The sequence below is a fragment of the Saccharopolyspora rhizosphaerae genome (genome assembly GCF_003931915.1).
Taxonomy (GTDB): domain Bacteria; phylum Actinomycetota; class Actinomycetes; order Mycobacteriales; family Pseudonocardiaceae; genus Saccharopolyspora; species Saccharopolyspora rhizosphaerae.
This window is the reverse complement of record NZ_RSAA01000015.1, coordinates 57344-112740: the sequence shown is the minus strand read 5'-3', so window position 1 is coordinate 112740 and position 55397 is coordinate 57344. Positions and strand designations below refer to the sequence as shown.

General features: G+C 69.1%; 59 protein-coding genes and 1 tRNA gene (2 of these 60 running past the window's edge). 26 read left to right on the top strand and 34 right to left on the bottom strand.

All coding sequences use genetic code 11. The features are described 5' to 3' along the window. The 5 genes from EIL87_RS15425 to mrf all read right to left on the bottom strand — a co-directional run. Positions 1 to 1240, bottom strand: the 5' portion of a protein-coding gene (locus EIL87_RS15425) for a sensor histidine kinase (RefSeq protein ID WP_125091247.1). 188 nt of this gene lie to the left of the window's left edge; the window shows 1240 of its 1428 coding nt (coding positions 1-1240); it begins with the start codon at positions 1238 to 1240; its stop codon lies beyond the left edge, outside the window. Positions 1241 to 1251: 11 nt separating this feature from the next. Further along, a complete protein-coding gene (locus EIL87_RS15420) occupies positions 1252 to 1947 on the bottom strand; it encodes a response regulator transcription factor (protein WP_125091246.1) in 696 nt (231 codons plus the stop codon). 124 nt (positions 1948 to 2071) lie between these two features. Continuing rightward, complete coding sequence (gene rpmF, locus EIL87_RS15415) at positions 2072 to 2224, bottom strand: 50S ribosomal protein L32 (RefSeq protein ID WP_125091245.1); 153 nt, start codon at positions 2222 to 2224, stop codon at positions 2072 to 2074. A gap of 47 nt (positions 2225 to 2271) precedes the next feature. Further along, a complete protein-coding gene (locus tag EIL87_RS15410; RefSeq protein WP_125091244.1) occupies positions 2272 to 2523 on the bottom strand; it encodes a type B 50S ribosomal protein L31 in 252 nt (83 codons plus the stop codon). After that, the gene (gene mrf / locus EIL87_RS15405) at positions 2520 to 3737 is read right to left on the bottom strand and encodes a ribosome hibernation factor-recruiting GTPase MRF (protein WP_125091569.1); all 1218 of its coding nucleotides are present in this window, start codon (positions 3735 to 3737) and stop codon (positions 2520 to 2522) included. The genes EIL87_RS15410 and mrf overlap by 4 nt, the downstream gene beginning before the upstream one ends. A gap of 97 nt (positions 3738 to 3834) precedes the next feature. On the opposite strand from mrf, the gene rpmB reads away from it, so the two are divergent. The 7 genes from rpmB (at position 3835) to EIL87_RS15370 (ending at position 7296) form a co-directional block, all read left to right on the top strand. Further along, a complete protein-coding gene (rpmB, locus tag EIL87_RS15400) occupies positions 3835 to 4071 on the top strand; it encodes a 50S ribosomal protein L28 (RefSeq protein ID WP_125091243.1) in 237 nt (78 codons plus the stop codon). Further along, complete coding sequence (gene rpmG, locus EIL87_RS15395; protein WP_125091242.1) at positions 4071 to 4238, top strand: 50S ribosomal protein L33; 168 nt, start codon at positions 4071 to 4073, stop codon at positions 4236 to 4238. The genes rpmB and rpmG overlap by 1 nt, the downstream gene beginning before the upstream one ends. Positions 4239 to 4335: 97 nt before the next feature. Continuing rightward, complete coding sequence (gene rpsN / locus EIL87_RS15390) at positions 4336 to 4641, top strand: 30S ribosomal protein S14 (protein ID WP_125091241.1); 306 nt, start codon at positions 4336 to 4338, stop codon at positions 4639 to 4641. A gap of 4 nt (positions 4642 to 4645) precedes the next feature. Continuing rightward, positions 4646 to 4870, top strand: coding sequence for a 30S ribosomal protein S18 (rpsR, locus tag EIL87_RS15385; protein ID WP_125091240.1), 225 nt, complete (start codon positions 4646 to 4648; stop codon positions 4868 to 4870). A 79-nt stretch (positions 4871 to 4949) separates the two neighbouring features. Further along, complete coding sequence (gene bluB, locus EIL87_RS15380) at positions 4950 to 5630, top strand: 5,6-dimethylbenzimidazole synthase (RefSeq protein WP_125091239.1); 681 nt, start codon at positions 4950 to 4952, stop codon at positions 5628 to 5630. A 57-nt stretch (positions 5631 to 5687) separates the two neighbouring features. Continuing rightward, positions 5688 to 7175, top strand: a complete 1488-nt coding sequence (locus tag EIL87_RS15375) for a GGDEF domain-containing protein (protein ID WP_233576273.1) — start codon at positions 5688 to 5690, stop codon at positions 7173 to 7175. Between the two features lie 48 nt (positions 7176 to 7223). Continuing rightward, positions 7224 to 7296: transfer RNA gene (locus EIL87_RS15370), tRNA-Arg, on the top strand. 151 nt (positions 7297 to 7447) lie between these two features. Here EIL87_RS15370 and EIL87_RS15360 read toward each other — a convergent pair. The 7 genes from EIL87_RS15360 to EIL87_RS27945 all read right to left on the bottom strand — a co-directional run bounded on the left by EIL87_RS15360 (position 7448) and on the right by EIL87_RS27945 (position 12082). Beyond that, the gene (locus EIL87_RS15360; RefSeq protein ID WP_233576272.1) at positions 7448 to 7837 is read right to left on the bottom strand and encodes a hypothetical protein; all 390 of its coding nucleotides are present in this window, start codon (positions 7835 to 7837) and stop codon (positions 7448 to 7450) included. Between the two features lie 121 nt (positions 7838 to 7958). Beyond that, a complete protein-coding gene (locus tag EIL87_RS15355; protein WP_125091238.1) occupies positions 7959 to 8345 on the bottom strand; it encodes a hypothetical protein in 387 nt (128 codons plus the stop codon). A gap of 253 nt (positions 8346 to 8598) precedes the next feature. Further along, the gene (locus EIL87_RS15350) at positions 8599 to 9021 is read right to left on the bottom strand and encodes an SAV_915 family protein (protein ID WP_325049476.1); all 423 of its coding nucleotides are present in this window, start codon (positions 9019 to 9021) and stop codon (positions 8599 to 8601) included. Positions 9022 to 9207: 186 nt separating this feature from the next. Beyond that, positions 9208 to 9339, bottom strand: a complete 132-nt coding sequence (locus tag EIL87_RS27725) for a hypothetical protein (protein ID WP_267898854.1) — start codon at positions 9337 to 9339, stop codon at positions 9208 to 9210. 160 nt (positions 9340 to 9499) lie between these two features. Continuing rightward, positions 9500 to 10768: a WXG100 family type VII secretion target gene (locus tag EIL87_RS15345; protein WP_125091236.1), complete on the bottom strand. Its 1269-nt coding sequence runs from the start codon at positions 10766 to 10768 to the stop codon at positions 9500 to 9502. Between the two features lie 15 nt (positions 10769 to 10783). Next, a complete protein-coding gene (locus EIL87_RS15340) occupies positions 10784 to 11077 on the bottom strand; it encodes a hypothetical protein (RefSeq protein WP_125091235.1) in 294 nt (97 codons plus the stop codon). 531 nt (positions 11078 to 11608) lie between these two features. Next, on the bottom strand, positions 11609 to 12082 hold the full coding sequence (locus EIL87_RS27945) for an RloB family protein (RefSeq protein WP_125091234.1): 474 nt from the start codon (positions 12080 to 12082) through the stop codon (positions 11609 to 11611). 607 nt (positions 12083 to 12689) lie between these two features. Between EIL87_RS27945 and EIL87_RS15330 the strand changes: the two genes are divergently transcribed. After that, positions 12690 to 13706, top strand: coding sequence for an AI-2E family transporter (locus EIL87_RS15330; protein WP_125091233.1), 1017 nt, complete (start codon positions 12690 to 12692; stop codon positions 13704 to 13706). Between the two features lie 92 nt (positions 13707 to 13798). After that, positions 13799 to 14407 (top strand): HdeD family acid-resistance protein, encoded by a 609-nt coding sequence (locus EIL87_RS15325; protein ID WP_233576271.1) that lies wholly within the window; start codon positions 13799 to 13801, stop codon positions 14405 to 14407. 110 nt (positions 14408 to 14517) lie between these two features. On the opposite strand, the gene EIL87_RS15320 is transcribed toward EIL87_RS15325, so the two are convergent. The 3 genes from EIL87_RS15320 to EIL87_RS15310 form a co-directional block, all read right to left on the bottom strand. Next, positions 14518 to 14763, bottom strand: coding sequence for a hypothetical protein (locus EIL87_RS15320; protein WP_125091232.1), 246 nt, complete (start codon positions 14761 to 14763; stop codon positions 14518 to 14520). Between the two features lie 599 nt (positions 14764 to 15362). After that, positions 15363 to 15908: a hypothetical protein gene (locus tag EIL87_RS15315; protein WP_125091231.1), complete on the bottom strand. Its 546-nt coding sequence runs from the start codon at positions 15906 to 15908 to the stop codon at positions 15363 to 15365. Between the two features lie 134 nt (positions 15909 to 16042). Further along, positions 16043 to 16678, bottom strand: a complete 636-nt coding sequence (locus EIL87_RS15310; RefSeq protein WP_233576270.1) for a TetR/AcrR family transcriptional regulator — start codon at positions 16676 to 16678, stop codon at positions 16043 to 16045. A gap of 98 nt (positions 16679 to 16776) precedes the next feature. Between EIL87_RS15310 and EIL87_RS15305 the strand changes: the two genes are divergently transcribed. Then, complete coding sequence (locus EIL87_RS15305) at positions 16777 to 17982, top strand: cytochrome P450 (RefSeq protein ID WP_125091229.1); 1206 nt, start codon at positions 16777 to 16779, stop codon at positions 17980 to 17982. A gap of 187 nt (positions 17983 to 18169) precedes the next feature. After that, complete coding sequence (locus EIL87_RS15300; protein ID WP_199740429.1) at positions 18170 to 18583, top strand: hypothetical protein; 414 nt, start codon at positions 18170 to 18172, stop codon at positions 18581 to 18583. 167 nt (positions 18584 to 18750) lie between these two features. Here the strand turns inward: EIL87_RS15300 and EIL87_RS15295 are convergent, their stop codons facing one another. The 4 genes from EIL87_RS15295 to EIL87_RS15280 all read right to left on the bottom strand — a co-directional run bounded on the left by EIL87_RS15295 (position 18751) and on the right by EIL87_RS15280 (position 23546). Then, complete coding sequence (locus EIL87_RS15295) at positions 18751 to 19488, bottom strand: lysophospholipid acyltransferase family protein (RefSeq protein ID WP_125091228.1); 738 nt, start codon at positions 19486 to 19488, stop codon at positions 18751 to 18753. 82 nt (positions 19489 to 19570) lie between these two features. Next, positions 19571 to 20065 carry a hypothetical protein gene (locus EIL87_RS15290; RefSeq protein WP_125091227.1) on the bottom strand — a complete coding sequence of 165 codons (495 nt, stop codon included), beginning with the start codon at positions 20063 to 20065 and terminating at the stop codon, positions 19571 to 19573. A 779-nt stretch (positions 20066 to 20844) separates the two neighbouring features. Beyond that, entirely contained in the window at positions 20845 to 22878 is a 2034-nt protein-coding gene (locus tag EIL87_RS15285) for a putative bifunctional diguanylate cyclase/phosphodiesterase (protein WP_125091226.1), read from the bottom strand. Positions 22879 to 22937: 59 nt separating this feature from the next. After that, the gene (locus EIL87_RS15280; RefSeq protein ID WP_125091225.1) at positions 22938 to 23546 is read right to left on the bottom strand and encodes a TetR/AcrR family transcriptional regulator; all 609 of its coding nucleotides are present in this window, start codon (positions 23544 to 23546) and stop codon (positions 22938 to 22940) included. A gap of 131 nt (positions 23547 to 23677) precedes the next feature. On the opposite strand from EIL87_RS15280, the gene EIL87_RS15275 reads away from it, so the two are divergent. The 4 genes from EIL87_RS15275 (at position 23678) to EIL87_RS15260 (ending at position 27498) form a co-directional block, all read left to right on the top strand. After that, on the top strand, positions 23678 to 24904 hold the full coding sequence (locus tag EIL87_RS15275; protein ID WP_125091224.1) for a cytochrome P450: 1227 nt from the start codon (positions 23678 to 23680) through the stop codon (positions 24902 to 24904). A gap of 10 nt (positions 24905 to 24914) precedes the next feature. Then, the gene (locus EIL87_RS15270) at positions 24915 to 26450 is read left to right on the top strand and encodes an aldehyde dehydrogenase family protein (protein WP_125091223.1); all 1536 of its coding nucleotides are present in this window, start codon (positions 24915 to 24917) and stop codon (positions 26448 to 26450) included. Between the two features lie 474 nt (positions 26451 to 26924). Further along, positions 26925 to 27143 (top strand): maleylpyruvate isomerase N-terminal domain-containing protein, encoded by a 219-nt coding sequence (locus tag EIL87_RS15265; protein WP_125091222.1) that lies wholly within the window; start codon positions 26925 to 26927, stop codon positions 27141 to 27143. Beyond that, positions 27124 to 27498: a DinB family protein gene (locus tag EIL87_RS15260; RefSeq protein WP_125091221.1), complete on the top strand. Its 375-nt coding sequence runs from the start codon at positions 27124 to 27126 to the stop codon at positions 27496 to 27498. Before EIL87_RS15265 ends, EIL87_RS15260 begins: the two co-directional genes overlap by 20 nt. A 52-nt stretch (positions 27499 to 27550) precedes the next feature. Here the strand turns inward: EIL87_RS15260 and EIL87_RS15255 are convergent, their stop codons facing one another. Both EIL87_RS15255 and EIL87_RS15250 read right to left on the bottom strand, forming a co-directional pair. Continuing rightward, positions 27551 to 29602 (bottom strand): YhgE/Pip domain-containing protein, encoded by a 2052-nt coding sequence (locus EIL87_RS15255; protein WP_125091220.1) that lies wholly within the window; start codon positions 29600 to 29602, stop codon positions 27551 to 27553. A gap of 5 nt (positions 29603 to 29607) precedes the next feature. After that, positions 29608 to 32334 carry an MMPL family transporter gene (locus tag EIL87_RS15250; RefSeq protein ID WP_125091219.1) on the bottom strand — a complete coding sequence of 909 codons (2727 nt, stop codon included), beginning with the start codon at positions 32332 to 32334 and terminating at the stop codon, positions 29608 to 29610. Positions 32335 to 32514: 180 nt separating this feature from the next. Between EIL87_RS15250 and EIL87_RS15245 the strand changes: the two genes are divergently transcribed. From EIL87_RS15245 to EIL87_RS15235, 3 genes are all read left to right on the top strand, one after another. Next, positions 32515 to 33117 carry a TetR/AcrR family transcriptional regulator gene (locus EIL87_RS15245; protein WP_158628648.1) on the top strand — a complete coding sequence of 201 codons (603 nt, stop codon included), beginning with the start codon at positions 32515 to 32517 and terminating at the stop codon, positions 33115 to 33117. Positions 33118 to 33191: 74 nt separating this feature from the next. Continuing rightward, positions 33192 to 33626, top strand: coding sequence for a helix-turn-helix domain-containing protein (locus EIL87_RS15240; RefSeq protein WP_233576269.1), 435 nt, complete (start codon positions 33192 to 33194; stop codon positions 33624 to 33626). Further along, a complete protein-coding gene (locus EIL87_RS15235; RefSeq protein ID WP_125091217.1) occupies positions 33623 to 34123 on the top strand; it encodes a putative immunity protein in 501 nt (166 codons plus the stop codon). Before EIL87_RS15240 ends, EIL87_RS15235 begins: the two co-directional genes overlap by 4 nt. Before the next feature lie 5 nt (positions 34124 to 34128). On the opposite strand, the gene EIL87_RS15230 is transcribed toward EIL87_RS15235, so the two are convergent. Next, positions 34129 to 34563 (bottom strand): VOC family protein, encoded by a 435-nt coding sequence (locus EIL87_RS15230; protein WP_125091216.1) that lies wholly within the window; start codon positions 34561 to 34563, stop codon positions 34129 to 34131. 415 nt (positions 34564 to 34978) lie between these two features. Further along, entirely contained in the window at positions 34979 to 35944 is a 966-nt protein-coding gene (locus EIL87_RS15225) for a nucleoside hydrolase (RefSeq protein ID WP_125091215.1), read from the bottom strand. A gap of 78 nt (positions 35945 to 36022) precedes the next feature. Between EIL87_RS15225 and EIL87_RS15220 the strand changes: the two genes are divergently transcribed. From EIL87_RS15220 to EIL87_RS15210, 3 genes are all read left to right on the top strand, one after another. Beyond that, the gene (locus EIL87_RS15220) at positions 36023 to 36427 is read left to right on the top strand and encodes a VOC family protein (protein WP_125091214.1); all 405 of its coding nucleotides are present in this window, start codon (positions 36023 to 36025) and stop codon (positions 36425 to 36427) included. Between the two features lie 27 nt (positions 36428 to 36454). Further along, positions 36455 to 37465, top strand: coding sequence for a peroxidase-related enzyme (locus EIL87_RS15215; RefSeq protein ID WP_125091213.1), 1011 nt, complete (start codon positions 36455 to 36457; stop codon positions 37463 to 37465). Positions 37466 to 37574: 109 nt separating this feature from the next. Continuing rightward, complete coding sequence (locus EIL87_RS15210; RefSeq protein WP_125091212.1) at positions 37575 to 38318, top strand: dienelactone hydrolase family protein; 744 nt, start codon at positions 37575 to 37577, stop codon at positions 38316 to 38318. Here EIL87_RS15210 and EIL87_RS15205 read toward each other — a convergent pair. Beyond that, the gene (locus EIL87_RS15205) at positions 38273 to 39058 is read right to left on the bottom strand and encodes an isocitrate lyase/PEP mutase family protein (RefSeq protein ID WP_125091211.1); all 786 of its coding nucleotides are present in this window, start codon (positions 39056 to 39058) and stop codon (positions 38273 to 38275) included. The genes EIL87_RS15210 and EIL87_RS15205 overlap by 46 nt on opposite strands. A gap of 38 nt (positions 39059 to 39096) precedes the next feature. Continuing rightward, entirely contained in the window at positions 39097 to 39840 is a 744-nt protein-coding gene (locus tag EIL87_RS15200; protein WP_125091210.1) for an SDR family NAD(P)-dependent oxidoreductase, read from the bottom strand. Between the two features lie 221 nt (positions 39841 to 40061). Between EIL87_RS15200 and EIL87_RS15195 the strand changes: the two genes are divergently transcribed. Continuing rightward, positions 40062 to 40871: an SAM-dependent methyltransferase gene (locus tag EIL87_RS15195; RefSeq protein WP_125091209.1), complete on the top strand. Its 810-nt coding sequence runs from the start codon at positions 40062 to 40064 to the stop codon at positions 40869 to 40871. Positions 40872 to 40937: 66 nt separating this feature from the next. Here the strand turns inward: EIL87_RS15195 and EIL87_RS15190 are convergent, their stop codons facing one another. The 4 genes from EIL87_RS15190 to EIL87_RS15175 are packed head-to-tail and all read right to left on the bottom strand — an operon-like array spanning position 40938 to position 45645. After that, on the bottom strand, positions 40938 to 41564 hold the full coding sequence (locus tag EIL87_RS15190) for a GTP-binding protein (RefSeq protein ID WP_125091208.1): 627 nt from the start codon (positions 41562 to 41564) through the stop codon (positions 40938 to 40940). Then, a complete protein-coding gene (locus tag EIL87_RS15185; protein ID WP_125091207.1) occupies positions 41545 to 42102 on the bottom strand; it encodes a DUF742 domain-containing protein in 558 nt (185 codons plus the stop codon). The genes EIL87_RS15190 and EIL87_RS15185 overlap by 20 nt, the downstream gene beginning before the upstream one ends. A 7-nt stretch (positions 42103 to 42109) precedes the next feature. Continuing rightward, positions 42110 to 42547, bottom strand: a complete 438-nt coding sequence (locus EIL87_RS15180) for a roadblock/LC7 domain-containing protein (RefSeq protein ID WP_125091206.1) — start codon at positions 42545 to 42547, stop codon at positions 42110 to 42112. Positions 42548 to 42603: 56 nt separating this feature from the next. After that, the gene (locus EIL87_RS15175) at positions 42604 to 45645 is read right to left on the bottom strand and encodes a sensor histidine kinase (RefSeq protein ID WP_125091205.1); all 3042 of its coding nucleotides are present in this window, start codon (positions 45643 to 45645) and stop codon (positions 42604 to 42606) included. Between the two features lie 692 nt (positions 45646 to 46337). Between EIL87_RS15175 and EIL87_RS15170 the strand changes: the two genes are divergently transcribed. The 3 genes from EIL87_RS15170 to EIL87_RS15160 all read left to right on the top strand — a co-directional run bounded on the left by EIL87_RS15170 (position 46338) and on the right by EIL87_RS15160 (position 49001). Beyond that, positions 46338 to 46751, top strand: a complete 414-nt coding sequence (locus EIL87_RS15170; RefSeq protein ID WP_125091204.1) for a DUF485 domain-containing protein — start codon at positions 46338 to 46340, stop codon at positions 46749 to 46751. After that, positions 46751 to 48343: a solute symporter family protein gene (locus EIL87_RS15165; protein WP_125091203.1), complete on the top strand. Its 1593-nt coding sequence runs from the start codon at positions 46751 to 46753 to the stop codon at positions 48341 to 48343. The genes EIL87_RS15170 and EIL87_RS15165 overlap by 1 nt, the downstream gene beginning before the upstream one ends. A 295-nt stretch (positions 48344 to 48638) precedes the next feature. Further along, positions 48639 to 49001, top strand: a complete 363-nt coding sequence (locus tag EIL87_RS15160; protein WP_125091202.1) for a hypothetical protein — start codon at positions 48639 to 48641, stop codon at positions 48999 to 49001. A gap of 13 nt (positions 49002 to 49014) precedes the next feature. On the opposite strand, the gene EIL87_RS15155 is transcribed toward EIL87_RS15160, so the two are convergent. Continuing rightward, positions 49015 to 50667, bottom strand: a complete 1653-nt coding sequence (locus EIL87_RS15155; protein WP_125091201.1) for an FAD-binding dehydrogenase — start codon at positions 50665 to 50667, stop codon at positions 49015 to 49017. Positions 50668 to 50864: 197 nt separating this feature from the next. Here EIL87_RS15155 and EIL87_RS15150 point away from each other — a divergent pair, with 197 nt between their 5' ends. Further along, the gene (locus EIL87_RS15150) at positions 50865 to 51329 is read left to right on the top strand and encodes a peptidase inhibitor family I36 protein (protein ID WP_125091200.1); all 465 of its coding nucleotides are present in this window, start codon (positions 50865 to 50867) and stop codon (positions 51327 to 51329) included. Here EIL87_RS15150 and EIL87_RS15145 read toward each other — a convergent pair. The 4 genes in view from EIL87_RS15145 to EIL87_RS15130 are tightly spaced (at most 1 nt apart) and all read right to left on the bottom strand, a layout consistent with a single transcriptional unit that may run on beyond the window. After that, positions 51323 to 52396 carry a glycosyltransferase family 4 protein gene (locus tag EIL87_RS15145; protein WP_125091199.1) on the bottom strand — a complete coding sequence of 358 codons (1074 nt, stop codon included), beginning with the start codon at positions 52394 to 52396 and terminating at the stop codon, positions 51323 to 51325. The two genes, EIL87_RS15150 and EIL87_RS15145, sit on opposite strands and share 7 nt — an antisense overlap. Further along, entirely contained in the window at positions 52393 to 53289 is an 897-nt protein-coding gene (locus tag EIL87_RS15140; RefSeq protein ID WP_125091198.1) for an alpha/beta fold hydrolase, read from the bottom strand. Before EIL87_RS15140 ends, EIL87_RS15145 begins: the two co-directional genes overlap by 4 nt. A gap of 1 nt (position 53290) precedes the next feature. Next, on the bottom strand, positions 53291 to 54523 hold the full coding sequence (locus EIL87_RS15135; RefSeq protein WP_125091197.1) for a glycosyltransferase: 1233 nt from the start codon (positions 54521 to 54523) through the stop codon (positions 53291 to 53293). Further along, a protein-coding gene (locus tag EIL87_RS15130; RefSeq protein ID WP_125091196.1) for a hypothetical protein crosses the window boundary here: on the bottom strand, positions 54520 to 55397 show its 3' portion. The gene runs 100 nt beyond the window's last position; the window shows 878 of its 978 coding nt (coding positions 101-978); its start codon lies beyond the right edge, outside the window — the gene reads right to left on this strand; its stop codon occupies positions 54520 to 54522. Before EIL87_RS15130 ends, EIL87_RS15135 begins: the two co-directional genes overlap by 4 nt.

Sequence of the window (55397 nt, the reverse complement as noted above, 5' to 3'; positions counted from 1 at the left end):
AGGGCCGGTCCGCCTCGGCGATGCCCGGGCCGCTGTCGGCGACCTCCAGCACGGCCATCCCGGTGCCTTCCTCCGGCCGCAGCTCGACCCGCACGTGGCCGCCGTCCGGGCTCCACTTGGCGGCGTTGTCCAGCAGGTTCAGCACCGCCCGCTCCAGCGCGGTCGCATCGCCCATCATCACCCACGGCTCCAGCCGCACGTCGAACTCGGTGCGCGGGGCGCGGCGACGGGCCCTGTTGAGCGCGCGCTCGACGACCTCGACGAGGTCGACCGGCTCGTGCACCGCCTGCGGGGTGTCCTCCCTGGCGAGCTCGACCAGGTCGCCCACCAGCGCCGACAACTCCTCCACCTGGGCCTGCACGTCGGAGAACATCTCCTGGCGGTCCTGCTCGGACAGCTTCGGCGCGTCCGGCCGGGCGGCCGCGAGCAGCAGCTCCAAGTTGGTGCGCAACGAGGTCAGGGGCGTGCGCAACTCGTGGCCGGCGTCGGCAACCAGCCGCCGCTGGCGCTCCTGCGACTCGGCCAGCGCGCTGAGCATGCCGTTGAAGCTCGCGGTCAGCCGCGCGAGCTCGTCGTCACCGCTGACCGGGATCGGCCGCAGATCTCCGGTCAGCGCGACCCGCTCGGTGGCGGCGGTCAGCCGCTGCACCGGCCGCAGACCGGCTCGCGCGACCGCCGTCCCGGCAGCCGCGGCGAGCAGGATGCCCGCGCCGCCCATCACCACGAGGACCACGCTGAGCTGCGCCAACGTGCGCTGGGTCGGTTGCAGCGAGGTCGACATGACCAGGGCCGCGTTGTGCCCGGTGGGCACGGCGACGACGCGGCTGTTGCTCGGCTTGTCGGTGCGCAGCGAGCGTTGCGCCTGCCCCTTGGCCACCGACAGCTCCAGCACGCTCATCGGCGGGCGCTGCTCCGGCCCGAACACGGTGCCGTCCGCGGACAGCACGTTGAGCTTGTAGTTGGTGGCGATGAAGAACGCCACCGGCACCTGCTGCAGGTCGGAGGTGCGCACCAGCGGACCTTCGGCGGCCTCCACGGCGCGCTCGGTGAGGTTCTCGTCGAGCTGCTGGTAGAGGCTGTCCCGCACGGTCACGAAGGCACCGACCGACACCAGCGCCACCGCACCGGCCACGCACATCGCCGCCAACCAGGTCACCCGGTTGCGCAGCGAGACGCGCTGCAGTCTGCTCGGGGGTGGCGGGTCGTCCAGGTCAGGCGGTGGCGGCGCGGGAACCGTCATCGGGTGGCCCATCATGGCGGCGTCTCGCGGAGGACGTAGCCGACACCGCGCACCGTGTGGATCAGGCGCGGTTCACCCTCTGCCTCGGTCTTGCGGCGCAGGTATCCGATGTAGACCTCGAGGGCGTTGCCCGAGGTCGGGAAGTCGTAACCCCACACGTCCTCGAGCAGCCTGCTGCGGGTCAACACCTGCTTGGGGTGCGCCATGAGCAGTTCGAGCAGGGCGAACTCGGTGCGGGTGAGGCTGATCGAGCGCTCTCCCCGGCGGACCTCGCGGGTCCCGGGGTCCAGTTCCAGGTCGGCGAAGCGCAGCGCGGCGGGTTGCGCGTCGGGACCGCCCTCGGGCGGGGTGGCGCGGCGCAGCAGGGCGCGCAGCCGGGCCAGCAGCTCTTCCAGCGCGAAGGGCTTGGGCAGGTAGTCGTCGGCTCCGGCGTCGAGCCCGGCGACCCGGTCGGACACGGCGTCGCGCGCGGTGAGCACCAGGATCGGCAGGTCGTCGCCGGTGCTGCGGAGCCGGCGCGCCACCTCCAGGCCGTCGAGTCGGGGCATCATCACGTCGAGGACCATGGCGTCCGGCCGGTTGTCGGCCAGGTGGTCCAGTGCCTGTTGACCGTCCGCCGCGAGCTCGACCTGGTAGCCGTTGAACTGCAGGGACCTCCGCAGCGACTCCCGCACGGCACGGTCGTCGTCGACGACGAGGATGCGCATGCGGACAGTGTTACCGGTTGCCCTGAGAACGACCTGAGAACCCCCGCCGCCTCGCGCGTCGCGGTGACCGCCGTCTCGACCGCGGCGCGCGCCGGCCACGGGTCAGCGCGCGCCGCGGTCCTCGTCAGCTCTGCTGGAAGTGCCGGACCAGCGCTCGCGGCACCAGCTTCCGCTCGCCGTCCACCACGATCGGCACCAGGTCCGGGGCCTGCGCCTTCCACTGCGAGCGGCGGTGCCGGGTGCGGGAGCGGGACGTCTTGCGCTTGGGGACTGCCATGTCGAGGTCCTCCGTTCGTCGTCAGGGTGCAGGTGCGGGCGTGCCGGTCATCCGCGGCGGTCGCCGTAGCGGCGGCGGAACTTCTCGACCCGCCCCTGGGTGTCCACGACCCGCTGGTCGCCGGTCCAGAAGGGGTGCGAGTACGCGGTCACGTCGATGGTGATCAGCGGGTAGGTGTTGCCGTCCTCCCACTCGATGCGCGCCTCGGAGGTCGCGGTCGAGCGGGTCAGGAAGGTCCTGCCGGTCGCGCGGTCCTGGACGACCACCGGCTCGTAGCGCGGGTGGATGTCGGGTTTCACCGGTTCTCCCTCAGCTCGGATTCGGCGCAGCGCTCGTCGCGCCAGTCGGCGAACGGGTCCGGGTACTGCGCCCACGCGTGCTCACCCGCGGCGAGCTCGTCGTCGGTGAGCACGGCCTCGCGCAGGACGTGGACGATCAGGTGCGGGTCGGCGTCGCAGGAGAGGACGACGAGCTCGTTCATCCGGTCGCCGTAGTAGTCGTCCCAGATCAGCTCGGCCCGCAGCCGCCGGTCGTCGGGGAGGCCCTGCCAGTCGTCGACGGTGGCCAGCCACGGTCCGGCGTGGGCGATGCCCAGTCCACCGCCCGCTGACTCCAGGTACAGGGCGTCGTCGGGCTGGCTGGCCACCCAGAACCTCCCACGGGTGCGCACGACGCCCTCCAGCAGCAGGTCGATCGCCTCGTGCAGCCGCTTCGGGTGGAAGGGGCGGCGCTCCTCGAACAGCACCGCGGACACCCCGGCGTCGGTGTCCAGCGACGGCTGACCACGCAGCAGTCGGCCGTGCGGTCCGTCGACCTCGCCCCTCCGGGAGCCGTCGGGCACCCGCTCCAGCAGGTCGGAGACGTCCAGGTCGTCGAGGCGGGCCAGCGGCGCCGACGGGGTGAGCCGGGCGAGCACGGCTTCGGTGCGGACCTGCTGCCAGCGGTCCTCGGCGGTTCCGGCGAGCACGATCGCGTCGGCGAACTCCGCCTGCCCGACGGCCACCTGCGCGACGGTCCGCTCGTCGTCGGCGCTCCCGCCGAGACCGCGCTCGGCGAGCTCCTCATCCCCCGTGCTGTCGGGCAGCCATGTGCCGAGGTCGACCGTGGTCAGCACGGCTTCGACCTCGACGTCGGAGAGCAGCGCACGGCCGTCGACCTGGACGTGGCGCAGTGCCCAGGAGATCGCCTCGGGCTCCAGCGACGGGTCGAGCTGGACGACGATGCGGTGGACGTCGGGCGCTGCGGCGAGCCGGCGCAGCAGGGGCAGGAGGTCTTCGCGCACGGTGCACGACACGCAGCCGTGCGCGAGTTCGAGGACCTGGTTGTCGTGGTGGTCGCCGTGCCTGACCTGGCGACGCACCACTCCTTCCGCCACCGAGCGCAGGTCGGCGTGCACCAGCGCGGTGCCTGCCGGATCGCGCCGGCGCGCCGCCTCGGCCGCCTCGGCGACCTGGGGTTCGCGGAGGCCGGCCACCAGCAGCAGCGGCGTCCGCGCGGACGGGTCGGTGAACATCCCCACCTCAATCGACAATGGTTTTCGTTTTCACTGCCGCCACGCTACCCTGGCGACGGCTCAGATGAAAATGGATGTCGTTATCGAGAGGTAGGTCATGTCCGTCCGCTGCCAGGTGACCGGCACTAAGCCCAGCTACGGCAACCAGGTCTCGCACTCCCACCGCAAGACGCGCCGCCGCTGGCTGCCCAACGTGCAGCACAAGCGCTACTGGCTGCCCTCCGAGAACCGGTGGATCCGGCTTCGGCTGTCGGCCAAGGGGATGAAGACGATCGAGAAGCGCGGCATCGACGCCGTCGTCGCCGAGATGCGCGCTCGAGGGGAACGAGTCTGATGGCGAAGAACACCGACGTCCGACCGGTGATCAAGCTCCGCTCCACCGCCGGCACCGGGTTCACCTACGTCACGACCAAGAACCGCCGCACCACGCCGGACCGGCTGCGGCTGCGCAAGTACGACCCGGTCGCCCGCCGGCACGTCGAGTTCCGAGAGGAACGCTGACACCCACCCACACCCGCGAACCCCCGGTTCGCGCCACCACCCGACCGCCTCCGGTCCCGAGGGGGCGTTGGCGGGAGGGACAGATCGAGAGGACAACGTGGCCAAGAAGTCGAAGATCGCTCGGAACGAGCAGCGCAAGGAGGTCGTCGCCCGGTACGCCGCGCGGCGCTCCGAGCTCAAGCGGATCATCGCCTCGCCGAAGACCGAGCCCGAAGCCCGCGTCGAAGCCCAGCGGGAACTGCAGCGCCAACCGCGCGACGCCAGCCGGGTGCGGCTGCGCAACCGGGACGTCGTCGACGGACGTCCACGCGGCTACTCCCGCACGTTCGGCCTCTCCCGGATCCGGCTGCGCGAGATGGCGCACCAGGGCCAGCTGCCGGGCGTCACGAAGTCGAGCTGGTGATCGCGTGCGCCGACCTGTCGAACACCGCACGAGACCGAACCTCCTGCAGCGCGAAGGCGTCGTCCACGTTGACTGGAAAGATGTGGCGCTGCTGCGCAAGTTCCTCTCCGACCGCGGCAAGATCCGCTCCCGCCGCGTCACCGGGCTGACCGCCCAGCAGCAGCGCGAGGTCGCCAAGGCGATCAAGAACGCCCGGGAGATGGCGCTGCTGCCGTACCACCACAAATAGGGCGATCCGCTCGAACACCGTGCGATACCGGTCACCCTGGAGCCAGATGACCGGTGTCGCCGGTGCAGCATTGATCGCGATGAAGACCCCTGGACACAACCCCAAGCTGACCGACACCGCACCCGCCGCCGAGCTCTACGACGTGATCAACCGCCGCCGGGACGTCCGCCGGGAGTTCTCCGGCGCCGAGGTCCCCGAGCCGGTGCTGCGCCGCGTGCTCACCGCCGCGCACTCCGCGCCCAGCGTCGGGCTCTCCCAGCCGTGGGACTTCATCCTGGTTCGCGACGCCGGCACCCGCCGCGCGTTCCGCGAGCACGTGCTCGCCGAGCGCAGCGTGTTCGCCAGCCAGCTCGACGGCGAGCGCGCCGAGACCTTCAAGAAGATCAAGGTCGAGGGCATCGTGGAGTCGTCGCTGGGCATCGCCGTCACCTACGACCCGCGCCGCGGTGCCCCGCAAGTGCTGGGCCGGCACGCCATCGCCGACGCCGGGCTGTACTCGGTGTGCCTGGCGATCCAGAACCTGTGGCTGGCCGCGACGGCCGAGGGCCTCGGGGTCGGCTGGGTGAGCTTCTACCGCGAGGAGTTCCTGCGCAGGCTGCTCGGAGTTCCCAGCGAGGTGAGGCCGGTGGCATGGTTGTGCGTGGGGCCGGTTCGCGAGCTGGCTGACACGCCTGACCTCGAACGGCACGGCTGGCGCCAGCGGATGCCGCTGGAGGACGTCGTGCACTACGAAACGTACGGGCGCGGGCGCAACCGGTAGCCTCGGGAAGGCCGCTCGGCCGAGCGGCCACGATGACGTGCTCACGACGGGGTCGCGGTGCAGCAGGAGGACCAACCGCTGGCCGGCCACATCCCGGCCCAGGACCGACAGGTGAGGCAACTGCTCAACGCAGGCGGCTTCACCAAGGCCGATGCTGCCTTCGACGAGCTGATCGCCGGTGGCGCCAACTTCGTCGACGAGCGCTGGGTGCGCTCCACCGTGCTGGTGCACCGGGCGCTGCTGGCCTGGCGGCTCGGCCGCATCCCCCTCGCACTCGAGTTGATCACCGAGGGCTGGACGGAGCTCGACACCCGGCCGCCGTCCGGTGGTTCCTCCGCGCACACCGTCAGCATGCTCGGCTACATCCTGGAGAGCATCGGGCGGCGCGGGCCGGCGATGGACCTGATGTCGCTGGCGGTGCAGATCGCCCGCGACGCCGGTGACCAGCCGGCGCTCGCGCACTGCGCGCTGCGCGAAGGCGTCTCCCGGGTGTTCCAGGCGGCCGGTGACCAGGACCAGGCCAACCACCAGTTCGCCGCGGCCCGCGATCTCTGCGAGGAGGCCCAGTCGCTGGCCAAGCCGGGTGGGATCAAGAGCTGTGCGCTGGCCTGCCTGGCCCGTTCGCTGTCCGGCCTGGGCGACGTGGAGACCGCCGAGCGCATCGCGCAGGAGGCGCTCACCCTCGGCCGGGACGCCGCCAACCTCTACGCGGTGGGCATGGCGAACTGGGTGCTCGCCCACGTCCGGCGCTCACAAGGCGTCCTGACCGAGGCTCGCACGTTCGCCAGCCGAGCCCTGGAGAACGCGGAGAACATCAGGGAGTCCGCCCTGATGATGCACTTCTCCCGCGAACTCGCCGAGATCTGCCGGGAGCTCGGTGACCCGGTCGGTGAAGCGGCGGCCCTGCGCCGCGCGGTGTCGGCAGCGGTTTCCGCCGTGGACATCCTCAAGGAAGGTCTCGGCCAAGCCCTGGAACAGCGACGGGTGGCCACCCAAGCCCAGCGGATGGCCATGGCCGCCCGCGAGGCGGCGCTGCGCGACCCGCTGACCGGCCTGGCCAACCGGCTCGGCCTGGAGCGCCTGGCCCCCGTCCTGCTGGAGCGCACCGCAGCAGCGGGCCGCATCCCGTGGCTGGTGCTGCTCGACGTCGACTGGTTCAAGGAGGTCAACGACTTCGCCGGGCACACCGCGGGCGACGTCGTCCTGCAGGAGGTCGCCAACCTCCTGCGCCGCGAGTGCCGCGCCGGCGACCTGCTGTGCCGCTGGGCAGGTGACGAGTTCGTCGTCCTCCTGGTCGACGCCGCCGAAGACTCCCGCGAAGCAGGCCCGGTCGTCGCCGAGCGCATCCGCTCAGCGGTCAACTCGCACGACTGGCGCCTCGTGCTGGGCCGCCTCGAGAAGAAACCCACGGTCAGCATCGGCGTCGCCGCAGGCCCCAACGACCTGGAACAACTCTTCGCCTCAGCCGACATCGCCCTCTACAAGGCAAAACGCGCAGGCCGCAACCGGGTGGAGACCGACGGCGAGGAGATCGACCCGAGCTAGCCCACCACGTGCCAACCCACAACGCCGCCCCAGGTACCCTCCGATCAGGCCCTCGTAGCTCAGGGGATAGAGCACGGCTCTCCTAAAGCCGGTGTCGCAGGTTCGAATCCTGCCGGGGGCGCCTGACCAGGGGAAACAAAGCGGGGGCCGATCTCATCCAAGATCAACCCCCACTTTTCCCTCACAATTGCTTCAGCCGCTGAGCTGCATGTTTGCCAGCGCTGCCGCAGCCGAGCTACCCCGCGACTTGCGCGTCATGTACACGTCCTGGGTCATGCTGACCCGCTCGTGACCGAGGTAGTCCGCGGGATGATCGCGTGCACGACCGCCGAACCCGCGTTGAACTCCGCCCACCGGCCCCGCAGCAGCGGGAGGACTTGCGGGATGACGTTCATCAGCAGCGTCGAGGTCAACAAGACGCGTTTGAGCCGCGACCACTGGTGATCAGGCGAAACCCCGTGAGCGAGGATCACCGCCTCGAAGTTCAGCACGATCAACAAACCCGCGAACATAGGCTCCACCGTCCACGCGGCCCACCACAACGGGTCAGCCGTCGTGGAGCGCCCGGCGAGGAACTGCTGAACACCAGTGGTGGTGAACACCAGGCCCAGCGCCAGGAAGAACCACAACCCGGCGAGGGTCCGTCGTCCGTTGCGCTCCATCTCCACGGCCTGCAGATCAGGGTGTCACACCTCGGTGGGCGCAGGATCTCGGAAAGACCTGCGCCACCCCGCACACTTCTCGACTCAGCTCGACGCGGTCTCCAGCCACGCCAACCCGATCTCATAGGTTGAGCATGCTCCGAGCGGAAGGCGACTTCGCGGCCGTGTCGTCAATGACCTTCGCCCCGTTGGCCACCGAGTGGCGGATCCCGTTGTAGACCAGGTCCCAGAGCGCGGGGTTCTCCTGCAGGTTGTCGACGCGGATGAGGACTTCCCTCCCGTCTTGACCCAACGCCAGGTCATTCGCGGTCAAACCGCTGGCGACCCGCACGCTTTCCAGCTCGTAGGTCCTGATCCAGCGGCGCTTGTGGTAGAGCCAGTGCGCGCCAGCCGCGATAAGCCGGTCGTTGTTCATGAAGGCTGTGAGGACGGTCGGGATCAAGATGAGCGCCAGCCACATGGTCCAGTCTGCTGCCCAGTCAAAACCCCAGCGTTTGAAGGTGAGCACGACGACACCGAATACGAAGTACCAAACCGCCGTGTTCAGCAATCTCAACGGCGACGCTCGCCACCACGCCAGAGGAGGCCCCCAAGCATCGGGAAGCTCAGGGATGGCGCGTCACCCCCAACTCGAGTTGATCAGCTTTGGTAAAGGTTCGACCTTGCCCCAGACATGCAGTTCGGGGGCGGGTGGCGGCCGTGGTTCACCGGAGAGGTCCGGTTTCGGCGGAAGCACGGTGTCCACTCGCTCTACCTCGATGTCACTGGCTCGGCGGCGATGCCATCTTGGCGTTACAAGCGTGCCTCGTCACCGGAATTGCACATCTCCCGTTACGGATCCTGAGGTAGTACGGGGTCGAGTTCGATGAACGCAGCCTCACACCGCTGGCGAACAAGTTCGATCTGCGCCTTCGGCACGGCCAGAAGGGTTGCTCGTCCCCCAGACACACGGCGAGTCGCTCTGGCGAGGAGAACGCCAGCAAGACCAGCTCGTTGTCCTCCGTGCGGTTCAACTGGATCGTGACTTCATCCTGAGGTGCATCAACGCGTTCCGACGGGACATATAGCGCTTCCGGAGGCGGGACGTCCTCTTGCTCGGCCTCGTCGTCGACTGCCACTTCGTGCTCCGCACCGAACACAGCGGGAGCCACGTCATCCACCGAGAACAGATCGTCACGACCCATCGTGCTCACGCTCCTGGACCTCACGCCGGACGAACCACCAGCCAACCATCGCTGCGCCGACAAACAGCAGCGAGGACATCACCGCCACGGCCAGAGCGCTACCTTCACGCCCTCCGGCGATCCAGACCGGAACCAACGGTGCCGCCATAAGACCAAGGCACACAAGGAAAATCCGAAGGTGAGGGGTCACGGCTTCCCCTTGTCCTCCTCGTCGCGGTACGGGTACAGAAGCCGATTCACTTCCTGCCCGACCTCACGACGCGACTGTTGACGGATGATCTTCAGGCTGACCGCACCAACGACTACGAAGTAGGCCACTGTGATCAACGCTCCAATGTTCGAACCCGTAGCTCGGTCCAACCCATGTGTCTCAGCCATTCCTGGTGCGATGAAGAGTGGAAGCAAACCTACGACGATCGCGACTGCGGCCGTCAAGTACCGCAACCACTTCGGCCAGATGTGCTTTGGCATTTTGCTGTCACCACTTCGTCAGCGGCGTGGAGCCGGGATGCTTGCGTTCGACCTCATGAAGTTGTTCCTGGGACTTGGAATGCCGATCCAGCACGTCCTTCGTCACTTCCTTCGAGTCGTGCTGGAAATCCTGCCAAGTATTTTCTTGAGAGTAGCTGTAGAGCCACGCGGCACCTGCGCCAACGCCCACCCCAATAACTGTGACGGGTGCTGCCGCCACCCCAGCTGCGCCCGCAGCAAGGGCAGCAGCGCCACCCACGCCTGCCCCCACGCCGTAGCTCGCGAAGTTGGATGAGAGCGTCTTCCCGACGGGCTTGCCCTCGACGATGATCTGGCGACCCGACTCGACTCCGGTCAGGAGGAAACCGGCGATTCCGCCCATGCGGCCAACGGTTCGCACAACACCGGGCTTGGTTCCGCCGAAGGTCTTTGCGAGCGGGTTGAACAGAATGTTGCCTACCTTGGTTTCCCCGAGGTTGCCGAGCGCCCGTGCGTTGCTGGCGGCCTGCGCCTCAGTGAGACCGATCGAGGTCATGAGCTTGGTCATGTGCGCCTGCCGAGTCGCGGCGGGCATCGCGGAATCAGCGGACAACCGGGAGAAGTTCTCCACGAACGCCAGGCGTTCTGCTGCCATGCCTTGCAGCTTCTTCGCCGCACCGTGCAATGCACCAACCACGGCGACTGTGTTTCCCAGCCACGTTGACCCTTTCGTCAGCGAGGCGACGAGCGCGTTGGCATCCTCGAGCGCGGCGTTCAGCTCCTCGTGTGCGGTGTTCTCCAAGCGCCGCGCCCACTGCACCAGGTCCTCGGCCTCCCGCCATGCATCCAGCCGGCGCTCGCGGTCCTTTCGGGCTTGGTCTGTCGGGTCGAGTCCCGGCATCGACGGGCTGCCGGCTCCCTCTGAGGCGGTCTGTGTCGGATCTCCGTTCGGCTTCTCAATCCACGTACCGCGCACGATGAGCCCGCCCTCACGTGCAGCATCCAGGGCGCGCTCCATCCGGGACTTGCAGGTAGCGATGTTGTCCGCGAAGGACGTCAGCTCACGTGAGACCTTGTGCGCGATCCGAGCCACCTCGTCAGTGTCGCTCGCGGCTCTGGTGGCCTGCTCCCGAAACGCCTCCGCCGCCGCACCTTCCCAAGCTGACTCCGACTCGGAGCGCGTTTTATTGAGCGCAGTACCAGCCTCATGGTTGGCGTTGGCCAGCTTCGTGAGATAAGCGGCACCCTCCCGGCAGGAGTTCGGTTCCGCCAGAACCTCTGTGTTGATCGCTGTCACGTGTACCGACCCCGGTTACTGTCCGCCACGACGGAACAGATCCGCCGCCGCATCATCGTTGTTCAAGTAGGCATCGCGTGTGGTCTGTACGTCCGCAGCCATCGCTTGTGTTCCGGCAAGCACCCCGGCGCTCGCCTCCAGGAGTTTGCCTAGCGTCTCCACAAGCGGCGGCGTCGACTCACCAGCGTTCGCCCCGGGTGGTGCTGCCTGAGCAAGACCGTTAAGCCCCTGCGTTCCGCCGTCGAGCGTGCCCCGCAGCCGGTCGAACAGCTCCGGCGGGGCTGTGATGCCGTCCCCGGGATGTGTCACGGCTAACTCCCCCTAGCGCTCCCAGTGTGATTCCGCGACACCGTATCGAACCACGTAGTACGAGATCAGAGGGTTAATACCCATCACTCGGAAAGAGCAGGGGACTCTCCAGGGTTTGCCTCCGTGCCAGCAACCTGCACAAAGCGCGTCCAGAGCGCCGCCTACGACAGACAAGGCGCCCAGTGCGAATCTCGCGGCGCCCTGACCCGCGTGTTTAGACTTTCTCTACTTCGGCCCCTACGGGGCCGCCTGCCGCTGTATGCGAGCCAGGGTGGAGCTGCCGGCCTTCCTGTATGCGAGCCCGGTCAAGCGGTCGTTGGCCGGCCGGGCATGCGGCTCGCTGCGCTCACCGGTCCCGGCAGGCCAACGCCGCGACCGGGCGCAAAGGGAAAGGTCAGCAGCTTCACCCTGGCGCGTGCGGAAGGCAGCCGGCCCCGCAGGGCCGCTTGGGGAGCGCGACAGTAACCGCGAGCCCCTGCACGATAGGCGGCTCCGCCACCTTGGCAAATTCACAGAACAGTGCTGGTCAAGTTAACAGCGTGATCGGCTTACTATGCCCGCGCAAATGGCAGCCTTCCAGTTTACAGTGGGTCGCCTGGCTGTGGTCCTTCTGCATAACAGCAACACACCGACCCTTAGAATTATTCGGACGGACCAGCTCTCGTCAGCTTCCCTTTCCGAATGCAAGTAATCACTTAGTAAGTAGACACCAGATCCGGGGTTTTCAGGACAATCCCCTTTAAAACGCGGGGCTCTACTTGACGCCAGCGGAGCATCCTTGAACGGGAAACTGCGCGGGATGCTTTTTCCATCAAATCCATGCTTTCGAAGCTTTTCCCGGAGCTGACCTCGGGTCATGTATCGCGAACACGCCTCAAAATGGAATAGAAGCCACATTTCAAAACATGGGTTGCTAATTGCAATATTAAACTTCATCCGCTGCGCCAGCTCAATAGCGTTCGGGAGCGTCTCATAGGAAGAATATCGAAAATGGACAGGAAGCACCGCCTCCTCGAGACGGAGTCACCGATTCGAGGCCTGCCGGGGCGCTTCCGATTAGGTCGCGGGTTCGGGGTTTGGTATCCAACGCGAACACCTCGCCTCATGCACCATCTTTCACCGCAGTCATCCAGCTGCAGACCTGTGTCTGCGGCACGCAGTGCTGAGGTGGTTTGGACGAGTCAAGCATCGCATGAGCGTTGCTCTACTCCTCTTCGTCCTCCCGGTACGGTGCGAGCGTTCGATCGAGATCGTCCGCGATCACGTGCCGGTCTTTGCGATGGGTGATCTTCCGGAGGACTAGGTGCCCGCCACCGAACAAGAGCATGGTCGTGACGCAGGCGAGTGATCGTGCGTTCTCACGCTCCCAGCCGTGCGACTCAACCGCCAGATCGTCGGGCGGGACTCCTGGCCCTGCCTGGGTGGGCGGGGTGCGCCTGTACTGGGGCCAGCACCGGCGCCTGCCGGCCTGGTCGCGGGAGGGTGGGATGCCGCGGAGCAGGAAGCGTCCCGGGGTCGCCGGGTCGGAGGACACGCGGGTTTCAGCGCGGCGGGCGGTTGCTGCTGCGCCGCCGGGGAGAGCCGGCTTCACCGGTGGGGTGTGAACTGCTGGATGTTCACCGGTGTTGCAGTGGCGGTCGGGGTGGTCGTGTTCGTGGTGCTGGTGGCGCGGCCGCTCCTCATCCCCTTGGTCGTGATGATCGGTGCCGCGACGATCGCGGAGCCGCTGGTCGCTCGTCTTGCGCGGATGCGCGTTCCCCGGGCTTTAGGGGCCGCTGCCGTCTGCTTGTTGGTGCTGGCCGCCCTGGGGATCGTGGTCCTGGTGTTCACGGCTGGGATCGTGTCGCAGTGGGACGCGATCGTGCGGGTTGCGACCAGCGCGGTGTCCCGAGCTCGCGATCTGCTGGCGGGGGTCTCGTTCGGCCCGGAGCTCGTGGACCAGGTCAGCGCGGCGGCTGCGGGGTCGGGTGATTCGCTCGCGCTCGGTGTGGTCTCGCAGCTGAGCTCCGGTCTGACAGCCCTCGCAGTCGGCGTCCTCGGGGTGTTGGTGGGTGTCTACGTCCTGGTGCTGGTGTTGGCCGACGCACCTCGGATCCACGCGCTGATCTCGGGTGGGGTCCCCGGACCACGCGGCTACGGGGTCGTGGTGACCGAACGGGCGGCCACCATCGCTCGGCAGTACTTCAAGAGCCTGACGGCGATGGCGGTGATGAACTCGGCCGTGCTCGTGCTCGGAGCCGCGGTGATGCGCGTGCCGTTCGTCCTGGCGATCGGTCTGCTGAGCTTCGTGACCGCCTACATCCCGTACGTCGGGGCGTTCTTGTCCGGTGCTTTCGCCGTGCTCATGGCCCTCGGTTCAGGTGGTCTCGAGACGGGGCTCGCGATGCTGGGCGTGGTCGTCCTCGCCAACGCCGTGCTGGAGAACTTCGTCCGCCCGTTCACTTTCGGCGCGGTCCTGGACCTGCACCCGCTGATCATCCTGCTCGTCACGCTGGTCGGCGGGGCACTCGGCGGAGCCGTGGGCATGGTGGTCGCTCCCCCGCTGACGGCGATCGTGGCGGAGTCGGTGCGCCTGCTCCACGCGGCACGACCGGCAGCACGGGCGCCTGCTCCTCGCGAAGGCGGATGAGCGTCCAACCCTGAGGTCTTTCGACCCTGGGAGGGCAGGTGCGCTGCTCGCAACCTGAGGCTGTCCGTCCGAACTTCTCCTGCGAGGTGCGCATGTCGAACGCACGAGCAGCGGGCACGTCCGCCGGTGAACCGTTGGGCCGGGTGGGGCGCTCTTGGGGCTGGTTGCTCGCCTTCGGTGTCCTGACGCTGCTGGCCGGGATCGCAGCGCTGGTGGCTCCGGGACCGACCATCGAGATCATCTCGATCGTCTTCGGGGTGCAGCTGCTCATCGGCGGTGTCTTCTGGTTCGTCCGCGCGCTGAGCACGCGCGACGGAGCCGTCGTGCACCTGCTCCTCGCCGTCCTCGCCGTCCTCGCCGGTGTCGCGGTGCTCCGGAACCCCGCGGAAGCGGCGCTGGTGTTCCCGCTGGTGCTGGGGATGTTCTGGATCGTCGGCGGACTCATCGAGACGTTCCACTCGATCGCAGGGCACGACGTGCCCGGTCGTGGCTGGGCGATCGCGTCCGGCGCGCTGAGCGTGCTCGCGGGCATCGCGCTGCTCATCTACCCGGGCCTCGGTCTGGTGACCATGACCTACCTGCTCGGGTTCTGGCTGATCGTCTACGGCGCGATCGCGGCCACCCGCGCGCTCCAAGCCCGGCCGCACGGTGCCGCAGCGTCCGCTCCCCCGCCACCGCACGCGGGGCCGGCGCCCGCCTGAGCGACCTCGCTCTCCGCTGTTCGCGGATCGGGTAGGAGGCCAGTTCCACACGCTGGTCTCCTCCCGCGTGTCCTGCGGGCTCCACGTCCGTCTGACCGCCGCTCCTTCGGTCAGTAGTAGGCGAACTCCCTGGGCGGGAGGATCTCCATCGCCGTGACGTCGTCGCTCTCGTAGCGGCTGCCCACTTCCTCGGCACGCCACTGCTCCAGGTTCCGGAGGCATTGGCGCAGCTCTTCGGCGCGCATCGCCCAGTCCCGGCGGCTCTCACGGCTGCAGTCCGGGTCGGTCATCATCTGCCGGGCGAAGGAAAAGCGTCCGTAGAGGTAGGACAAGGCCGTGTCATCGTGGCTGGCCACCAGCACTCCTTACTCCGAACACAACGTCACCCGTGTGGCCGCACAGGGAACCCACGTTGCTACATATCGTGATTTCACGCATGCGATTCATCTTCACTATCGTCCTCACGGGCGAAGCGTTACGGTGGGCTGTGCAGCCCAACAATGCATTGCGTGTTCAAGTGAGCACGCGAACACGAGCGCGTGCTCGAGGACGCTGCGACAAGGCGAACTCGACAACTCCGCGCTACCGGTGAGAACCGGTGGCAAACCTCTGAACATCCTTCCATAGGGCCCTCGTCACCTGCGGAAACGGTGTCAATCACCGATTTTCCCCTCATGTCGGTGATCGGCACGCGGAAGTGTTCCTCAACCACCGGAGTGGGGCGAATTTTCACCCTTCCGAACACGCCCCACTACGCGTTGAGCGACCACTGCCCCCGGGGGGAGAAATGGTTGAAATTCGGGTAAGAATCGAAAACACCGCTGGTCACGTGTGTTTCGTTGTTCGGATACGCCTCCGGCACCTGGTTCAACGAACAGAACCGGAGGAGTTGTCGCTCACGTGGTGATGCGAATCGTGACACCACCGGGTCGCAGCGCAGCGGTGGCGGCGCAGGTCAGCGGCGGCCTTGCACCGACGGCGATCGGGTGCGCGCTGCCCAGCGGGTGCGCCCACCGGGCTTGTAGATCGACAGCCAAGTGGCGGCGCCGACCGTGAGGAGGTGGAACGCGGCCATGCCCACGAGGTTGACCTGCGCGCTGTCGACGGAGCCGCTGGAGAGGCGTGCCGCAGTCGCGATCCAGCCCGGCGCGAGGCTGGCGGTGATCGCGATCGTGGCGACGGTCAGCACCAGCTTGACCAACGGCCAGTAGTGCTGAGCGATCCCCCACTTCGTGCCGGTGCTGAGGACGAGCCCGGTGCCCAAGGTGATCAGCGACGCCGGGCGGGCGAGGGACGCGATGAGCAGTTCGTGGAACTCGTAACCCGCGCGGACGACGGCGGAGTCGGAGCGGGTCAGCATCGCGAGCGTGAGCACGAACGTCACCGCTGCGATCCCGAACCAGCCCACACCGGCGACGACGTGCAGCAGGAGCACCGCGCGGCGGGCACGTGCCGGTAGCCGGAAGGTCCGCGTCTGCTGGGTCTGCTGGGTGGCGGTCATGGGAGCTCCCCGAGAAGTCGCCTGTCGCACCTGGTGCTGGAGATGCTCCGGTGCGCGACCGCCGAAGTCGTCCGCAGCGGCGCGGCACCTGCGCTACGCAGATGTGCGTAGGCCGCCAAGCCCTCGACGCTCGGTCAGATCGACGGGGCCGGTGGGTGGGTGAGGCGGCGGAGGGCGTCCGCGACGTGCTCCCGGTGCTCCTGGAGGACGGCGGGCGGGATGCCGTCGGCGGTGGTCGAGGTGACGAGGTCGTCGGTGGCCTCGCGGAGGGCCGCGCTGGTCGCGGCCGCTTGCATCCGGACCTCGAGGCTGTCGGCCGGCAGCCCCATGCGCGCAGCGAGCACTTCGGCGAAGGCCGGTTCGGCGCGTTCGCGGAGGACCAGGTAGGTGGCGCGCAGCGCCGGTTCGTCGTGGGTCATGCGGATGACCGCGAGCACCGCCTCGATGTCCTCGGCTCCGTCGAGGACGGGCGTGTAGGCAGCGCGGAGGTGCTCGGCGAGCTCGACTTCGGGCGGCCAGGTGCGCAGCACGGCCCGGAACGCGTCGATCGACTTCGACAGCAGCGGTTCGACGCAGGCCTCCTTGCTGCGGAAGCAACGCCACAGCGTCCGCTCGGAGATGCCCGCGGCGCGGGCGATCTGCTCGCCCGACGTCCCCGACACCCCGTGCTGGCGGAACAACGCCACCGCGTGGCGGGAGATGTCCAGCCGCTGCTGCTGTCTTTGCTGCTCGCTGGCCGGTGGGCGGCCGCGGCGAGGGCGCTCTGCCACGGGGACCTCCCTCTTGGCTCGCCGATCTGTGTTGACACACCCTAGACGCCGCAACATTATTGGCAGTGCCTGCCAATTAAATCGCACCGAGGAGTGCCATGAGTACTGTCGCCGAGCGCCCGCAGCTGCCCTTCGAAAGGCCGAACGTGCTCGATCTCGCTCCGCTGTACGAGGTGCTGCGGCGGGAGGCTCCGGTCGCACCGGTCACCACCCCGGCCGGCGACCCCGCCTGGCTCGTCACACGTTACGACGAGGTCCGGCAGCTGTTGGGCGACAAGCGGTTCGGTCGCTCGCATCCCGAACCGGAGCGTGCGTCGCGGGTGTCGACCGCCGCGGTGCAAGACGGCCCGACGGGCAACTTCGAGACCGAAGAAGCCGACCACACCCGCATGCGCCGCCTGCTGACCCCCGCGTTCTCCGCGAAGCGGATGCGGATGCTCACTGATCACGTGCAGCAGCTGGTCGACGGCTACATCGACCAGCTCATCGCCGAGCACCAGGCTGGCGGGGTCGTCGACCTGCACGCCGGGCTGGCCTTCCCGCTGCCGGTCGCGGTCATCTGCCAACTGCTCGGTGTGCCGGAGAGCGACCGCGAGCTCTTCCACTCGCTGTCGAGCCGGATGGCGACCCTCGCCGCCGACGACGATCCGCACCGAGCGCGGGCAGAGTTCAACGCCTACATGACGGGCTTGGCCGAGTCGAAGCGCGATGACCTGGGCGAAGACGTGATCTCCGACCTCGTGCGCGCGCAGGACGAGGACGAGGATTACGACTACGACGAGATGATCCGGCTGTGCGTCGGACTGCTCTTCGCCGGTCACGAGACCACGGTCAACCGGATCGGCCTCGGGACCCTGTTCCTGCTCACGCGGCCCGAGCACTGGAGGTCGCTGACCGCCGACCCGGGTGGTCGGGTCAACCGGACGGTCGAGGAGATCATGCGACTGGGCGCGCCGGGAGACCTCGGCCTGCTGCGCTACGCGCACACCGACGTCGAGATCGCCGACGTGACGATCCGGCGCGGCGAGGCCGTGGTCCTGTCGATCAACTCGGCGAACCGCGACGACTCCGCCTACGCCGACGCGGAGACGTTCAACCCGGACCGCGAGGAGCGCACCCACCTGGGTTTCGGCCACGGGGCGCACTTCTGCATCGGCGCCAGCCTCGCGCGCACCGAGCTGCGGATCGTCTTCGAGACGCTCGCCCGTCGCCTCCCCGGTCTGCGGCTGGCGAAGGACGTGGACGAGCTGGAGGTCCGCCCGACCATCACCGGAGGGGTCACGTCGCTCCCGGTGACCTGGTGACCGACCTCGGTGGCGACACCGCGCACGGCACACGAGTGCACCACCGCTGAGATGCTCCGACGGTCACCGGAATTGGCCGTGGACACAGCGCGGTGGCGGCGGACATCGACTTCCGGTTGCTGGTCATCTGCGGTCTGCACAGTCTCGGTTCCGCCGGCGGTCTCAGCCCACCGGCGGATCCCGACCGTTGACCGAGAGCGAGTGCGCTCATGAGGACGACCTCGACCGCGCTGGTGATGGCCGCGCTGATGTCGCTGCTCTCGGCAGCCTTCTTCGCGACCCCGGGTCCGCAGCGATCTGCAGGAGCCGGACGAACGGGTTCCCGGGCAAGTGGGGACCGATCTCGAAGGAGTGCTCCTGCACCAGTCCGGCCAGCGGCTGGGACGGCACGCTGCGGATCACCTGGAACGTGCAGGTCGACACCAACCAGTGCGCGTGCGTGGTGGCGCGGATGGGCAAGGCGTCCAACCCGGACGAGTGGCAGTCGCTGGGCTGCGGGACGCGCGGGGTGGGCGAGGTCAAGTGGCCCAAGAACACCGCGTCCATGGTCGAGGTCCGCGTCCGCAGCGGCAACGCGGCCAACGTCGACTGCTCGTCCTGAGCCGCGACGGCCGGTCACCGCACACCCGGTGACCGGCCTCAACTCCCGTGGCTGCACGTCCAGGTGGTGCGCGGAGCCGCTGCTTCAGGCGGTGGGACTCACCCGGCACCGCCGCCGAGGTGCTCGAGGAGCGGCACACCCGCACCTGCACCGCACGCCACCAGTGATCACTCCTTGGAGCGGCTGTCGAGGACCGCGGCTTCCTCCGGTGTCGGGGCGGTGCCGCCGAGGTGGGCGGGCAGCCACCAGCGCTCGTCCTCGCTCGCCGGTTCCTCGGGGTAGTCGGCCTGGAGCCCGTCGAGGATTGTCGACATCCGGGAGCGGAGGTCCTCGGTGAGCACGTCCGCGTCGTCCTGCGGAGTCGGCCAGAACGGCTCGCCCGCGTGGATGTGGATGGGCAGGTGGCGCTTGGTGAGCGTGCGCGGCCTGCCCTTCGTCCACAACCGGTGCGTGCCCCACAGGGCCATGGGCACGACGGGCACCCCGGCCTCGGCGGCCATCCGGACCGCGCCGGACTTGATGGGCTTGACGCCGAACGACCGGCTGATGGTCGCCTCGGGGAACACACCCACGACCTCGCCCGCGCGCAGCCGGCGCACCGCTTCGTCGTAGGACTCGCGGCCCGCGGTCCGGTCCACCGGGATGTGGTGCATGCCGCGCATCAGCGGCCCGGCGATCTTGTTGTCGAAGACTTCCTTCTTGGCCATGAAGCGCACCAGCCGCTCAGCCGGCTGGGCGCCCAGACCGCAGAAGATGAAATCGAGGTAGCTGACGTGGTTGCAGGCGATCACCGCGCCTCCGGTGCGCGGGATGTGCTCGGTGCCCGTCACACGCAGCCGGTTGTCCAGCACGCGGAACATGGCCTTCGCCGCCAGGATGACGGGCGGATAGACGATTTCAGCCATTCGTGAAGGTTACGCACCCGTAGGTTCGCGTGGTGCCCCCTGCGTCCACGGTCACATCGCCCGAGCGCGCAGCGCTTCTCGCCTAGCGATCGCCGTAGATGGTTTCGCACGGGATGCCGTCGGAGTCGTCGTCCATGTCCGACGGTGACCCGAGTCCGTACCAGTAGTCGGTGACCTCGGCGAAGGACATGCCCTGGGCCTGCAAGGTCGCGCAGTCGTGGGTCGGCGTCCGCGGTGTGGTGGAGGGGCCGTTCTTCTCGCCGTAGATCGTCTCGCACGGGATCCCGTCGCGGTCGTCGTCCATGTCCACGGGACTGCCCAAGCCGTACCAGTACTGGACGACGTCGGTGAAGCTCATGCCCGACCGCCGCAGTTCCCGGCAGTCGTCCGTGGTCCGCACGGTCTCCTGCTGCTCGACCGCGGTCGGCGGCGCCACCGTCGGCGCCTGCGGCGGCGCGGTGGCAGGGGCGGGAGCCGGCGGCGGCGTGGCTCCCGGCGGCACGATGTTGATCGTGCACGCGCTCGCTGCGACGAGCAGCGCTGCGCACCCGCCGAGCGGGACCAGCCGCGTCTTCACGCTGCTCAGCATGAGCAGGGGGTTCCCCACCCGCAACGGGAACCGGAGTACTCGGAAGTCCGGATGTTCTACGGCAATTATCTTGCACGACAGAAGAGAACTTGTTAGCTTCTGCGCGACGAGGTTCTGATCTTGGACTCCGGGAGGTGTCGATCGGTCCGGCTCGCGCTCCGCGCTGGCAGCCGAGGACCGAGCCGTGCGGATTGGACGCGCCCGGCGACGGCGCTGAAAGCCCCGACCCCAGGGCACCCGGGCGAGCAGTTGTCCCCCTCTTCGCCGAGCGAAGAGCTCGCCCGAGACCTGGCCGGACGCCAGCTCCCCCCTCCTGGCACCGGAGTCGGCACGTTTTACCAGCGCCTCCGCCCCCGCCGACGCCTCCAATCCGCACGGTTGCCCTTCTCCCAGGCCAGGAACCACGGTCGACCCGTGCAGAGCCTCCGCTGGTGGTTCGTCCCACAGATCACGATCAAGCCTTGCGGGCGCTGCAGCGCCTATATACCTTCCGTACAAGAAGAATCCTCGGAAGAAGACTGTCTGGAAGAGAAGAGCGCGCCTTCCGGATGTCCGCCGCGCCGAGGGTCCATGGTGAGGGGGGAGGACGCGCGTCGGTGCCGGTCTCGTCGGGGATGTCCGGCGCCGACGCCGTCCGCTGACTCTCAAGCAGTGCGCGCTCCGCGGCACGTCGTGTCGACACTCCACACAGCACGGAGCTGCTCTCCACCGGCGGGCGGGTTCTCCACCGCCGTTCCCGCTGCGAGGTCCGGTGGCGGTCCGGCGGGTCAGCGGCCTGCGAGGTAGGCGCGGAAGTCGTCCGCCGGGAGCGGCCTGGAGAAGTAGAAGCCCTGGTAGGCGTCGACCGAGACCGCGCGGAGGAGCTGGTGCTGCGTGGCCGTTTCCACGCCTTCCGCGATGCACATCCGGCCCAGCGTGCGGGCCAGCTCCGTCATGGCGCGGGCGATGCCGAGGTCGTCGGGCTCCTCGCCGACGCCGGAGATGAACATCCGGTCCAGCTTGATGATCTGCGTCGGCAGCTCCTTGAGGACCGCCAGCGAGGAGTAGCCGGTGCCGAAGTCGTCGACGGCGAACTGCACCCCGTCCGAGACGAGCTCGATCATCTCCTGCCGCTGCTCCGGCTCGAGCTGCGCGAACACGGTTTCGACCATCTCCAGCACCACGTCCGTCGGCTCGGCACCGGTTTCTCTGATCACCGAGCGCACGACGTCGGCGAAGCCCGGGTGCTCCGGCCGCAGCCCGGCGAGGTTCACCGCAACCTTCACCGACGTGCCGTCCGGCCGGCGGAAGGTCGTGGACGCGCGCAAGGCCGCGCGCAGCACGCAGGTGTCGAGCTCGGCGAGCATGCCCCCGCGCGAGGCGACGGCGAGCACCACGTCCGGCGTGAGCGGCCCGAGCTCGGGGTGCTCCCAGCGCAGCAGCGCCTCGGCGATGACCACGTTGTCGTCGTTGTCGACGATCGGCTGGTAGTGGACACCGACCTCGTCGCGAGCGATGGCATCGCGCAGGTTCTGCTCCAGCGTGAGCTGGTCGTGGTCGACCTCGGTGCTCGTCAGGCCCCGCAACCGGGCGTCGAGCATCGCCGACTCCGCCGAGCGCAGCAGTTCCACGCCCTCGACACCGGCGTCCTCGACGACCTTGACGCCGATCGACGCGGTGACCTTGACCTGCCTGCGACGCAGCGGAAGTGCCCGGTGGAACAGCTCGTGCAGGCCCTCGACGATCTCCTGGAGGTCGTTGTCGCCGTCGATGTCCCGGCACAGCACCACGAACTCGTCGCCGTAGAAGCGGGCCGCTTCGCACCGCGGGGGCAGCCCGTCCATGAGGCGTTCGGCGACCTTGGACAGCAGCTCGTCACCGGCTTCGTGGCCGAGGGCGTCGTTGACCCGCTTGAAGTTGTGCAGGTCGCAGAACAGCACGGCCAGGCTTCCGGGCTTCTCCGGAGGCAGCAGCTCGGCGAGCCGCTCCTCGAAGCCCCTCCGGTTGAGCAGCCCGGTGAGCTCGTCGTGGGTGGCCTGGAAGCGCAGCGTCATGGCGCGCGCGAGCTGTTCGGTGATGTCGTGGAAGATGATCAACCAGCTGCGGCTGCCGTCGTCGCCGACCGACGCGGCGGCGTGTACCTGGCAAGGCACCAGGGAGCCGTCCGAGCGGGCCAGCACCCGGTGCGGGACGAGCACCTCGCCGGTGGAGCGCGACGCGCCTCCGACCAGCCCGCCGCCGGTGTCGGTCGGGTCGAGGACCTCGACGTCCCGGCGCCCGATCAGGTCCTCGAGCCGGTAGTCGAGCAGGTCACAGAGCGCACCGTTGGCGTCGAGGAACCGTCCCGCGTCGTCGAGCAGGGCGATTCCCGAGGGGGCGAGCTCGAACAGGTCCGCGAGCCGCCGCTGGGTCCGTTCGACGCGAGCCGCGGCCTCGCTCTCGTTGCGCACCACCTTGATGAACCCGTCGAGCTCGCCGTCGGGTGTGCGCTGCGCTGCGATGACCACGTGCGCCCAGAACCGGGTGCTGTCCTTGCGGACGCGCCATCCGCGGTCGATGAAGAAGCCGTCTTCGACGGCCTGCCCCAGCTCCCAGTTCGGGTAGTCGACGGCGACCTGCTCGGGCGGGTAGAAGAGGGAGAAGTGCCGGCCGATGACCTCTTCGGAGGAGTAGCCGTTGAGGTTGGCCGCGCCTGCGTTCCAGCTGGCCACGCGACCTTCGGCGTCCAGTCCGAAGATCGCGTAGTCCCGCATGTCCTCGGCGGCGAGGATCTTCTCCGCACCCAGCTGCACCGCCCAGGGCTCACGCTTCTCGTGGTCCATACGTGGTCCCGTTCCTCAGCGTGCCAGCAACGTACGACCCCGGGAACCCCACCTGCAACCTAGGGCGCGGGCGTCGGAGCCATGATTGCTGGGGTTACCCAGCGGTGCAGGAACGCACGCAGATCGGCTCCGTCACGACTCGGCAGCGGATCGTTGGCGAAGGACAGCAGCACCCGCAGCAGGAACTCCAGCAGCTCGGTGAGCTCGTCGCCGGAGAAGCCCAGCTCGGCCCAGTCGACGTCGGTGCGCGCGAAGGCGAGGCGGCAGGCGTCGAAGGCGCGCGCCGAGGTGGCGCCGCGGGAGAACGCGTCCGGCCGGCCCATGTCGAGGAAGAGGCCGAGGTAGGGGTCCTGGGGCACCTGTTCGATGGCGTAGGCCATGGCCTCGACGACCACGTCCGCAGGATCGCGACGCCCGGCGAGGTGGGCGACGAGCCGTTCCAGGAAGCTGTTGAGCGCTGCGTAGCCGACCGCGCTGAACAGCTCTTCCGTGCTCGGGAAGTAGCGGTAGACGGTCTGGCGGATGACCCCCAGCTCGGAGGCGACGTCCGACAAGCTCGTCTTGCCCGGCCCGTGCCGGTCGATGCACCGCATGGCCGCATCGATGATGCGGGCCTTGGCCTCCTCGCCATCGCGCGGCGGCGCACCGTTCCACGCCGGTCGTTTCATGGCTCGAGCATGGCCGAGCGGACCTGCGCAGCAGGCCATTGCCTCCAGACAGTCATACATCTACGGTATGTCTGTATGACGCGCTTCGGCAAGCCGACGTGATCAACCCCGCGATCCGCGAGGAGGCAACGATGCCTGACCCGACGATCCCGGCCGGTCTCGACTTCTCCGATCCCGAACTGTGGGGCCAGCGAACCCCGGTGGAGGAGTTCACCTCGCTGCGCGCGACCGCGCCGGTCTGGTGGAACGCGCAGACCGACGGCATGGACGCTCCCTACGACGACGGCGGGTTCTGGGTGATCACCAAGCACGCCGACATCCGAGCGATCTCCCGCGACCCGAAGCTGTTCTCCTCCGAGGCCAACAACGCGATCATCCGCTTCCCCGGCTACACCACGCCGGAGGCCTTCGAGGCGATCCGCACGATGCTGATCAACATGGATCCGCCGAAGCACACCAAGATCCGCGGCATCATCAACAAGGGGTTCACCCCGCGCGCGGTCGAGAACCTGCGGGACGCGCTGACCGAACGCGCCGACGCCATCGTGCGCGGCGCCCGCGAGCAGGGCGGCGGCGACTTCGTCGAGCAGGTCGCCTGCGAACTCCCGCTGCAGGCCATCGCCGAGCTGCTCGGAGTGCCGCAGGAGGACCGCAAGGACCTCTTCGACTGGTCCAACCAGATGCTCAACTTCGACGACCCGGAGTTCGGCGATCCGGTGGCCGCCTCCGCCGAAGTCCTCGGCTACGCGATGACGATGGCCGAGCAGAAGCGCGCGTGCCCGAGGGACGACATCGTCTCCAAGCTCGTCAGCGCCGACGTCGACGGGCAGTCGCTGACCTCCGACGAGTTCGGCTTCTTCGTGATCCTGCTGTCGGTCGCGGGCAACGAGACCACCCGCAACGCCACCACGCACGGCATGAAGGCCTTCGTCGACAACCCGGAGCAGTGGGAGGTCTACCGCGAGCAGCGGCCGGCCACCGCCCCGGACGAGATCGTCCGCTGGGCCACGCCGGTCACCTCGTTCCAACGCACCGCCACCGAAGACGTCGAGCTCGGCGGGCAGTTGATCCGCGCGGGCGAGCGGGTCGGGCTGTTCTACAGCTCGGCGAACTTCGACGAGGAGGTCTTCGACGACCCGTTCCGCTTCGACGTGCTCCGAGACCCCAACCCGCACTTGGGTTTCGGGGGAACCGGTGCGCACTACTGCGTGGGCGCCAACCTGGCCCGGCTGCAGCTGGACCTGATCTTCAACGCGATCGCCGACGTGCTGCCGAACCTGCGGCAGGTCGCCGAACCCGAACGGCTGCGATCCAGCTTCATCAACGGCATCAAGCACTGGCAAGTCAGCTACGAGTGAGGGAACCCGCATGGCAATCGTGCAGCCGCAACCGGCCACCGAGGACGGACGGCGCCGTCTTTCCCTGAGCAACCCGGTGGACCGCCACCACGTCGGCGACCTGGAGGTCAGCACCAAGGCCGAGGTGGACGCCGCGGTCGAACGCGCCCGCAAGGCGCAGGCGGAGTGGGCCGCGCGACCGGTCGCCGAGCGCGCCCGGATCCTGCGCGGCGCGATCGACGTGCTGGTCCGGCGACGCGACGAGATCGTCGAGCAGGTCCGCGCCGAGACCGGCAAGCCCAAGGCCGAGGCGCTGACGATCGAGGTCGTCCCGGCGTGCGACTTCGTCAACTTCTGGTGCAAGCGCGCGCCGAAGGACCTGCGCGACGAGAAGCGCAGGCTGCACGGCTACCTGCTGCCGATGAAGAAGCTGCGCATCAAGTACCAGCCGCTGGGCGTCGTCGGCGTGATCACGCCGTGGAACGCACCGTTCGTGCTCTCGCTCAACCCCGTGGTGCAGGCGTTGCTGGCCGGGAACTCCGTGGTGCTCAAGCCGTCCGAGGTCACCCCGCGCTCCGGCGAGCTCGCGGTCAAGGTGCTGCACGAAGCGGGCGTGCCGACCGACGTGCTCCAGTGCGTGCACGGTGACGGCGAGACCGGAGCCGCGCTGGTGGACGGCGCGGTCGACAAGATCTCGTTCACCGGCAGCGTCCAGACCGGCCGGGCGATCGCCGCGGCCTGCGCCAAGAAGCTCACCCCCTACACCCTGGAGCTCGGCGGCAAGGACGCGATGATCGTCTGCGATGACGCCGACCTGGAGCGCGCCGCATCCGGCGCCGCGTACCTGTCGATGTTCAACTCCGGCCAGGTGTGCTTGAGCGTCGAGCGGATCTACGTGGTGGAGTCCGTGGCCGACGAGTTCATCCGGCTGCTCGAGGAGAAGGTCTCGGCGCTGCGCTACGGCTCCGAGGACGGTGACGTGGGTCCGCTGTTCTTCGACCGCCAGGTGGACGTGGTCAGCGGACACCTGGAAGACGCGAAGAACAAGGGCGCGAAGGTCCTCGTCGGCGGGTCGCGCGCGGCCGGCGACGGCCTGTTCTTCCAGCCCACCGTGGTCGTCGACGTCACCCACGACATGCAGCTGATGACCGAGGAGACCTTCGGTCCCATCGCCACCGTGATGCGGGTCCGCGACGAGGACGAAGCGGTCCGCTTGGCCAACGACAGCCAGTACGGGCTGGGCGGGAGCGTTTTCACCAAGGACGCGGCGAAGGCCGAACGCATCGGCGGCCAGCTCAAGACCGGGTCGGTCGTCCACAACGACGCCGCGGTCATCTACGGCGTCCCGGAAGCGCCCTTCGGCGGGCGCAAGGACAGCGGTGTCGGTCAGGTCAACGGCCTGGACTCGTTGCGCGGATTCACCCACGCCCAGCCGATCCTGCTCACCCGCGGAGGGTCGAGCAACGAGAGCGTGTGGTACCCGTACACCGACAAGACCATCCGCAACCTCGAAGGCCTGATCCAGCACGGCTTCGGCAACAAGTTCATCCGCAAGCTCCTCTCCTGACCCGCCCTCCACGGTCGCGGTGCGGTCAGCGGTGGTCGGCATCGTCGATCGTTGACCCGAACGTCAGGTGACCGCCCCGGGGCCCACGGCTCCCGGGGCGGAGTCGCGTCGGAGGCCCGCGACCAGCCGAGCGAGCCCTCCCGCGAAAAGGCTCTCGGTGCAACATCCCCGGGTTGTCTCAGAGGTGTTCTGGTGACCGCGGCACCCGACCCACAGCACGAGCTCGGCACGCGCACCGTGGCTCGCAGCTGAGGAGCTCCTGGAACGAGGTTCACCCGCGTCCCCTTCTCGTCGCGAGGTCAACGACCGCGCGTCGACGGCACCAGCTTCGTGCGACCGCTCCGCATCGACCGCCCCTCTCACCACTTCACCGCCTGCGGTCCTGCAGCACTCGATCACGGAGCACCACGGCGTTGCCGGGGCGCAGGGCGTTTCGACCGGGCGTTCTCGGGCCGGCGTGGTGGGGTGAACGGCATGTCCGAAGCTCAGCACCTGGTCCAGGCGGCGGCGACGCTCAAGCAGGTCGCCTCCGGGAGCTCGCCCGCGCAGCTGACGGCGCCGACGCCGTGCGCGGAGTTCGACGTGCGAGCGTTGATCAACCACCTGCTGCTCTGGGGACCGTCGCTCGAGGCGGCGGCTCGGGGCGAGCGGGTGGCGCCCCCCTGTCGAGGTCGTGGACAGGACCTCCGGTGATGGCGCGAAGTACCTGCTCTCGCAGCTCGACCGCACCGCCCACGCCTGGAACACCCCGACTTCCTGGACGGGGAAGACGCACATGGGCGGGGCGGCTCAGTACCCGGCGGAGGTCGCGGGCGGGCTGATCACGATCGAGTTCACGGTGCACGCCTGGGACCTCGCGCGGGCGACCGACACCGAGGCCACGTGGGACACCGGAACGCTCAACCACACCCTCGTCGTGGTGACCCGCACCGCGGCCACGGGGCGGGAGAGAGGTGCTTTCGCGGTTGAGGTCCCGGCCACCGAGGGCTCCCCCACGCTCGCCAGGACCATCGCGAAGATCGGCCGCGACCCACGCTGGCACCCCTAGGCACGCGAGCAGGGGCGGAGGTTCAGGGGAACCTCCGCCCCTGCCCCGGGGGTCACCAGGCCGGACGCGCTCCCGGTGTGGGTCGACGGCGGAACTGGCGCGAGGACACGACGCGGGCCCGGTCCACCGCCAGAGCGAACACCAGGACTCCCGCGATGAGCCACGCGATCAGCTGCAGGACTCCGCTCGCGGCACCGCCGCTCCCGGTCACGATCGCCGAAAGCGCCTGCACGGCACCCTGGGTCGGCAGCAGCCCGCCGATGTCGCGGAGGAACCCGGGCACCGTCGAGACCACGCCCGTGGCCGCGGTCAGCACCAGGACCGCGATCGAGATGATCCGTCCGATGCTGCCGAACACCGCGATCAGCGCCTGGTTGACAGCCACGAACGCCAGCGCGGCCAGCAGCGTCACGCCGGTGAACGCCGCCCAACCGCCGAACCCGAGGCCCAGGAACGGCGCCAGGACCGTGCTCACCAGCACCGAGCCGATCGCGGCGACCGCGGCACCGGGCAGTGCCGAGCTGTGAACCAGCCGCCAGGTGGACCGGCGCGAGGTCGCGGCGTCGGCCGGAACGGCCCTGGTCACCGCGTAGATGCCCATCGCAGCGGTCCAGAACGCGATGGCCACCAGCAGCGCGATCAGCGACTTGCCGAATCCCGGCAGGCTCGACTCCAGCGCGGCCGGGCTCGCGGCCACGGTCTTGAGGTGCTCACGCTCTTCGTCGGTGTAGCTGGGGAGCTTGTCCCCTGCCGGCGCCATCTGCTCGGCGAACTGGCGGTTGCCGTCGGCGACCTGCCGGCTTCCGTCGGCGAGCGCGTTCACGCCCGTGCCGAGCTGCTGCGACGCCCCGTTGAACTGGTCGAGGCCGTTGGCGAGCTGGCGCGCTCCGCCGGCGAGCTGGTGCGCGCCGCCGTCGAGCTGCTGCCCGCCCTGGGCGAGCTGACCGATGCCGTCGACGAGTTCACCGGACTTGTCGGCGAGCATCTGGTTGCCCTGGGCGACCTGCTCGGACCCGTAGGCCAGGCCCTGCATCCCGTCACGCATGTCGCGCGCGGGCTTCTGGATCTGCGCCTTGAGGGAGTCCAGAGCGCCCTGCCGCTGGCTGAGGCGCTCGACCTCGGCGCGCAGGCCCTTGCACAGGTCGACGGTCGCGCCTTCCGGCGGGCACTGGGCCAGCAGCTTCTTCAGCCCCTCGAGGCTGCTGGACTCGGTGGGGATCTGGTCGGTGGCGGTGATGATCTGGTCCGCCAGCGGCGTGAAGGTGTTGGCCATCTGCCGGTTCCCGGCGGCGACCTGCTTGGCGCCGTCGGCCAGCTGCTGGGTCTGCGCGGGCATCTGCTGGATCTGCTGGTGCAACTGCGTCAGACCGCCGGACAGCTGCGAGACACCGCCCGCGAGCTGCTCGGACCCGTCGGCGAGCTGGTTGCCTCCCTGCGCGAGCTGCCCGGTCCCCCCGGTCAGCTGTCCCACGCCGTCGGACAGCTGGCCGATGCCGTCGGCGAGCTGCCCGCTGCCGTCGGCGAGCTTGTTGGCGCCGTCGACGGCGGTGCCGAGCTGGTCGTGCATCTGCGTGAAGCCGCCGTAGAAGCCGTCGAGCAGCTGCTCCAGGATCTGCCGGTTGAACACCGAGACGCTCTGCCGGGCCGCGGACGAGACGGCGGCGGCGTCGGCGGGCGCCGCGATCGGCGAGGTCCGGACGTCGATGCCGGCGCGGGTGGCGTCGAGGGGTTCACCGGTCATCACCGAGGCGGTGTGGCGGGAGAACTCCGGCGGGATGATCACCGCGGCCGAGTAGCGGCCCTCGCTCAGGCCCTCCTCGGCGTCGTCGGTGTCGGTCATCTCCCACGAGTAACCGGACTCGGTGTTGTTGACCAGCTTCGCGGCCATCTCGCGGCCGAGCGGCGCCATCTGACCGTTGATCGTGGCGGGCTCGTCGTTGTTGACCACGGCCACCTTGGCGGCGCCGTGCTGGGACATCGGCGCCCAGAACGCCCAGGCCAGCACTCCGACGATGAGCACCGGCACGAGGACCAGGCCGGTCCAGGTGCGCCAGCCGACCGAGCCGCCTGCGCGCCTGCTCGCGTGCGTGAACGGGTTCAGCATGTCCCTCAAACCTCCAGGAGGCGGCCGGCGAACGTGGGTGCCGTCGGCCGCGCGGAAAGCCGCATGGTGCTCAGCCGGTGTTCCGGCAGCAGGCCGGAGACCAGGCTCGGGTTCTGGTGGGTGACCACGAAGGTCACCGGCTCGCCGTCCGGTGTGGACGCTTCAGTGAGCAGGCGGGAGATCTCGCGGCGCTGCTCGGTGTCGGCGACGGCGTCGAGCTCGTCGACGAGCACCAGCCGCACGCCCTCGGACATCGCCGCGGCGATCTCGGCGGCCGGTGCCTCGCTCTCGCGGCACCGCACCAGGGCGGTGCGGGAACGGACCGCGCGGGCGCGCTGCGGCAGCAGCAGACCCAGCACCCGCACATCGCCCTGCACTCCGCTGAGCCGTCCGCCGAGCGCGTGCAGCATCGCCGACGACAGGTCGTCGTCATCGCCTTGCACCGCCAGCACGCCACCGGGGCGCAGCGCGATCCGCACACCTTCGAAGATCGGCTCCGCGCGGTCGTCACGGACGCTGAAGTCACGTGCGCTGACGACCTCGTCGTTGCCCGGCCAGTTCGCCAGCCGCAGCTCGTGCTCGAGGGCTTCGCCCTCGACGTCCAGCGCGGGCAGCTTGCGCGCCAACCACTTCGGCAACCACCAGGCGCGGTCGCCGAGCAACGCCATCACGGCGGGCACCAACGTCATGCGCACGAGGAAGGCGTCGACGAACACGCCCACGGCGAGTCCGAAGGCGATCGGCTTGATGTTGGAGTCGCCGTGCGGGACGAAGGCGGCGAACACCGAGATCATGATGACCGCGGCGGCCACCACGACCGGCGAGACGTTGGAGAAGCCGGCTTCGATGGCGCGCCCGGCGTCGCGGTGGTGCGCGTACTCCTCGCGCATCCGGGACACCAGGAACACCTCGTAGTCCATGGCCAGGCCGAACAGGATCGCCATGAGCAGCAGCGGCAGGAAGCTGATCACACCGCCGACGTGGGTGATGTTGAGCTGCTCGGCGAGGTGGCCCTGGTTGAACACGAACGCGGTGGCGCCGAAGGTCGCGCCGACCGACAGCAGGTACCCCAGCGCGGCCTTGACCGGCACCCACACCGAGCGGAACACCATCGCCAGCAGCACCAGGGTCAGCCCGACGACGATGACGCCGAAGGGCAGCAGCGCGTCGCTGAGCTTCTCGGACAGGTCGATGCCGATGGCGGTCATGCCGGTGACGGCGATGCCCGCGCCGTACTCCTGCTCGAAGTGCGGGCTGAGGTCGCGCAGCTCGTGCACCAGGTCTTCGGTGGTCTGCGATTCACCGCCGGCGGTCGGGATGACCTGGATGATGCCGGTGTCGATGGTCTCGTTCGGGGTGGCCAGCGGGACCGCGGCGACGCCGGGCAGCGCGCGGATCTCGTCGGCCATGCCGTTGACCTGGCCGAGCGGGTCTTTGGTGCCGATGACGTCGGTGGTCACGATCAACGGGGCGTTGTAGCCGGGGCCGAACTGCTCGGCCACCGCGTCGTAGGTGTCGCGCGCCGGGGTGCCCACGGCCTGCGCTCCGGCGTCGGGCACCGACAGCCGCAGGTCGGCGGCAGGAAGCGTGCACAGGCCCAACCCGGCGATGACGACCACGATGGTCAGCAGCGGCGCCTTGGTGACCGCGCGGACCCAGCGCAGGCTGAACTTGGTGCGTGGACGGGTGGTGCGCTTGTTCCGGGTTGCCTTGGGGCGCAGCCGCTCCCCGGCGAAGCTGAGCAGCGCCGGGATGACCGTCAGCGACGCGGCGACGCCGACGGCGATCGACACACCGGCGAGGATCCCCATGACCGTCAGGAACGGGATGCCGGGCACGGCCAGCGCGAGCAGCGCGATGATCACGGTGACGCCGGCGAAGATCACCGCGGAGCCGGCGGTGGCCACCGAGCGCGCGATCGATTCGGCGACGTCGAGGCCTTCACCGAGCTGTTCTCGATGCCGGGAGACGATGAAGAGCGAGTAGTCGATGCCGACCGCGAGCCCGAGCATCAGGCCGAGCATCGGCGCGGCCGAGGAGACCGTGACGAACGCGGTGGACAGCAGCACGACGGTCATCGACACGCCGACGCCGATCAACGCGGTGATCAGCGGCATGACCGCGCCCACCAGCGATCGCAGCATCAGCATGAGCACCAGCAGGGCCACGACGACGCCGACCGCTTCGGTCGCTCCGACGGCGGGCATGTTGACGGCGAAGATCGGACCGCCGGCGTGCACGTCGCTACCGGGGCCGAGCTGGCGCTCCAGGTTCTCGGCTTCGGCGAGCAGGCCGGTCTTGACGTTCTCGGGCACCGCCGTCGGGGAGTAGCTGAGCTGCACGGTGATCAGCGCGGTGTCGCCGTCGGCGGAGACCTGGTTGTCGACCATGTCCGACAGCGGGTTCATCACCGCTGTCACGCCCTCCTGGCCCTCGACCCGGTGGATCAAGGACTCGATGGCCTCGCGCCCCTCCGGGGAGTCGATGCGCTCACCTGGGGGTGTGGTGGCCACGAGCTGCGCGCTGGAGCCACTCATCTGGGGGAAGACGTTGTTGAGGTGGTCGAGCGTGTCCTGCGACTCGGAGCCGGGGATCGCCAGCTCCGTCTCCATGCCCTGCTGGAAGAGCGCGGCGCCCGTGCCGAGCACCGCGAGCAGGGCTAACCACGCGACCAGCACCCAGGCTCGACCGCGGACCACAGCCCGCCCCAGCCGGTGAAGCAACGAAGACAAGGGGAACACTCCCGGTATTTTCGATACACGGTGTATGCGATACACACTGTATATTTCCCGAGATCCACCTAGCTCGTGGCCACAGGCAACTGTGAGCCGAAACACCGCAGGAGAATGCCGGTCATGACCGACCAACCGCGCCAACGGGAGACACGGCGACGGGCGCAGACACGTCGACGCTTGATCGACGCCGCACGCGAGGTGTTCTCCGAGCACAGCATTCGGGACACCCCGGTTGAGCTGATCTGCGAGACGGCCGGCTTCAGCCGGGGCGCCTTCTACTCGAACTTCGACACCAAGGAGGACCTGTTCCTCGCGGTGTACGAGGAGGAGATGAGCCTGCGCATCCAGAAGACGCGCACGATCGTCAACGACGTGCTCGTCGAGGGCGTCGCCGATCGCGAGTCGCTGCACGACGCGATCGTCAAGGTCGGCACCGCCTGCGCGGAGTCGCTGATCGCCGACCACAACTGGTACATGCTGGTCACCGAGTTCCGCGCGCACGCCCTGCGCGACCCCCAGCTGCGCAAGCGCGCCGGCGAGTCCCTGGAGCACCTGACGGACTCGATCGCCGAGCTGCTGCACGAAGCCCTGGACCGGCTCAACCTGCGCCTGGCCGTCGACACCCGCGACGCGGTCCGCGCGCTGACCTCGGTCTACGAGGCCCAGCTGGAGCACGCGGCGTTCACGGGAACCTCGTCCTCGTCGAAACCGCTGTTCACGCAGATCTTCCCGAGGATGGTGCAGTCCTTCATCGAACCCGGCGACCTGCCGGAGAGCTGAAGGACCCGTGTGGCGGTGGCGTGCTGATCAACCGAGGACGCATCGTTCCGCTTCACGACCTAGGCTGGGAAACGATGCAGGAAGACATGTACTCGGTCGAGCAGGTCGCCGCACTCCTCGGCCTGCACGTGCGCACGGTCCGCAGCTACATCCGGTCCGGCCGGCTCAACGCCGTCCGCATCGGCAAGCAGTACCGCATCTCCCGGTCCGACCTCGAACAGCTCACCGGCAGGCCGACCGAGCCCGCCCAGCCCGCGGGGGCGGTGGAGGTCTCCAGCATCGTCCAGGTCGACGGGGTCGACCGCTCCGCCGCCGATCGCCTCGGCACCCTGGTCCTGGCCGCCGTCAGCTCCCACCGGGCGCCGCGGGTGCAGACCGTCCACGACGAGGAGCGCAACCGGCTCAAGATCATCGTCATCGGCGAGCTCGCCGAGACGGCCGAGGTCCTGCACCTGCTCGACTCGGTCCTCAACAGCGAGAGCGGCTTGTTCACCGCGGAGGTCACGTGATCGTGCCGGAGGTCCGCGACCCGCGCCTGAGCACCATCCGGCGCGGCGGAACTCTCACGGACTCCGACCACCACCTGCTGGGCCTGTGGGCCGCCGACTGCGCCGAGCACGTCCTGCACCTCTTCGAGCAGCACCAACCCTCGGATCCGCGACCGCGCCAGGCGATCGAGCAGGTCCGCGCCTGGACGCGCGGCGAAGTCCGGATGTGGGACTCCCGTTCAGCCGGTGGGCACGCCATGGCCGCGGCACGCCCGCTCACCGGAGCCCCGCGCTTCGCGGCCTTCGCAGCGGGACAGGCAGCGGTGGTCGCCCACGTCGCCGAACACGACCTGGGCGCCGCCGCCTACGCGATCAAAGCCGTCCGCGCGGCCGGAGGCGAGGCCGCCGGCCACGAGGAATGCCGCTGGCAACGAGCACAGCTCCCCGAGGAGGTCCGCGACCTCGTCCTCGAAGACCAGCAGCGGCGCAACGACCTCTGCTGGTCGGTCTTCGAATGAACGCGTCAGTCGAGGCAGAACTCGTTGCCTTCGACGTCGAACATGTTCTGGCACGACTCGTTGAACTCATCGGCGAGCAGCAGCTCGCCCCGGGTCGCCCCCCACTTCTCGAGACGAGCGGCTTCGGCCTCCAACGCCGCCAACCGCTCCTCCCCCACGAGACCGGACCCGACCCGCACGTCGAGGTGCACCCGGTTCTTGACGACCTTGCCCTCCGGAACCCGCTGGAAGAACAACCGCGGCCCCACCCCGTTCGGATCCACGCACGCGAACGCCGACCCCTGCCGCTCAGCAGGCAGCGACCGGTCGAACGCCGCCCACGAGTCGAACCCCGGGGGCGGAGGCGGCACCACGTACCCGAGCACCTCGCACCAGAACCGAGCCACCCGCTCCGGCTCAGCGCAGTCGAACGTCACCTGAACTTCCCGCACAGACGCCATCCCAGCAGCGTAACGGGCGAACACCCCACCGCGAGCGGATTTTCAGCCGGCCCTGGCACTTTCCCGCCACAAAGGGATGATGCGGAGGGCCTACGGCGAACAAGCGCATCCAGTTCTGTCAGCACCGCTCGGGCAGTTCCGCGGCCGGTACTTCAGCGGGGCGGTCGCAACAGGGGCACGTTGTGATCGGTACAGCCGTTGCGGCCGGAATCGATTACTTGGTCTACCAGCACTACTACGATTCCGGAACCAGGACGAAGAGTCGTGAGCCCACATGCTGGACGACTTCTACGACCTGCTCCGTCGCGCAAGCGTCAGCCCGTGCAGAAGGCATTCGGACCAGGTCCGCACACGGTCTCGATGCCTTGGTGGCTACTCAGACCCCTGACCTCGAGGGCCCACCTCGAGTCGAAGATCACCGGAGCGGACTGGCCAGCTCTACCTGCCCCGCCAAGAGCTCCGTGACGTAGCCGTAGAACTCCTGCGCATCCACGTCCTCCACCACTGTCGCGTTGGGTTCGAGGCCGTGGACTCCCCAGGACATGGCTGCGTAGCCGCGGGTCAGTTCGCCTTGGGTCTCGACGTCGACGTGGTAGCGGGCTGCGCGGGTGATGAGCTCGGGGTGCAGCAGGACCGCTGCTGTCAGGGAGTCGGGGTGGGTGGTTCCGTTGATGCCGACGCTGCGGTCGAACTCGAGGGTGGCTGCGCAGGCTCGGGTGAAGAAGCGGGACAGCGGGGTGTCGAGGGCGTCGATCTCGGCCAGCTGCTCCGGGCCGAAGACGGCCCGCTCCAAGGTCAACGGCGCCCAGGGGATGACCGTGATGTCGAAACCTGCTGCGAACACCGTTTTCGCCGCTTCGGGGTCGACGTAGAAGTTGAACTCCGCTGCGGCCGTGATGTTCCCGCGGGCGTTGTTGCTGCCGCCCATCACGTGCAGGCCTCCGACGTTGTCGACGAAGGCCGGGTCTTTGACGGTGGCCGTGGCGATGTTGGTCAGCGGGCCGATGCAGACGATCGTGAGCTCGCCCGGGGATTCCGCGGCCAGGCGGACGAGGGTGTCGACGGCGTGCTCAGGGCGCGGCTCGCAACCCGTCATGTCCATGGTCATGCCGCCCACGCCGTCACCGTGGACGTCCTCGGCGCTCTCCCACGGGCGGACGATGGGGCGCCGGCAGCCGAGGTGGACCGGGACCTCGCCGAGACGGCCGGCGGCGTTGAGCGTCAGGAAGGCGTTGCGGACCTGCTGGTCGAAGCCGACGTTGCCGGCGACCACGGTGATCGCGCGCAGGTCGGCGCGGGGGTCGAGGAGGCCGACGAGCAGGGCGGTGCAGTCGTCCTGCGCGGTGTCGGTGTCGATCACCACGGGCACCTTCGGGGTCATGTCGGCTCCGTTCCGGGCGGATGTCGGTCGCTCCGGCAATACTCGCCCGGTGATCAGCACCAAGGCCAGGGAGGCGGCATGTTCACGCAGATCTCCACGTTCCTGATGTTCCAGAACGGGCGGGCCGAGGAGGCGATGCACTTCTACATCAGCCTGTTCGACGACTCCGAGGTGCTCGCCATCAGCCGCTACGGCCCTGGCGAGCAGGGCGCCGAAGGCAGCGTGCAGCACGCCACGTTCACCTTGTGCGGCCGACAGCACATGTGCATCGATTCGCCGGTGCGGCACGGCTTCGACTTCACACCGTCGATGTCGCTGTACGTCGACTGCGTCGACGAGGCCCAGCACACCCGGCTCCACCAGGCACTTTCCGAGGACGGGGCGGTGATGATGCCGCCGGGCGACTACGGGTTCTCGCGGCAGTTCAGCTGGGTGCAAGACCGCTACGGCGTCTCCTGGCAGCTCAACCTCCCGAACAGCTGAACGATCTTGCAACGCTAAGGTCTGCGCATGACGACCGTCACCGATCGCGCAGCAGGAGCGCTCACCGTGCTTCGACCGGACGTCCGGGAAGCCGCCGGGAACGCCGACGCCGCAGTGCTCCGCCCCGACGACCAGTCCCAGCTGGACGCAGCCGACCGGACGCGGATCGCGCTGCGCGTCGCCTTGGTCAACGACGACTCCGACTACGCCGACCGGCTCGCGGCCGAGCTCGACGACGACGAGGTCGTGCGGGACGTCGACCGCTGGGCAGAGCTGCCGGAAGCCACCCAGGCGCTGCTGGCCCACTGCGAGCAGGTCGCGCTCGACCCCGCCGACGTGGGCGCCGAGGAGATCGCCGAACTGCTGCAGCACTTCAGCCCGGACCAGGTCGTCACCGCCACGCAGGTCGCCGCCTACGCGAGCTTCCGGGTGCGGCTCGAGGGCGGGCTGCGGCTGGCCGCCGACCCCGGAGACGGCCCTGCCTCCCAGCCGGGGATCACCATCGAGGCCGGTGCGGCCGCCGACGGGCACCGCCTGTCGACGCCCGGCGAGGCGTTCCCGTCGATGCGGTGGGTCTCGCGCGTCGTCCCGGGTGGCGAGTTCGTCGAGACGCTCAAGCTCGACGCCGGGGTGCTGTCCGCGCAGACGCTGCTGCGCGAGGCGATCATGACCGGCCGCGGTGCGCTGGACCGGGCCGATCGCGAACTGGCTGCGCTCGCCACGTCGCTGATCAACGGGTGTGGGTACTGCACCGCCGTGCACGGCAAGCGGCAGGTGGAGCTCTCCGGGGACCCGCTGACCGCCGTGGTGCTCGCCGAGGCAGGGCCGGCTGCCATCGCCGACGAGCGCTTGCGGGCCGTCGTCGACGTCGCCGGCGCGCTCACGGTCACGCCCGCCGCGCTCACCGCCGCCGACGTGCGGCGACTGCGCTCGGCGGGTCTCGACGCCGACGACGTGCACGACCTGGTGGCCGTGGCCTCGATGTTCGCCTGGGACAACCGGTTGATCATGACCTTGGGCAACGCCGTGCGCGCGTAGATCCACCTGCGGGCCGGCCTCACACGGGTGACAGTGGGTGTGACCTGCGGCGTGTCGCAGCGGACCCGTCCGGGTACTCGTGGCGTGCTGAGACCGAGGGAGGCCCCTGATGGTTCAACTCACGACCGAGCCAGTGACAGTCAAGACACCTGCCGGCCAGCTCGAAGGGGACCTCGTGATGCCACCGCCTGCTCGGGCGGTGGTTTTGTTCGCGCACGGTTCCGGCAGTTCGCGGCGCAGCCCGCGCAACCGGGCGGTCGCCGAGTCCCTGCAGCACGCGGGCTTCGGCACCTTCCTGCTGGACATGCTCACCCCGGACGAGGCGTCGATCGACCGGCGCACCTACGAGTACCGCTTCGACATCGACCTGCTGGCCGATCGACTCGTCCCCGCCATCGACGCGCTCGACTCGTGGGACGCCACGCGCGGCATGCCCGTCGGCCTGTTCGGCGCGAGCACTGGGGCCGCCGCGGCGATGAAGGCGGCCGCGCGGCGACCTGACCGGGTCACCGCCGTGGTGTCGCGGGGTGGGCGGCCCGATCTCGGCGGCGACGGGCTCGCCGAGGTGCAGGCCCCCACGCTGCTGATCGTCGGCGGGCACGACCGCGAGGTCCTCAACCTCAACCGCCAGGCCGCCGAGCTGCTCACCTCACTGCCGCTGGCCGACGTCAAGATCGAGATCGTGCCGCACGCCGGGCACCTGTTCGAGGAGCCCGGAGCGCTGGAGAAGGTCTCCGAGCTGGCCGAGCGGTGGTTCTGCCACTACCTCGGGGCCGGGCGCACCAAGCCGACCGGGCCCGACGGCGGTCACTTCAAGCCGCCGGAGCCCCGCCGCCGGCCACCGACGATGTAGTCCTGGACCGCCTGGTAGGTCGGGGCGTCCGCTGCGGTGGCACCGCCGGAGCGGATCTCGCGAGCGGTCGTGACGGCCGCGCTCAGCGCCGCCCGGTAGAGCAGCGAGCCGGTGCTGATGCGGTGGACGCCCGCGGCGGCCAGCTCCTCGATGCTCTGACCGGGCTTGTAGAGCACGTTGACCGGGACGTCGACGGCCTCGACCAGCGCTCGGACGTCCGTCTCCGCGCTGAGCCCGGGGACGAACACCCCGTCGGCTCCGGCCCCGGCGTAGCGGCGGGCTCGCTCGAGGGCTTCGGGGAGGCTCGGGTCGCTGCCGAGCCAGTGGGTGTCGGTGCGGGCGTTGACGAACAGCCCCGGTGCCCGGTCACGGATCTCGGTGATCCGCCGCGCGTGCAGCTGCGGGTCGCAGAGCTCGTCCTCGATGTTGATGCCCGCGACGCCCAGGTCGGCCAGTGCCGCGGCGAAGTCGCCGATCTCGGCCGGGCCGAGGCCGAACCCCGCCTCGACGTCGACGGTGATCGGGACCGGCAGGGCCACGATCTTCCGGGCCAGGTCGAACGTCTCCTGCTTGGTGCCGCCGGAGCCGTCCGGCACGCCGTGCACCGCGGCGACGCCGAGGCTCGTGGTCCCGATCGCCGCGAACCCCGCCTCCGCGAGCGCGGCAGCGGAGGTGTGGTCCCAAGCGTTGGGCAGCAACAACGGCGCACCCGCCGCGTGCAGCGCGTGGAAGTCCGACATGCCGGTACCGTAGGGCTCCACCCCGACACGCGCGGTCCTCAGCGGGGCATCCGCCGCCACAGGGGCTGGGGGACGTAGTGCATGGCGGCGAAGACCCAGCGGAGGATGCCCGGCACCCACACCACGCGGCGGCCTCGGTGCAGGGCCTTGTCGGTGGCGTCGGCGACCTGGTCCGGTGTTGACGACCACGGCGCGGGGTCCATGCCGGTGGTCATGCGGCCGATCACGAAGCCCGGCCGGACGATCAGCAGCGATACCCCGCTGCCGACCAGGGCGTCCGAGAGACCGTTGGCGAAGCCGTCGAGACCGGCCTTGGCCGAGCCGTAGACGTAGTTGGCGCGGCGGACCCGCACACCGGCGACCGAGGAGAACACCACGATCCGGCCGTGCCCCTGCTCGCGCAGCAGGGTGGCCAGGTGGGTCAGCACGTTGACGTGCGCGACGTAGTCGATGTGCACGACGTCGACCGCGTGCGCGGCGTCGGCTTCGGCTCGCGCCTGGTCACCGAGGATGCCGAAGGAGATCACCGCGGTGCCGATGGGCCCGTGCTCGCGGACGATGCCGCGCAGCAGCTCCTCGTGGCCGTCCAGCTCGGCGGCGTCGAAGTCGACCCGCACGACCTCCTCAGCGCCCGCTTCGCGCAGCGCCGCTTCCTCGCCGTCGAGGTCGTGCGCGCGCCGCGCCGCCAGGATCACCTTGCCGTTGCCGCGCCGCACCAAGCGGTCCGCGACCGCCACGCCGATCTCGCTCCGGCCGCCCAAGATCAGTACCGCTCCGCTCATCGGGAGCAGTCTGCCACTCCTCCGGCGCACCACCGGCCGCAGGGACCCGTGAGCTTGCCCGGCAACGGTTTCCGACTTCCGCGCACCGTTCCGCGAGGACGTCGCGCTCAGTCGCGCACATCACCACCCACTGCACCGGTACGGCTGTTCACCCAACGCGGCCACGGGCATACTGTTGGTACGAAGATCAGGTTCCACGACGCGACCGAGCGGATTCACCCATGGCCCAGCCCCCGCAGATCGACACGACGAAGCCCAGCATCGCGCGCGTCTACGACGCGTTCGTCGGCGGCAAGGACAACTTCGAGGTCGACCGCGAGGTGCTCAGGCAGATCCAGCACCTGGTGCCCGAGGCGATCCAGGTCGGCAGGCAGTGCCGCGCCTGGTTGATCCGCGTCGTGCGCTTCATGGCCGGCAACGCCGGTGTCGACCAGTTCCTCGACCTGGGCTCGGGCCTGCCGACGGCCGAGAACACCCACCAGGCGGCGCAGCGGATCAACAGCGAGGCGACGGTCATCTACGTCGACAACGACCCGTCGGTCGCCGCGCACGGGCGTGCGCTGCTGGAGGAGAACGACTACACCCACTTCGCGGTCGCCGACCTGCGCGATCCCGAGCAGGTGCTCAACCAGGTACCGGTGCGCAAGTACCTGGACCTGGACCGCCCGGTGGGGCTGATCCACAGCAACACGCTGCACCACGTCACCAACGGGGAGAACCCCGCGGCGATCGTGCGCGCCTACCTCGACGCACTGGCCCCCGGCTCGTACCTGGCGATCTCGCACCTGCACAACCCGGGCGACGGCAGCGAGCACGCGAAGCTCGCCGCGGAGTCGCAAGAGCGGTTCAACGCGATGATGGGCAGCTGCTACTACCGCAACCGCGAGGAGATCCAGGCCCTGTTCGACGGCCTGGAGATGGTCGAACCCGGCCTGGTCCACCTCTTCGACTGGTGGCCGGACGGTCCGCGCCTGACCGAGCCCTCGGGCGGCGAGTACAACCTGCTCGGCGGCGTGGCCCGCAAACCCTGACGTTCCAGGGCGTTTCCGCGAGGTGGTGTCAGTCTCGGGCCGAGGCTGACACCCGTACCCGCGAAGTCACATCGCCTGGCGCTGAGTCCAGTGCTTCATGGCGTGCTCGACCAGCGCGATCAGCGTGCGCTTGGTGGATTCCCGGTCCCGCGCGTCCACCGGACCGATCGGCACGTCCGGGCCGACCGCCATCGCTTCCCGCACCTGCTCGAGCGAGTGCAGCATCTCGCCGTCGAACATGTTCACGCCCACCAGGTACGGCAGGCCGCGGTCCTCGAAGAAGTCGATCGCCGAGAACGAGTCCGCCAGCCGGCGGGTGTCGACCAGCACGACCGCGCCGATGGCGCCCTTGACGAGGTCGTCCCACATGAACCAGAACCGCTGCTGCCCGGGCGTGCCGAACAGGTAGAGGATCAGGTCCGACGCCAGCGAGATGCGACCGAAGTCCATCGCCACGGTCGTGGTGGTCTTGTTCGGAGTGGCGTCGAGGTTGTCGACGCCCTGGGACGCCTCCGTCATGACCGCCTCGGTGGTCAGCGGGACGATTTCCGAGACCGAACCGACGAACGTCGTTTTGCCCACACCGAACCCGCCCGCGACGACGATCTTCGCCGACGTCGAGCTGGTGCCACCCCGGTTGGCAGCCTCCGGCACGGTGCCGGGCTGGGGTGCGCTATAGCCGACGGAGTCCACTCAAAACCCTTTCCATCAACAGCATGTGTGGTGCGCTACCGCTTTCGCTGACCGTGTTGTGCACGGTGATCAACCCGAGTTCGGCCATGTCGGCCAGCAGCACGCGTGCGACCCCGATCGGCACCGACAGCAGAGCACCCACCTCGGCCACCGAACGCGGTTGCTGGCACAGCTCGGCGATCGACTGGTGCTCCAGCCGGACCGGTGCGCCGGGTCGGTAGTTCTCGCCGACCGAAACCAGGGTTTCGATGGCCAGTTCGTGGTTCGACTTCGTCCGGCCGCCGGTCCAGGTGTAGGACCGGATGCTGGACGCCACCGGAACCTCGGACGCGGCCTCGGCCGGGTCCTGGGACACCGTCCTGGCGCGCTGGTCCAGCTCGCGGTCCTGCGGCGGCGCTTCCGGCTCCGACCGCTCCTCGCGCTTGTCGCGCTTGGGCTTGGCGCCGAACGTGAACGCGTTGACGACGTCGGCGAAGCTGTCGTCGCCGGAGTTCTGTCGTCTTCGATCCCGTCGTGGGTAATCCGAGCGTCTGCTCATCGCGTCCTCACACCAGTTGGCCCGACACGGCGTTGGCGCTGTTCTGCAACTGCGTGCGGATCTCCGGGGTGAGCATCTGGCCGACGCGCTCGACGAGCATCGTCATCTCGTACGCGACCAGACCCATGTCGCACTGCGGAGCAGCGAGCACGGTCAGGCAGGAACCATCGCTGATGCCCATCTGCAGCAAGGTGCCCCGGTCCATCTCCACGATCGTCTGCACGACCCGGCCGGCCTCGAAGCACTTCGCGGAACCCTGCGTGAGGCTCAGCAGTCCGGAGGCCACAGCCGCGAGCTGGTCGGCGCGGTCCCTGGGCAGCGTCGCCGACGCGGTCAGGACCAGGCCATCGGCCGAGACCACGATCGCGTGCGCAACGCCCTGCACACGTTCGGTGAAGTCCGTGATCAGCCAGCCGAACCTGCGGGAAATAGTCTGTGCGCTCATGCAACCTCCTGTTCGTTGCCGAGATGATCACGCGTCTTCTCGAGTGTGTACACCACTCAGCCCTCGTCGGTCATCCGGTGCCGGCCTCGGCTGACGCCACCCTGGAAGTCGGACAGCCTGCTGCGCAACGCGTTCGGATCGCGCGGGAGGCGCCGCGGCTGACTCGGTTGCTGAGACTGGCTGGACACGCTCCCCGGCACCAGGTTGGCCTTCGGCTTGCGGCGCGGAAGACCGGCACTGGTGAAGGAGGTCTCCTGCGGGTTCGCCGCGGCTTCGGCGGCCTCACGGGCCTTGTCCGCGGCGAAGTCCCAGGCCTCGGCCTCCGGAGTCTGCGGGATCCACGGCTTGGGCTCGGGCAGCTCGGGCTCCTGCTCCGACGGGTCCGGCGGCCACGGCTTGTGGGCCGTTTCCGGGTCGGTCCGCCCGAACTGGACGCCGTTGTGCGCGAGCTGCTTGCTGATGTCTTCCGGACTGCGGCCCTTCGGGGCCTCTTCGGCGGACTCGGACGCTGCCATGTTCCGCGGCTTGCGCTGCGGAAGACCCGAGGGGGTCAGCTGCGGCTCGTCGTCGCCCTCCTCCGACGCGCTCGAGGTGAACAGCGCGGAGTCGCCGTCCTTGGTCTCCGGCCAGCGGAACTCGCCGGTCTCCGAGATCGGGTCGGAGGAGGCGGGCATGAACCACTGCCCGGCGAGGTCGTTGCCGACCGGCTCGGGAGCCGGCTCCTCGGCTTCCTCACCGTGGTCCTGCGACGAGTCGAAGAAGCTGCCGGCCGAGGACTCCCCGCCTCCCGCGGGCGTGAAGAAGTCGTTGGCCTGACCACCGCCTGCCGGCTCGAAGAAGCTCGACGCCTCGAAACCGGAGCTCTCGGCCTGCTCGTTCGGGAAGAGCGGCTCGAACAGGCTGGTCGGCTCGTCGGAGTTGTCGTACTGCTCGTAGTCCTGCGCGCCGTGGTCCTGCACCCCGAAGCCCTGGGCTCCGAAGCTCTGGGCGCCGAAGTCCTGGGCGAAGGACGGTTCGTGGGTCTGCCAGCCGCTGTCGTCCGGCCGGTGCTGGTCCGGCACCCGTTGCGGCAGCGGCGAGCCGGCCCCCGGGAACGTGCCCGACTGCATGCCGGGCAGCGAGTGCCCGTTGACCTGCCCGGGCTGGGCGGACGGCGGCGGCACCTGCGACGGACCGTGCTCGGAGGAGACGACGTGCTCGGCGGGCACCAGCACGGTGGCGCGCACCCCTTCGACGTCGGGTCCGCCGTGCAGCTCGACGCTGATGCCGTGCCGCGCGGCCAACCGGCCGGCCACGAACAAGCCCATCCGGCGCGAGGTCGAGATGTCGTCCTCGGCGACGCGGGCCAGCCGCTCGTTGGCCTCGGCCAGGTCCTCGTCGCCCATGCCGATGCCGTTGTCCAGCACGTCGATGACGACCGTGCCGTCCCCGGACTGGTAGCTCGAGACCGTCACGACGGTGTCCGGCGCGGAGAAGTTCGCGCCGTTGTCCATCAGCTCGGCGGTCAGTCGCACCAGGTCGCTGGCGGTGTTGCCGCGCAGCTTCACCGACGGGGTCGGCTGCACCGCGATCCGCGGGTACTGCTCGATCTCCGAGACCGCCGAGCGCAGCACGTCGGCGAGCTCGGTGGGCTGGGTGAAACGCCGAGCCAGGTCACTGCCGGAGAGGACCATGAGGTTCTCGTTGTTCCGGCGCATCCGGGTCGCGAGGTTGTCCAGCTGGAACAACCGGGACAGCTGGTCGGGATCTTCCTCGTCCTGCTCCAGCTCCTCGAACAGGCGCAGCTGGCGCTCCAGCAGCGCCTGGCTGCGGCGGGAGACGCTGACGAAGGCGTCGCTGTAGCCGCGGCGCAGGTCGGCCTGCTCGACCGCCAGGCGCAGCGCCTGCCGGTTGACCTCGTCGAAGGCCCGCGCCACCTGGCCGACCTCTTCGGTGGTGGAGACCGGCAGCGGTGGCACCTCGGCTTCAGAGCCCTTGCCCTTGCGGACGGCGGTCACCGCCTCCGGCAGGTCGTACTCGGCCGCGTCCAGCGCGCCGATCCGCAGCTCGCGCAGCGAACTGAGCAGCTGGCGGGTGATCATGATGATCACGCCGGCCGCGGCGATCAGCGAGGCCATCAGCATCACCGAGTCCCACCCGGCGCTGTCGCTGGCGTCGTCGGCCAGCTCCTGCGCGATGGTGCGGACCTCGGTGGCCAGCTCGTCACGACCGGCCTCGATGGTGGACGCGGAGCCGTCGCTGGTGGTGTTCCAGGCCTCGCGGTTCACGGAGTAGCTACCGCTGGACTTGTTGTCCGTGCTCTCCATGATGACCGAGGCGAGCAACTGGTTGCGCTGCACGATCGCCGGCAACTGGAGTTGTTGCTGAAGGCGCTGCTGCCAGTGCTTGGCCACACCGGCGCTGGCGTCGTTGATCTTCGAGAGGAGTCGGGCTCGCGAACCGGACAGCGCCTCGAGCGCGTCCGCCTCCAGCGAGCCGTCGCTGAGGCCGGAGAGGACCAGCGACTGCTGCAGCCGGACCTCTTCGGACAGCCCGAGCAGGTCGGTGAGCGCAGCCGAGGTGCTGGAGATCCGCGGGTCGGCGACGCTGGTGGTCAGCGCGCGGTCCAGGGCGAGCGCGGCGCGCACGGCCTGGCTGTAGGCGCCGATGGCCTGCATCGGGGCCACCCGGTCGGCCTGCACACCGGCCCGGACCGCACCCAGCGCGTCCAGCGCCTTGCGGGTCTCGGTGTAGCGCTCCTGGACGACGTCGGTGTGGATGTCGCTGTCGGCGACAACGCTGCGGAGGTTCTCGGCGGCCTTGTCGGTGGCAGCGACCTGCTCGGTGAAGCGGCCGGCCTCACCATCGCCGACCAGGCTCTCCACGGCGCGGTTGCGCTCCAGCTGCAGTCCGCTGGTCAGCGGTTCCAGCTGCTTCTCGGCGTCGAGCACCTGGGCAACACGGCGGTACTCGTCGGCCTGCTCGACCTGCCACTGGATCTGGCCAACACCGAGCGTGATCGCGAAGATGACGGGCACCAGGACGACGGCGGCCAGCTTCGTGGGCAGCGACCAGTTGCGCCACTGCAGCAAGCCGGCGAACCGCCGGTCCCCGCTCACGGGCGCACCCCTCGGGCGTCTCCGCGCTGGTCAAGCAGGCGTGTCGAACTATGCGTAGGCGAACGGCGCATGCGTGCGGTCCCGCAATCGTCGTGCTGGTGGTCAGGGGTGGGAGGCGGGTGTGCGGGGCGGGTCTGACGCCGGGGGACCAACGCGGGACTCCACGACTTCGAGTTCTTGTCGACACTCAGCGTTACCGATGGCTTGCCCGGCCGGCACATTCCGGACACTGGTATCGAACCGTGACCCTTCCCGTTCGCACGACTACCTCTCAGTGCCCAAGCACTATATGCCCTGCCCGCGACGAAAGCACCGGGGGCTTTTTCGCAATGCGCTACGCCAATCAGGCGAGATCACGCCGAGTGTCCGATCAGTTCGGGAGCGCTCCGCGCAATTTCACCCGTTCGGAGCAAAAGGAGGCCTGGTATCTCGCGCGCGAGAGGATGTAACACCAGGTCAGCGGCTTTCGATCTTGCATGCGCGGGCGCGTGACCTGATCTTACCCACCAGTAACCGAGCGTTGCCCTCCTGACGGGACCCCTCGACTCCACGCCTGCTCAGACGGGTGAAATGGAGGCCCCGAGGTGGTGCGCCCCACAGTGTCGACACAGGTAGAACAGTGGTAAGAATTGCCCGCCTCCGCCAGCTCGGCGGCCCCGGCCGGCACACCCCCTGAAGTCCAGGAAGGATGCATGAGCAACGCAACGCAATCCGCGCTGCGCGGTTCCCCCCGCGAGCCCGGAAATCAACGCGCGGCGTTCGGCGGAATCGAGAAGAGCGCGGTTCGCTCAACCGACGACCGGCCCGATTTCACCGCTATCCAGCAGAGCGCCGAATTCCGCAGCCTCCGCCGTCGCCTCAACTGGTTCGTATTTCCGGCCACGGCGTTTTTCCTGATCTGGTACGTGGGCTACGTGGTGGCCGCGGCGTACTTCCCGAAGGCCATGGCGGAGCCGGTCTTCGGCGAGGTCAACGTCGGGTTGCTGCTGGGCGTCGGGCAATTCGTCACCACCGTGGGACTGACGACCCTCTACGTCCGGTTCGCACGTCGCCACGTCGACCCGCGCGTCGACGACATCCGTGAGCAGGCCGGAGATCTCGACTGATGAACCTCGCCAATTCCATCCCCGAGGACAGCATCATCACCAACGTCAGCGTCTTCGCTGCGTTCGTGCTGATCACGTTGTTCATCGTCTACCGCGTGAGCAACCGCGGAACCGCCAGCGACTACTTCGTCGCGGGCAGCGCCTTCAGCGGCGTGCAGAACGGCGTGGCGCTGTCCGGTGACTACTTGTCGGCCGCCTCGTTCCTCGGCATCGCCGGCGCGATCGCCATCTACGGCTACGACGGCTTCCTCTACAGCATCGGCTTCTTGGTGGCCTGGCTGATCAACCTGCTGCTGCTGGCCGAACGCACGCGCAACACCGGCCGCTTCACCATGGGCGACGTGCTCAGCTTCCGGATGAAGCAGCGTCCGGTGCGGGCCGCCGCAGCGACGTCCACCCTGGCCATCACCATCATGTACATGATCGCCCAGATCGCCGGTGCCGGTGGTCTGGTGGCGCTGCTGCTCGACGTGCACGGTCACTTCGGACAGATGCTCGTGATGGCCGGCGTCGGCGCGGTCATGATGGTCTACGTGCTGGTCGGCGGCATGAAGGGCACCACCTGGGTGCAGATCATCAAGGCCGCCCTGCTCGTGCTGAGCGCCGTGCTGATCACGATCTTCCTGCTGGGCAAGTTCAGCTACAGCATGTCCGACCTGCTGACCGCCGCCTCCGACAACAACCCCAAGGGCCGCGCGATCTTCGCTCCCGGTGCCCAGTACGGCGAGTCCGACATCACCAAGTTGGACTTCCTGTCGCTGTCCCTGGCGCTGGTGCTGGGTGTGGGCGGTCTGCCGCACGTCCTGATGCGCTTCTACACCGTGCCCAACGCCCGCGAGGCGCGGCGCTCGGTGGTGTGGGCGACCTGGACGATGGCGACCTTCTACATCTGCACGCTGATCATCGGCTACGGCGCGAGCGCCCTGGTGGGCACCGACGCGATCCTGGCCGCCCCGGGTGCGGAGAACTCCGCGGCACCGCTGCTGGCCTACGAGATCGGCGGCACGGTCCTGCTGGGCATCGTCTCGGCGGTCGCGTTCGCCACCATCCTCGCGGTGGTCGCAGGACTGACGCTGACCGCATCGGCCTCCTTCGCGCACGACATCTACGCGAGCGTGGTGCGCGACGGTGACGTCGACTCCGAACGCGTGGTGTGGGTCGCCCGCATGACGGCGCTGGTCATCGGTGCCGCGTCGATCATCGGCGGCATCCTGGTGATCGGCCAGAACGTGGCGTTCCTGGTGGGTCTGGCGTTCGCCTTCGCCGCATCGGCCAACCTCTCGACGCTGCTGTACACGCTGTTCTGGAAGAGGTTCAACACCACCGGCACGCTGTGGGGCATCTACAGCGGTCTGATCTCCTGCTTGGTGCTGGTGATCTTCTCCCCGGTCGTGTCGGGATCGTCGGACTCGATCATCCCGAGCGTGGACTTCGCGCTCTTCCCGCTGAAGAACCCGGGCATCGTCTCGATCCCGATCTCGTTCTTGTTCGCCGCCATCGGCACGTTCATCGGCAAGCCCGAGGGGGACGTCGAACGCCAGGCCGAGATGGAGGTCCGTTCCCTCACCGGGATCGGTTCTCGCACCCGCTGAGGCACGCAGAACGCCGATTCGAAGGGCGCCGTGGGACCGGTCGTTCCCACGGCGCCCTTCGTCGTTGCGGACCGGGTCGATGTTGCCCGGCCGCTCACTCACGCGAGTGCTTTCCTGAACTCGCCGAACGCTGTGCGTCACCGCGTGTCGTGCGTGGCCCGCACGAATTCGCCTTACCCGATCGGACACTGCTGGAGCCGGGTTCTGGTCAATAGACTGGGAGCCGACCCGACCAGCAGAACTCATCGCCGAAAATCCGGTCGAGAACCGCCTGGCGGGCCACATGGGGGTTGTGATGCGCAATCTTCGGAATGCCGTTTTAGGCATGGCGCTGGCCGCGATCGTCCCCATCTCGGGGCTCGGAACCCAACTCGTGACCATCGCCTTGGAAATCAGGAACGCGCTGGTCCAGGCCGCTCACGCGGCCCCTGAGCAGGACACCGGCGACTTCCTCGCCTTCGGTACCCGGATCCGCACCGAACCCCGCACCAGCTCGTCGGTGCGCGGTATCGGAAATCCCGGCGACAGAGCGACGATCCACCGCCGGGTCGAAGGGGAAAGCATCGACTGCGGTGACGGTCGAACATCTTCGCAATGGGTCGACATCACCGATGAGCGCAGCCGCGTGAGCGGTTTCGTGAGCGGCTGCTTCATCTAGTTCCCGTTCGTTCTCAGCCCACCGCCGCTGCTGCGGCCCTTCCGGCCTGCCGTCCGGAGAACAGGCAGCCACCCAGGAAGGTGCCTTCGAGGGCGCGGTACCCGTGCACGCCGCCGCCGCCGAAGCCGGCGACCTCTCCGGCCGCGTACAGCCCGTCCAGCGGCTCGACACCGTCCTTGAGCACCCGTCCGTCCAGGTCGGTCTCCAGGCCGCCGAGGGTCTTGCGGGTCAACAGGTTGAGCTTCACCGCGACGAGCGGCCCGGCCGCCGGGTCGAGCAGCCGGTGCGGCTCGGCCACCCGGATCAGCCGGTCGACCACGTAGCGGCGTGCCGCCCGGATCGCGTTGACCTGCAGGTCCTTGCCGAGTCCGGAGGCCACCTGGCGGTCCCGCTCGACGATGGTGCGCTCCAGCTGAGCGGCGTCGATGTGGCCGTCGCCCAGCTCGTTCATCCCCGCGGCCAGGGCGGCGACGTCGTTGCGGACGACGAAGTCCTCACCACGCCGCACGAACTCCATGACCGGGCCGGGGGTGGCTCCGCCGCCTCGTTGCAGCAGCTGGCGGATGCTGCGGCCGGTCAGGTCGGGGTTCTGCTCGGAACCCGACAGCGCGAACTCGCGGCTGATGATCTTCCGGTTGAGCACGAACCACGTGTGGTCGTGGCCGGTGCTCGTGATGTGCTCCAGCGTTCCCAGGGTGTCGAAGCCCGGGAACAGCGGTGCCGGCAGCCGGTTGCCCTTCGCGTCCAGCCACAGCGAGCTCGGACCCGGCAATATGCGGATGCCGTGCTTGGTCCACACCGGCGCGTAGTTGCGGATTCCCTCGGTGTAGTGCCACATCCGGTCCGGGTTGATGATCCGGCCACCGGTCTTGGCCACCACCTCGAGCATCCGCCCGTCGACGTGGTCGGGCACGCCGGCGATCATGTTCTTCGGCGGTTTGCCCAAGCGTTTCGGCCAGTTCTTGCGCACCATCGGCAGGTTCCCGCCGATGCCGCCGGAGGTGACGACGACCGCCTGCGAGCTGAGCTCGAAGTTCCCCTTGGACTTGCGCGGTGTGGGCTGGCCGCGTTCGGCGTCGCTGGGGACGAGCACCTTGCCGCGCACGCCGGTGACCGCGCCTCCGGTGGTCACGAGTTCGGTGACGCGGTGCCGGAACCGCAGCTCGACGAGGCCCTTGGCCTCGGCCGCGCGCACCCGCCGGAGGAACGGCTCAAGCACCCCGGGCCCGGTGCCCCAGGTGATGTGGAAGCGCGGCACGGAGTTGCCGTGGCCGCGGGCGAGGTGGCCACCGCGTTCGGCCCACTGCACGAGCGGGAAGAACTTCACGCCCTGCGCGGTCAGCCAGGCGCGCTTCTCGCCGGCGGCGAAGTCGACGTAGGCCTCGGCCCACCGGCGCGGCCAGTGGTCCTCCTCGCGGTCGAAGGCGGCGGTGCCCATCCAGTCCTGGAGGGCGAGCTCGTGCGAGTCGCGCACGCCGAGCCTGCGCTGCTCCGGGGAGTCGACCAGGAACAACCCGCCGAACGACCAGTGCGCCTGACCACCCAGCGAGGTTTCGGGCTCCTGGTCGAGCAGTACCACCCGACGGCCGGCATCGGCCAGTTCCGCGGTGGCGACCAGGCCTGCCAGGCCCGCTCCCACCACGATCACATCAGCGTCCAGCGCCATCGCCGACCTCCGCTATTACCGACGGGTAGTGGTGGACTTTATACCTCAATCGTGGTGCATCCGGCAGGGTCGGCGAGTCGATCTGATGTGGGCCCGGAATGGGTTCCCACGCCTGGAAAACCACCCATAGGTGGTGTATCTGATCATTCCGCTGGAATCGGGTGCACCGTGCCGCCACTCTTGCTGCAGCGCGGCGGATGACGCCGCACCGCACCGAATTCCCCTCCCGCGAAAGGACTTCCGCCATGTCCAGCCACGCCCTGATCCGGACACCGCACGGCCACTCCCCCACCCGCCGGCCGCTCGCGCTCGGTCTGGTGCTCTCGGCGGCGCTAGCGCTGACCGCCCTCCTCGTCGGCCCTCCCGCGGACGCCGACGCACCCGAAAACCGTTGCCCTGAAGGCATGTTCTGCGTCTGGCCGGAGGCCGGTTTCGGTGGGCAGCCACGCGAGCTGGCGCTGCGCACCACCGGCATCGAGAACTGCGTCACCCTCGAAACCGGTGGGGAGGTCAAGTCCTTCGCGAACAGCACGGGTCGCCCGGTGACGGTCTACCAGGACCCGCAGTGCGATGAGCAGGCCGAATTCGCCACGCACCCAACAGGTTCGCAGACCCCGCAGGCAGGCTACGTCGCGCGAGCCATCAAGGTCTGGTCTCACTGAGCCATTCTGCGCACCAGGTCCAGGAGCCGTTCTGCGGAGTTCTGCCAGGTGAACTTCGCCGCCTGGTTCCGGGCCGCCGCGACCAGGTCTGCGCGGACCGCGTCGTCCTCCCACGCTCGCACGGCGTCGGCGAAGCCCTTCGCGCTCCCCGACTCGAAGAACTTCGCGTGCCCGCCGGTGACCTCGTGGAAGATCTCGAGATCACTGCAGACCACCGGCGTCCCCGCGTTCATCGCCTCGATGACCGGCAACCCGAAACCCTCATCCCGCGACGCCGTGACCAGAGCACTCGCCCGATCCAGCAGCCGCTGGTAGTCCTCTTCCCCGATCCCCCGCCAGAACACCACGTCCGCACCCGGCGGCACCTGACGGACCAGCTCGGCCTCGCGCTGCGGTGCGATCCGGCTGACCAGGTGCAGTCGGTAACCAGGGAGGTGAGCCATGCCCGCCAGCAGCGTTTCGACGTCCTTGTACGGCATGAACGAGCCCATGTACACCAACTCGCGCGGGCCGCCCGCCGGGGATTCCGGCGGAGTGCGGACGGCCTGCGGTTGAGGTGCGTTGTGCACGACCGCGACCGGCCTGCGGGTCAGCCGGTGCTGCTCGATCAGCCTCCGGGTGGTGTCGCTGACGGTCACCACGGCATCTGCCCGGTTGAGCATGACGCGTTGCGGCCAGAAGGCCTTGTGGTAGAGCCGCCAGGCGATCTTCACCGGGAGCGGCAGGAACCCGGGCGGCTCCGGGTGCCGGTAGTAGATGAGGTCGTGCAGCGTGAGCACCAGCCGGTACCGGCGCCGGAACCCGCCGATGATTTGCAGCGGGCTGAACACCACGTCGGCGCCGAGCCGGTTCAGGGTGCGCGACACCCACAGCTCGCGCACCGAGAACGGGCTGTTGATCAGCACGTGCGGGACCCCGTCCGGCAGCAGGTCCAGCTGCCGCTCGTCGTGGATCAACATCGTCACCGGGTGGAGGTGGTGCAGCGCTTCGACGAGGCTCGCCCCGTAGCGGCTGATGCCGTCGTGCTGGTCGGTGCGCGTCCAGCGGGCGTCGACCACGAGCTTCATCGCTGCTCCGGCAAGGTGCCTCGCTCGCGGCCCAGGAACCGCGTGATCTCGGCCGCGGCGGCGTCGGGTGTTTCGTAGTGCACCAGGTGGCCGACGTCGGGGATCACCACGAGTTCGGCGTCGGGCAACCGCGCGGCGAGCTCGCGCTGCCCCGGCAGCGGGGCGATCTCGTCCTGCTGCCCGGCCACCAGCAGCACCGGCATCCGCAGCTGGTCGGCGTAGTCGGTCACGGTGTGGGTCACCGACGCCTGGAACGACTGGTTGACCACCGCGGGCGAGTGGAACCGGCTGAAGTGCTGCAGGTGGTTGTCGTCGATGAACCCGCGCAGCTGTTTGTCCCGGGTCCGGGTCATCGCACGGCTGGCCGCCAGCACCACCCACTTGTTGGTTAGCAGGGAACGACCCGCGCGGGAGGGCAACCGCTCTCCCAGCGAGTAGTAGGCGGCGGTCAACCCCGCCAAGGCGGCGTGCGGGCCGCGCATCGCGGACTGGGCGATCGGGTTGATCAGCACCAACCGGCGGACCAGCGACGGGCACGTCGCCGCCACGCAGGAGGCCACGATCGAACCGAAGGAGTGCCCGATCAGCACGATCGGCTGCTCGGCGCCACCGAGCACGTCGATCAGCTCGCGCATCGCCCGGGCGTAGCCGACGACGTCGTGGGTGACCGTCATCGGCCCGGAGTCCCCGAAGCCGGGCAGGTCCGGTATGACGACGCGCCGGCCGTCCAGGCCGGCCGCGATCAGTTCCAGGCCGTGGTGCGTGCCGCGCAACCCGTGTACGACCAGCACGGGCTCGGAGGAGGTGAGTTCCTCGCGGTAGACCCAGTAGTGCAGGTCCGAGCCGTTGATCCGAGCTACACGCTCCGTTGGGTGCAGATCAGGTGCTCTCATGTCAGCTCGCCAGTTCGGTGCTGATCTCGTCGAGCTCCACGGCGCTGTCCGGGTCGATCACGTGGTGGTACAGCGACTCGAACCGTCCCAGCACCTCGGCGATGTCGTGCTGGGAGACCAGTCGCTGGCTGGCCTGGCCCATCCGGTCGATGGTGGCGCGGTCGTCGAGCACGTCGTCCATCGCGGCCGCGAGGGCGTGCACGTCGCGCGGCGGGTACAACCAGCCGTTCTCGCCCGGACGACACAGGTGCGGCAGGGCCATCGCGTTGGCCAGCACGACCGGCGTGCTCGCCGACATGGCCTCCATGGTGGCCAGGCTCTGCAGCTCGGCGATGCTGGGCATGCAGAACAGGTCGGCGCGGGCGTAGGCCTCGAGCAGCTCGTCGTCGCTGAGGAAGCCGTGGAAGTGCACCCGGTCAGCGATGCCGAGGTCGGCGGCGAGCTGCTCGAACGCCTCGCGGCGGGCACCGTTGCCGACGATCTCCAGGCGGGTCGGAGCCTGGGTGCGCAGCAGCGACATGGCCCGCAGCAGGTCGTCGATGTGCTTCTCCTCGTCGAGCCTGCCGACGAACAGCACGGTCCTGGTCTCCGGGGCCGGGTCCTGCTCGCGGTAGCGCTCAGCGGGGCGCCGGTAGCGGTCGACGTCGATGCCGCAGGACACCGGCAGCGCGGTGCGGTCGAAGCCGTTGTCCTGCAGCAGCTGCACGGCGCGCGGCGTGGGCGCGGTGACCATCTGCGCCTTGCGGTAGTGCTTGACCAGGTTGTGCCACAGCAGGCGCCCGGCGGCGTCCTGCAGGAACGGGGGGACCTTGAAGTAGCCGAAGATGTTCTCCGGCATGAAGTGGTTGGTGGCCACCAGCCCGATGCCCCGCTTGCGGGCGGAGTCGAGCAGGCCGCGGCAGATGAAGAAGTGCGACTGCACGTGCACGATGTCGGGCTGGATCTCCTCCACGATCGCGTCCGCCTGCCGCGCCTCCCACGGCATCAGGCCGCGGATCGACGGGTGGAACGGCGACCCGAGGGACCCGACGCGGTGCACCAGCACGCCGTCCTCGACCTCGGTGCGCGGTTCGCGGGTGTCGGAGTGGCACACCACGTGCACCTCGTGCCCGCGTGCGGACAAGCCCGTGGCCAGCCGGTGCCCGAAGTTGGCGGCCCCGTTGACGTGCGGCGGGTAGGTGGTCGCGCCGACCACGATCCGCAGCGGACGTCTGCGCGACGGTTGCGAAGTCAAGAGGAACTCCCGTGAGGACGAGGGGACGTGCGGTGTCCGGCAGTACCGGCGGGAACTTCGGTCGTGGGCGTGTCGGGCCCAGGCAGGGCCTCCTCCAGCGTCTCCGACGTGCGGCGTTCGGTCGTGTCCGGGTGGTGGCGTGCCAAGGCGAACACCCCGGCGCAGGCCACGAGCGCGCACAGCACCTCGGCCGTGGCGACCCACCCGCTGACGTGGTCGGCCTCGCCGAGCAGGCCGACGCCCAGGCCGACGGCGACCAGCGGGTCGATCACGGTCAGGCAGGCCATGACCAGGTCGGGCGGGCCGCTGGCGTACCCGTGCTGGAGCAACCAGCCACCCACGACCATCGCCACGGCGATGCCCAGGACGGACAGGAGGTTGATCGAGAGCAGGTCCCACGTGCCGACCTGCTGTGCGACGGCGCGAGCCATCAACGAGACGTACCCGTAGGCCACGGCGCACCCGGCGGCGAAGAGCACGCAGCGCACCTTCGAGCGGGTCGCGGCGGCCACGACGCCGAGCACCACCACGGCCAGCGCCACGATCTGGGAGGCCGTGAACTGGTCGTCGTCGCCGACCGGCGTGGGTGTGGCACTGCCGGCTGCCAGCAGCACGAACACCGCCAGACCACCGGTGGCCGCCAGCACCGCCAGCACCATGCTGGGCTTGACGTCGCGGCGGGTGTAGCCCTGTTCGCGCAGGTTCAGCAGCACGGTGATGGGCAGGGCGAGCACACCGACCGGCTGCACGACGCTCAGCGGGGCCAGGCCCAGCGCGCACACGTGCAGCACCGCTCCGGCGCCGAGTGCGGCGAGCCCGGCCAGCCAGCGGGGGCTGCGCACCAACTGGGCCTGGTTGCGCAGGCCCAGCCCGC

Bases quoted from the DNA above. Each gene is read 5' to 3' on its own strand.
- EIL87_RS15295 (WP_125091228.1), bottom strand. From the start codon at position 19,488: ATGGCTGAAATCGTCTATCCGCCCGTCATCCTGGCGGCGAAGGCCATG.
- EIL87_RS15215 (WP_125091213.1), top strand. From the start codon at position 36,455: ATGACGACCGTCACCGATCGCGCAGCAGGAGCGCTCACCGTGCTTCGA.
- EIL87_RS15265 (WP_125091222.1), top strand. From the start codon at position 26,925: ATGTCCGAAGCTCAGCACCTGGTCCAGGCGGCGGCGACGCTCAAGCAG.
- rpmF (WP_125091245.1), bottom strand. From the start codon at position 2,224: ATGGCAGTCCCCAAGCGCAAGACGTCCCGCTCCCGCACCCGGCACCGC.
- EIL87_RS15145 (WP_125091199.1), bottom strand. From the start codon at position 52,396: ATGAAGCTCGTGGTCGACGCCCGCTGGACGCGCACCGACCAGCACGAC.
- EIL87_RS15305 (WP_125091229.1), top strand. From the start codon at position 16,777: ATGAGTACTGTCGCCGAGCGCCCGCAGCTGCCCTTCGAAAGGCCGAAC.
- EIL87_RS15325 (WP_233576271.1), top strand. From the start codon at position 13,799: ATGTCGAACGCACGAGCAGCGGGCACGTCCGCCGGTGAACCGTTGGGC.
- EIL87_RS15170 (WP_125091204.1), top strand. From the start codon at position 46,338: ATGAGCAACGCAACGCAATCCGCGCTGCGCGGTTCCCCCCGCGAGCCC.
- EIL87_RS15155 (WP_125091201.1), bottom strand. From the start codon at position 50,667: ATGGCGCTGGACGCTGATGTGATCGTGGTGGGAGCGGGCCTGGCAGGC.
- EIL87_RS15315 (WP_125091231.1), bottom strand. From the start codon at position 15,908: ATGACCGCCACCCAGCAGACCCAGCAGACGCGGACCTTCCGGCTACCG.
- EIL87_RS15240 (WP_233576269.1), top strand. From the start codon at position 33,192: ATGCAGGAAGACATGTACTCGGTCGAGCAGGTCGCCGCACTCCTCGGC.
- EIL87_RS15200 (WP_125091210.1), bottom strand. From the start codon at position 39,840: ATGAGCGGAGCGGTACTGATCTTGGGCGGCCGGAGCGAGATCGGCGTG.
- EIL87_RS15210 (WP_125091212.1), top strand. From the start codon at position 37,575: ATGGTTCAACTCACGACCGAGCCAGTGACAGTCAAGACACCTGCCGGC.
- mrf (WP_125091569.1), bottom strand. From the start codon at position 3,737: ATGTTCACCGACCCGTCCGCGCGGACGCCGCTGCTGCTGGTGGCCGGC.
- EIL87_RS15195 (WP_125091209.1), top strand. From the start codon at position 40,062: ATGGCCCAGCCCCCGCAGATCGACACGACGAAGCCCAGCATCGCGCGC.
- EIL87_RS15350 (WP_325049476.1), bottom strand. From the start codon at position 9,021: ATGGGTCGTGACGATCTGTTCTCGGTGGATGACGTGGCTCCCGCTGTG.
- EIL87_RS15330 (WP_125091233.1), top strand. From the start codon at position 12,690: ATGTTCACCGGTGTTGCAGTGGCGGTCGGGGTGGTCGTGTTCGTGGTG.
- EIL87_RS15160 (WP_125091202.1), top strand. From the start codon at position 48,639: ATGCGCAATCTTCGGAATGCCGTTTTAGGCATGGCGCTGGCCGCGATC.
- EIL87_RS15285 (WP_125091226.1), bottom strand. From the start codon at position 22,878: ATGGACCACGAGAAGCGTGAGCCCTGGGCGGTGCAGCTGGGTGCGGAG.
- EIL87_RS15225 (WP_125091215.1), bottom strand. From the start codon at position 35,944: ATGACCCCGAAGGTGCCCGTGGTGATCGACACCGACACCGCGCAGGAC.
- bluB (WP_125091239.1), top strand. From the start codon at position 4,950: ATGAAGACCCCTGGACACAACCCCAAGCTGACCGACACCGCACCCGCC.
- EIL87_RS15275 (WP_125091224.1), top strand. From the start codon at position 23,678: ATGCCTGACCCGACGATCCCGGCCGGTCTCGACTTCTCCGATCCCGAA.
- EIL87_RS15205 (WP_125091211.1), bottom strand. From the start codon at position 39,058: ATGTCGGACTTCCACGCGCTGCACGCGGCGGGTGCGCCGTTGTTGCTG.
- rpmG (WP_125091242.1), top strand. From the start codon at position 4,071: ATGGCGAAGAACACCGACGTCCGACCGGTGATCAAGCTCCGCTCCACC.
- EIL87_RS15150 (WP_125091200.1), top strand. From the start codon at position 50,865: ATGACGCCGCACCGCACCGAATTCCCCTCCCGCGAAAGGACTTCCGCC.
- EIL87_RS15220 (WP_125091214.1), top strand. From the start codon at position 36,023: ATGTTCACGCAGATCTCCACGTTCCTGATGTTCCAGAACGGGCGGGCC.
- EIL87_RS15185 (WP_125091207.1), bottom strand. From the start codon at position 42,102: ATGAGCAGACGCTCGGATTACCCACGACGGGATCGAAGACGACAGAAC.
- EIL87_RS15230 (WP_125091216.1), bottom strand. From the start codon at position 34,563: ATGGCGTCTGTGCGGGAAGTTCAGGTGACGTTCGACTGCGCTGAGCCG.
- EIL87_RS15255 (WP_125091220.1), bottom strand. From the start codon at position 29,602: ATGCTGAACCCGTTCACGCACGCGAGCAGGCGCGCAGGCGGCTCGGTC.
- EIL87_RS15165 (WP_125091203.1), top strand. From the start codon at position 46,751: ATGAACCTCGCCAATTCCATCCCCGAGGACAGCATCATCACCAACGTC.
- EIL87_RS15140 (WP_125091198.1), bottom strand. From the start codon at position 53,289: ATGAGAGCACCTGATCTGCACCCAACGGAGCGTGTAGCTCGGATCAAC.
- EIL87_RS15270 (WP_125091223.1), top strand. From the start codon at position 24,915: ATGGCAATCGTGCAGCCGCAACCGGCCACCGAGGACGGACGGCGCCGT.
- EIL87_RS15180 (WP_125091206.1), bottom strand. From the start codon at position 42,547: ATGAGCGCACAGACTATTTCCCGCAGGTTCGGCTGGCTGATCACGGAC.
- EIL87_RS15280 (WP_125091225.1), bottom strand. From the start codon at position 23,546: ATGAAACGACCGGCGTGGAACGGTGCGCCGCCGCGCGATGGCGAGGAG.
- EIL87_RS15420 (WP_125091246.1), bottom strand. From the start codon at position 1,947: ATGCGCATCCTCGTCGTCGACGACGACCGTGCCGTGCGGGAGTCGCTG.
- EIL87_RS15360 (WP_233576272.1), bottom strand. From the start codon at position 7,837: ATGGAGCGCAACGGACGACGGACCCTCGCCGGGTTGTGGTTCTTCCTG.
- rpmB (WP_125091243.1), top strand. From the start codon at position 3,835: ATGTCCGTCCGCTGCCAGGTGACCGGCACTAAGCCCAGCTACGGCAAC.